The sequence below is a fragment of the uncultured Sphingobacterium sp. genome, from assembly GCF_964277905.1.
Lineage (GTDB): Bacteria > Bacteroidota > Bacteroidia > Sphingobacteriales > Sphingobacteriaceae > Sphingobacterium > Sphingobacterium siyangense.
In genome coordinates this window covers 57,672-104,581 of sequence record NZ_CAXYKD010000023.1, presented here as the reverse complement: position 1 = coordinate 104,581, position 46,910 = coordinate 57,672, and the positions used below count along the sequence as shown (strand labels likewise).

Here is a 46,910-nt window from a genome sequence, read left to right as displayed (position 1 = left end):
TTGTTTGATCAGCATAAATACAGCGCTGATCTTCGATTCGGGGGAATCCCCTATATTTTAACCGGCTTTGGGATTCCCCTAATTTAAGCGTGGACAGGAGATATTCTTCTCCCTACACAAAAGGCCCGATCGTATGATCGGGCCTCTTTTATTTCGTAATTAAAGTAATTTACAATTGATTTGCTCGGGCAGTTATTTCGGCAATGTCCAACACCTCAATCTCTGATTCTTTTTCTTTTATTTTTACGCCATCTTTTAACATCGTCATACAGAAAGGACATGCTGCAGCGACAACTTGAGGCTGTGCATCGATGACTTCTTCGATACGTTCGATGTTAATGTCTTTTGCTCCAGGCTCTGGTTCTTTGAACATTTGTCCGCCCCCAGCACCGCAGCAAAGTCCATTGCTCTTACAACGTTTCAGTTCGATCAACTGGGCATCCAAGCTTTCCAATACTTTTCTCGGTGCCTCATAGACCTCATTTGCACGACCAAGATAACAGGGATCATGATAGGTTATCTTCTTTCCTTTGAATACATTGTTATCCGCTGGTTTTAATTTTCCTTCATCGATCAGGTTTTGGATCAATTGTGTATGATGAATGACCTCATAGTTGCCACCTAGGGATGGATACTCATTTTTCAAGGTATTGAAACAGTGTGGGCAAGCCGTTACTATTTTTTTGATTTCATAGCCATTGAGTACTTCGATGTTCATCATGGCCTGCATTTGAAATAGAAATTCGTTTCCACTTCTTTTGGCAGGATCACCCGTACAACTTTCTTCTGTACCTAAGATGGCATATTTTAAACCAACATGTTGTAATATCCTGCAGATATCGCGCGTAATTTTCTGTGCACGTTCGTCAAAACTACCTGCACAACCTACCCAAAATAGTATATCAGGAGCTTCTCCTTTGGCCCACAGTTCTGCAACTGTGGGAACTTTTAATTCATTTTCCATCATAAAACTATTGTTGTTGAGTCCAATTGGCGCGGTCCAATTGCGCATATTTCCATGGGGCACCATTGTTCTCAATATTTCCAAACATATTGTTAATACTCGCAGGAGCTTGTGATTCTTCCATAACAGCAAAGCGGCGTAGCTCAATAATAATATCCAAAGGATTAATATTGACCGGGCATTGTTCTACACATGCATTACAGCTTGTACAGGCCCATAACTCTTCTCTACTGATGTAAGTGTCAATGAGAGATTTTCCGTCATCCTGAAAGCTTCCATTTGTTTTGATATTCGTACCGACTTCAGTGAGTCGATCCCGTGTATCCATCATGATTTTTCGTGGGGACAGCAGCTTTCCCGTAATATTTGCGGGGCAAGAAGATGTACAACGTCCACATTCAGTACAGGTATATGCATCCAATAAGCTCTTCCAGGTCAAATCCTGGACATCTTTGGCTCCAAAACGTGCATTTGCATCTGCTGGAGGCGGGGTGAAACTCGGATCAAGCATTGCCTTAACCTCATTGGTCACAGCTGGCATATTGGATAGCTTGCCTTTTGCGTTCAGATTAGAAAAATAGGTGTTCGGAAAAGCCAGAATAATATGAAGGTGCTTGGAATAGGGGAGGTAGTTCAAGAAGGCAAGTACACCTAGGATATGAAACCACCAACAAGACCGCTCTATTAAAAATAAGGCCTCCGTCGAAGTAGGAAGATATGGAAGAAGATAGTGGCTTACTGGAAAGGAACCTACCGATTTAAAATGTGCAAAGCCATAGAGTTGCAATTTAAGATCAGAAGCGTTCATCAGCAGGAAAGCCGACATTAAAAGAATCTCTGTGATTAAAATAATATTTGCATCCGTCTTGGGCCAATGTTTCAATTCCGCGCTATTTAAGCGAGCTACTTTAGCGATATTTCTCCGAATTAAAAAGATGACACAGGATACCAGTACACCCAGCGCGAGCCATTCAAATGCCCCAATCAGAAAATTATAAAAACTTCCTAGAAACGAAAAGATACGATGTGTACCAAAAAGCCCGTCTATGACAATCTCCAACATCTCAATATTGATGATGACAAATCCAAGGTATACAAATAAATGTAGGACTGCGGGGAAAATTCGCTTAAACATTTTCTTTTGTCCAAAGGCGACGAGGAGCATCATTTTCCAACGCTCCGCGGATCGGTCCGAACGATCTGCCGGTCTGCCTAGCTTGATATTACGATAAATCTGTTGTGCATTTTTGCTAAAAAGGAACAATGCCACAGCGAAACAAACCGCAAATATTAGTTGACCTATCATATGCTTGTATCTTGGTTATAAACAAATATACTATATTATTTTATTATGCTAACATAGTAAAAATAAATCAAAAATGAGGGCCTAAGACGATAAATTATTGGAAATTTTTAACGGTGAATTTTGGCTGTAAAGAAAAACGTCCAAGAAGAAGAATTTCTTTTTGGACGTTTTCTCTAGTTGTATCTGAGTAGACTACAGCTCAACATCAGAAAATGTCTGTTCTAATATTTTACGCATTGTTTTTTGAATCCGTTCTTTTCCTGCTTCGGTATTTACATCAATACCGCAAAATGTACTACCTGTAGATTTTGCCTGAAGGCTCAAATAATAAATTGAACTGACTAAAATCGCCAATGTCGCTCTAAGGTCGTTTTCGGAGTTTTCGAATTTTGAATCGACATGCTTAAATAGTTCTTCGCCGAGCAGTTCTCTTCTGTCGGCTATATTTTTAAGCGCTTTTGTTTTTTCGCCCAGTCCCCAATGAATAACTTTTTGCTTCGTCTTATCCTTCAAAAAAGTGTTAAATTGAGATTTAAGCAATTCTTCTATCAAGGAGATACTGATGGAGCCCGGGTTTGTGATCATTTGTTCCAATACGCCCTTGTCTCCGATTTGCCAAAAATCTTTTTGTGTCAGGTAAGCTTCCACCAGTTGATCGAGACCGCCAAAATAATTCCATATTAATGCTTTGTTCAGTCCACATTCCAAAGCAATATTAGGCCCATTCAATGCATGGTATCCTTTTTTCTGAATTACCTTTCCGACAGCAGCGATCATTCGCGCCTTGGTGCGTTCCTTGTCGCGAATAGGACCGGAAGTTACCTTTCTTTCTTTTTTAGGATTATCCTCAATTACTTTCTTTTTCATGCGAATAAAATCATTTTAACGACGAAGCTTTCCTGGGTACCTTACATTCGTCAGTTAATGAACAAATTTGGGACCATGAAGTTTTCATTAGGGTAGATATGTTTGTTTTCCGAACCAATATCTACAATTTAGCTGGTAAATGCAAGAAAATCAAGCAGCAGATTTTTATTTACACTATAATTTGACTGATTCGATAAGCTTTTGAGTTTACCTTATTCTTTTGGCTGTAGAACTGGAGCGTATTTGGTACTGTCGGAGCTGTACGCTGATTGCGATTCACTTGCCATTGGGAAAATAGATAGGCAATAAAAAAGGGATTATCGCTATCGATAATCCCTTTTTTATTGCCTTGTATACTGGCTTATTTTCTTGCTGGAGCAGCAGGAGCAGCTGTAGCTGAAATACCTAATTTTGTTTTAACAGCAGCAGTTAAATCCTCTCCGCCTTGGAAATAAGGAATATTTGTGCTTGAAATATCAAATACATAAGCCATGCCTTTTTCTTTAGAAACAGCATTTACAGCTTCACCAACTTTTTTGTGTATAGGTGCGATTAATTCTTCTTCTTTTTTACCTAATTCATCTTGAGCGGTTTGTTGTGCTGTTTGAATACGCGCTTGGATATCTTGTAATTCTTGACCTATTTTGTTGATTTCTGGGTCAACAGTTTCTTTATTTGCTTCACTTCTGTTACGCAATTTATCGTTTGCATCTTTTTGTTTTGTTTGATAGATAGTAACCATATCTTGAATTTCTTTGGTTTTACCATCGCTCAATGTCTTCAACTGCCCTTCAGCTGCTTTAAATTCAGCTGTTGACTGAATAATTTCAGCAAAATTGATATGACCAATCTTTTGTTGCGCATTTGCGAATTGAGTTGAGAAAAATACTGCCACTAAAGCAACCGCACCCTTTAATAAATTTTTCATGCTTTTCATTTTAATCTAATGAGCCATCTTTATGGCAATCTTTTAGTTTTCTAATTAATTACTACTATTATTATTTGTGTCCACAATGATAATAAACTCCCGCTTAGTTTGCAAGACTCGGATTAGGTTTATATCCTAATTTTGTAATGACATCATTACTTTTATTCAATTTTGGATTGGCATAGAGAAAAGTAGACTCATTGCCCTTGTCCATAATAAAATCAATTCCCTGCGCAGAAGCAACATCTTGGATAGCTTTTGCTACACGGTCTTGAATAGGCTTCATCAATTGAGTACGTCTTTTAAAGAGGTCACCTTCAAATCCAAACTTTTGCTTTTGATAGTCTTTTACTTCTTTTTCTCTTGTCACGATTTCATCCTCACGGCGACGACGCATATCTTCATTTAATAAGACCTGGTCCTTTTGATAAGCCTGATATAGTTTTTCGATCTCAGCATATTTCTGATCCACTTCTTCCTGCCATTGCTTAGATAGGTCATCTAACTGTTTCTGTGCAGTCGTATATTCAGGAATATGTTTTAGGATATATTCTGAATCAGCATATGCAAGTTGTTGGGCAAATGTCGCTGTAGCACTCACGACTACAAAAGCTATAACTAACAATATTTTTTTCATATTTCCTGTAAGTTTTTATAGACTATACTTTTTATTATTTAACACTAATTTACCTTATGACTTCGGATAATCCCAAAAGTTTAATTCGAGAAAACCGCTCTACGTAAATTTACGGCTCAAAAATAAGAAAAAAGAAGTAATCTAACAGATATTTCTCGGGTTTAACACTATTTAACTTGTTGAAGAATGCTCCAATGCTAGTTGCCTGAGTGCTGTTTATGGCTTCTTTTTTCGGTGATCATAACCGCACTCAATATAAGAAAATTTATAAGATATATAGGGTGATTTCGCATTTAATCCGATCGGGTGGAAATGAAAGAAAAATGCATGATTTACTGTAAAATAATCTTAAAACAAAAAAGCTATCTACAATTTCTTGCGATAGCTTTTTATTTTATTTCGATAGGATTGGATCAACAAAGATTAGAATCCACCCATATTTTGCATGATACTAAATGTAAAGTTTTGTTTCCATGTACTGCTCGGTAAACCCGGGATCGGGTCGAATGCATGGCCGTAATCTATTCCTAGCATACCGAAGATAGGTAAGAAGATACGGGCACCAACACCTGCAGAACGACGTACTTTAAATGGATTGTATTCGGTGAACTTGTTCCAGGTATTTGCCGCTTCAGCGAAAGCCAATACGTAAACTGTTGCTTGATCATTTAACATCACCGGGTGACGTAATTCCATTTGATATTTCGTATAGATTGGACTACCTGAATTTCGTGCCACATTCACATTTTGTGTTCCTTCAGGAATGATTACACCATTTGCATAACCACGTAATGCAACAATTTCAGATCCTTGTAGGTAATCAAACCCTTGCATACCATCCCCGCCGACTTTGAAACGCTCGAAAGTTGATATCTCAGTTTTGCTAGAGTATTTACCCAAGAAACCAAATTGAGCTTGTGCTTTGAAAACAAGTTTTCCCGCAATTTTTGCATACCATTGCGAGTCAAATTTCCATTTGTGGTACTCTGTCCAACGGTAGCGTTCCTGAGCCGAACCATTTTTATAATCAATGTTGTTAAACAATGAATATGGAGGCGTCAATTGCACCGAGAATTTGATGTTTGAACCCGAAGTAGGATAGATAGGAGCATCGATCGAATTACGGCTAAACTCTTGCGTCAAGTTGATGTTATAGGCTGTACCATTATCAAATAGGAAGTAATTTCCATAATTCTGAAGCTTATAACGTTGGAATGACAAGGAGGTATTTGCCTGGAACCAGTTGTCTGGCCATTGCAAACGTTTACCTAATGTTGCGGTAATACCAGTCATCCAAATACGATTCAACTCGGAATCCTTAACAATTTGCTCGCCAGTATAGTAATTAAATCCACCATATGATGAACTCGAAGTATAGGCGCTCAAACCAAAATAAATTGGTTTTTTACCACCCAACCAAGGCTCTGAGAAAGAGAAACTATACGATTGATAACGTTTACCTGAAGTTTGACCACGGACACTCAACTTCTGTCCATCTCCACGTGGTAGCGGTTTCCAGGAACTTTTATCAAAGAAATTGCTGGTAGAGAAGTTGTTAAATGTTAAACCTAACGTACCGATGATCTGACCGGCACCATAACCACCGGAAAGCTCGACCTGATCCGAAGGTTTTTCAGTAACATTATAAACAATGTCCACTGTACCATCCGCATAATTTAGATTTGTCGGTACCGGGTTTGTTTTTTGCTCATCAAAATTTCCCAACTGCGCAATCTCACGCACACTGCGCATAATTTGTTCCTTTGAGAATTTTTGACCAGGTTTTGTATAAATAGAACGTAATACAACACGGTCGTTGGTTACATCGTTACCTTTAACAATAACGTTATTGATGGTATATTGAGCACCTTCATAAACACGTAAATTCAAATCGATGGTATCGTTGTAAATACGCGTTTGTTCGGGATCTACTGAGAATGTCAGATAACCATCGTTCATATAGATTGAAGAGATGTCATCCGCATTTCGACCACCACCTAACAGTTTGGCATTTAGCTTTTCTTCAGAAAAGACATCACCACGTTTGACACCTAAAATTTTATTCAGCAAGGTGTCAGAATACTTCGCATTACCTGTCCAAACAATATTACCTACATAATATTTAGGACCTTCATAGATGTCAAAGTTAACCAACACATTTTTTTCACCATCGCGAATAACCGTATCTTTCAGGATCGTCGCATCGCGATAGCCTTTGGCTGCCATTTTCTTGATTAGGTTTTCTTTACCTTCTTTGTATTTTTCTTCCTTGAATTTTCCAGGACCGAAAATACGGTACCACATTTTTTGCTTGATTGGCTTGGCCATTTTTCTCAACTCTTGCTGAGAAAAATGTTCATTCCCTGTAAAAGTCATTTTTTTGACTCTTACCTTATGTTTTTTATCCACATCGGCAATAAGTATTTCATTATTAGCCTGTGCCGAGTCTTTCACTGTTTTTAGGGTGATCTCCGGATATAAAAAAGCTTTTTCTTTTAAGAACCGTTGGATTGTAGCACGTGTGGTGTTCATCAAGTTTTCGTTGACAATCTTACCAGTGTTGCTATTTAAACGTTTGCGAACTTCTTCGGTCTGGCTTTTACTTAGACCGTTGATATCAATACGAGTTAAACGAGGACGTTCTACTACACGGATGGTCAAAAATATATTTTCACCTTCAATTTTATCTGCCCATAATTCGACATCATCAAAGAGGCCTTGAGCCATCATATCCTTCACTACTTTTGCAGTCGCCTCACTTGGAACTTCCAAATATTGACCTACTGACAATTTAGAGATCGTAATTAATACATTTTTATCTAAAAATTGTGTTCCAGTTATATCAATAGCACTAATTACATAGTTTTTAGGATTGAGATAGCTGATTTTTTCTGGGTCATTTAAATTGAACGCACCTTTGTCTTGTCCGTAGACAAGCTGCATTGATGAGAGGCCAAAAAATAGTATTACGGGTAGTATACGCTTCATTTATCTATAATTATTGGCGCTAAAGTACACCAATCGTTTGTTAATTTTTGTTAATTAAGAAAATTTAACCAGCTTGCTTTTTTTCAAATCAGTGGTCAAATTTAATAAAATCTTTATAACTGTTCACTTGTTTTTCCAAACCTTCTTTCGCGTTGCTGATAATCGACGATGGATTTAAATAAATCTTCTTTCGTAAACTCGGGCCACATCTTATCTAGGAAGCATAATTCTGAATAGGCAATTTGCCAAAGTAGGAAGTTGCTTATTCTCAATTCTCCGCTGGTACGTATCAGAAGGTCAGGATCGGGTAGGTTTTGTGTATAGAGGTTTGCAGCGAATAATTCATCGTTAATTTCGTCTGCATGGAGTTTTCCGTCTTTTACTTGTTGGGCTAGATTTCGAGCGGCGTCCACAATTTCTTGTCGAGAACTGTAGCTCAAAGCTAATGTCAATGTACAGTGTGTATTTTCTTTCGTTGCTTCAATGGTTTCCTGCAGCTTTCTTTGTGCATTTGAAGGTAACTTGGTGATATCACCAATAACATTCAAGCGGACGCCATTCTCCTGAAAAGTTTTGATTTCTTTTTTAAGGGAAGTAACCAATAGTTCCATCAGCGCCATCACCTCAAGTTTAGGTCGATTCCAGTTTTCTGCAGAAAATGCATAAAGTGTCAGAAATTTAATATTGGCTTTTACACATCCTTCTAATGCTTCTCGTACTGCTTTTACACCATTTTGATGCCCAAATACACGAAGTTTCCCCTTCTGTTTTGCCCAACGGCCATTGCCATCCATGATGATGGCGATATGCTGTGGCAATTTAATAGTATCTATCTGATCTAAAAAACTCATTTTTGCTGTTTTCAATAAAATTAACACCTTAGCCATTAATGCTATTTTGGCGTTTTAAAACCTATTTTTGGTTTCCTGTATTGCTATCAATGATTATTGTTTGTTTAACGTACTTTTCATTGATTAATTATTGCACCTGGATTTCTATTATGGATATTCTTATTTCGTCTTCCTTTATTTCTTCCAAATATCGATTTTTAATTGGAAATTCAGAAGTACAATATGTAGAAAGATTGTTTGAAACATCTTCATTCATCAGATTATCTCTTTTCCTGCATGCAAAGCGAGGCTGTGCGAAGCTATTAATAGCCTAATAGTTTCTGACATCGATACCCCAAAGTAATTTTTCCCGCAGTGTGCTGAAAAAGCTTTCATGGGGGAGCCTAATGAGATTAATAGTAAATGGAGCCTGTTTAATGGTTAATTTTACAGATGTATCAATGGACTCGTTTTTGGAATCACAGCTAAGGATGTATTGATTGCTTCGACTCTCTATTTCCAATTCAAGAGTAAACTGATTGGAGATGACAATGGGTCTCACATTGAGGTTGTGCGGAGAGATGGGGGTAATGACAAAATTGCCACTTTCTGGCATAATAATAGGTCCGCCGCAACTCAATGAATAGGCAGTGGATCCGGTGGGGGTAGCGATAATTAGTCCATCAGCCCAGTATGAATTCAGTAGTTCGCCATTGATGCGTGCATTGACCGTAATCATAGCCGAGCTGTCATAACGAAATACGGTAATATCATTGAGTGCATAGTGATTGCCTTGAAACAAATTAGCTTGTTCAGATTCAACAGAGAGCAACACGCGCTTCTGTATTGTAAAACGTTGGTTCAGTATATCGTCAATGGCATCCTCAAAATCATTTTTGTTGATGGAAGCTAAAAAACCGAGGCGTCCAAAGTTTATCCCTGCAATTGGAATTCCGGAGTCTTTAATCAGGGAAACAGCAGATAACATGGTTCCATCTCCGCCCAGACTCAACATAATGTCAATATCGTCTTTGATTTCTTGATAGGTATTGTATGTAGAGAAATTAAAGGCACATTCAAATTGTGATAGCAGAAACTCATGAAATGGATCATAGACCCAGATCTCAATATTTTTATCGACAAGATATTCAAATAAGTGTTTCACATGTGGTATAACAGAGGGCTGAAACTCTCTTCCATATATTGCGATTCTCATATTGTTTTCAATTTATGGGGCAAAGATGAGAAAAAACTAATCCTAATCAAATGTTAATATAATTCATAAGCTGCTGATAACGGTCGGCAGTGTCGTCAAATGCAGCTATGCTATTATGGGTTTCAAGAACTAAATAGTTGTGTCTTAGGAATGAATTCAGTAATGCATTAATGTTTGACTTGTCGACTTTAAGGGTAACTTCAATATTGTCACTTTCCAAATTTATTTTGGTCGCACAATTGAGTATTCTGCAATTGTCACTTTCAACAAGGTGTGCAATCTGTGAAAGTGAAAAATCATGTAGGCCAATTGCCAACACAATAATAGCCCCAGATTCATTTTGCGATTGAATTGAACTTATTGCTTTTAATATATCTAATTGCGTTGACACACCAATATATTTGTTGTCTTGATCTAAAACAGGGATGATTGTACTATTATATACAGTTATCATCACCAAGGCATCATAGGGGTGTTGATTAAACTTCAGTTGTATGGGGGCTGTATTTATTTTTATGGATGAAAGGGGAGCTTCTTCATCTTCCGCATCCAATAAGATGGTTTCATTAACCAGGCCAATATAGTCGTCACCATTTAAAACGACTAATTCTTTACAAAGCATATCTTGCAGCTTCTCTAGCGCTTGTTGTATTGAATCAGCATTTTGAATACTGAAATCAGCATTTGAAAGAAATTGACTTATTAGCATACTCAAACTTAATAAAAAAAGTAGGTGAAAAGAAATTTTACAGATCAGATTTATGCGTAATTCATTGATTGCTTGTAATGCCTAAAATACGAAGAACAGCGAAAGATTACATAATTGCAAATAAGTGCAATTTTAAAGTTTAAAATTGTACTTTTATTACCATTCTGTTATTATTTTTGTCAACGAATTGGAATAGGCATAAAACGGGGCCTAAATGGAGGAGAAGTATTTTTAATTGGAACAGTAAGATTGATGATCACAAGCGAGAGTAAAAAGTTTATTGATATACGTGAAGTTATTCACAAAAAAAATGCGGGGCTTGCTAAATGGATTCCGTCTTTTTTACTTAATTATTTAAAAAGGACAATTCATGAGGATGAGATAAATGATATTATGACGCGCTTTGCAGATCTTCAAGGCTTGGATTTTGTTGATGCATTGATCAACGATCTGGATGTCAAGGTCAATTTGTATGGAGCAGAAAATATTCCAGTATCGGATCCGGTTATTTTTGCGTCCAATCACCCTTTGGGAGGATTGGATGGTATTGCATTTATGCACGCTATAGGTAAATATAGGCGCGATGTGAAGTTCTTGGTTAATGATATTCTTTTAAATATAGGTAATTTGAGGCCTTTGTTTGTCGGTGTCAATAAGTTAGGGGGGCAAGGGAAACAGGCGATCTCTGCGATTGAGGAGGCCTATGGAGCGGACGATGCGCTACTGGTATTTCCTGCAGGTTTGGTTTCCAGAAAACAAAGCGATGGCCGTATAGAAGACCTAGAATGGAAAAAAAGTTTTATTAGCAAATCAAAAAAATATAAAAAAGATGTCATTCCGGTGTTGATTGACGGTAAAAACTCTAAGTTTTTTTATAATTTTGCAAGGCTTAGACAGAAATTGGGTCTCAAGGTAAACATTGAAATGTTATATTTACCTGATGAAATGTTTGCCCAACGCGGACATACCGTCAATATTATAGTAGGAGAAAGAATCCCTTATACAGCGTTTGATCAATCAAAAAACGAAAAAACTTGGGCTGAGGAAGTGAAAAGAAGGGTTTATGGATTGGCTCAAGAAAAATAGAATTTATGCAAGAAATTATACCTCCAGTTGATAGAGAATTATTGAAGACCGAATTGAATAAAGAAGTCTTCTTACGATATACCAACAATGGAAATAACGAGATATATTTAATCAACTATCATAATTCGCCAAATGTCATGCGTGAAATTGGGCGTTTGCGAGAGTTGACTTTTCGTGGAGCAGGGGGAGGTACAGGACTTTCAATTGATATCGATGAAAATGATACATGCGAAGATTGTTACGATCAGTTGATCGCATGGAATCCCGAAGATGAAGAAGTGGTTGCCGGTTATAGGGTAATCAAATGTGCTGAGGCTGGTGAAGTAAATGGTATACCCAATTTATCAACAGCACATTATTTTCAGTTTTCCGAATTGTTCACGAACGAATATCTACCTTACACCATAGAATTGGGAAGATCGTTTGTACAACCTAAATACCAACCGGCCATCGACAATAGAAAAGGAATTTTTTCCTTGGACAATCTTTGGGACGGTTTAGGGGCTTTGGTGATGCTTAACCCTGAAATTAAATACCTCTTTGGTAAAGTGACCATGTATCCACATTACAATAAAGATGCACGGGATATGTTGCTTTATTTTATGGATTACTATTTTCCTGATCATGATAAATTGGTGCTTCCTCTTCCGGAATTGGAAATCAAAAATGATTACGAACGTTTTGTAGGCGTGTTTGATGGACTGGATTATAAAGAAGGATATAAGGTGTTAAATAGTCATGTGAGAGCGTTGGGTGAGAATATTCCACCGTTGATAAATACGTATATGAACCTATCGCCTACGATGAAATCATTTGGCACTGCACGTAATGACGAGTTTGGTACGGTAGAAGAAAAAGGTATACTGATTGTAATTGATGACGTGTATCCTGTGAAAAAGGAGCGTCACATGAATACGTTTGATCGGGATCGTGAATACGGTCATAGAAAACCCAAGCGTGGATAACAACAAGCGTGGATAACAAAATAAAGGGGGATTCAATTATTGAATCCCCCTTTATTTTGTAGGTACAGCGACCTTGATTAGGCCGGTTTTATACAGGTATAAAGTGCAAAGGCTAAAATAGCGCCCAAGATAGGTCCTAGGATTGGAATCCAGGCATAAGACCAGTCAGAGCTTCCTTTTCCTTTGATTGGCCAAAGGGCATGAAATAAGCGCGGCCCCAAATCCCGGGCAGGATTGATGGCATATCCCGTAGTTCCACCCAGCGAGAGGCCGATGGCCCATACGAGAAATGCAACGGGTATAGCACCAAGAGAGCCCATGCCAATAGGAGCTGTTTTTCCGTCGATGGTCACATCTTGTCCTGTTATGAAGAAAATAACAAAAATCAAAACAAAGGTTCCAATGATTTCACTTGCCAGATTTGTTGACGTATTTCGGATGTTGGGTATCGTAGCGAAAACACCAAGTTTGGTGGTTGGGTCTGCTGTTGCATCGAAATGGTCTTTGTGCATGATGTAGGTTAACATGGCGCCACAGAAACCACCGGCAATTTGCGCGAGAATATAGCCAGGTACTTCCATCCAGGGAAGACCATGATTGAGCGCGACGGCAATGGTTACCGCAGGATTGAGGTGGGCTCCGGTATAGGGGCCAGCAAATACAACACCGACATAGACAGCAAGTGCCCATGCGGTGGTGATTACAATCCATCCTCCATTTTCTCCCTTTGTTCCTTTCAAGATAACGTTGGCTACAACCCCATTACCTAAAAGAAGGAGGAGGGTTGTGCCGATAAATTCTGCTAAATAATGGTTCATGCTTGTTGGTTAGTTTTCGGTCCAGTACTGTAATGCTTTGACACCCTTGGTCCAGAGCTTAATGATCTTTTTTGTTTGCTCTTCTTGCTCTGCTTCAGGTTCAAATATACGATCCTGTGCCCAAAACTTTGATATCTCGTCCTCATTTTTCCAGAATCCCACGGCCAGCCCTGCGAGGTATGCTGCCCCCAAAGCTGTAGTTTCTGTGATTTTAGGCCGTACAACTTTGCTGTTAAGCACATTGGCCTGAATCTGCATGAGTAGGTTATTTGCCGTTGCGCCGCCGTCTACACGTAGCTCTTTGATCGGTATGCCACTATCCGCTTCCATTGCTTGCAGCACATCACGTGTCTGGAGGGAGATTGCCTCTAGTGAGGCGCGTGCTATATGCCCATTGGTGGTTGCACGCGTCAGGCCAAATAGCGTCCCTTGTGCACGAGCATTCCAGTACGGCGCTCCCAGTCCAGCAAAGGTGGGGATGAATGTTACGCCGCCGTTATCCTTCTCTGTAAGTGCTAATTGCTCTACGTCCGCCGATTTGTAGATGATGTTGAGGTTGTCACGTAGCCATTGGACCAGTGCTCCACCGATAAAGATGCTTCCCTCCAGGGCATATTCTGTTTTTCCGTTGATTTTCCAGGCGACAGTAGTTAAAAGGTTGTTCTTTGAACGAATTGGTTTATCACCGATGTTCATTAGCATAAAGCATCCTGTGCCATAGGTGTTTTTGACCATTCCCTTTTCAATACATTGCTGTCCGAAAAGTGCTGCCTGCTGGTCGCCGGCAATTCCTGCAATCTTGACTTTGTGTGCAAAAATGGTTGTCCGGGATTCACCGTATATTTCACTGCTTTCTTTTACTTCGGGCAGCATGGTAGCGGGGATGTCAAATAATTCGAGTAGCTCCTTATCCCATTCCATGTTATGGATGTTAAAGAGTAAGGTGCGGGAAGCGTTCGTTACATCTGTGATGTGCACATCGCCACGCGTGAGGTTCCAGACGAGCCAAGTGTCTATGGTTCCACAGATTAATTCCCCGTTTTGTGCTTTTTTCCGAGCACCCTCCACGTTATCCAGAATCCATTTTATTTTGGTTGCAGAAAAATAGGGGTCTAATATCAGACCTGTTTTCTCCTGGATTAGTTCATGTTTTCCGGAGCTACGTAACTCGTCGCAATAATCTGCGGTGCGTTTATCTTGCCATACAATGGCATTGTAGATGGGTCTTCCTGTTTCTTTTTCCCAAACGACCACAGTTTCGCGTTGATTGGTAATACCAATGGCGGCAATATTTTTGCCGTTTAATCCTGCCTTTGTGGTTGCTTCCGCTGTGACACCTGCCTGCGTTGACCAGATTTCATGTGGATCATGTTCGACCCATCCCGGTTGTGGGAATATTTGTGTAAATTCCTTCTGGGCAATGGAGACTATATTTCTGTCCTTATCAAAAATTATAGCTCTGGAGCTGGTGGTGCCTTGATCCATCGCCAAGATGTATTGTTGTTCCATAATTGAGTAATTGAGTATTGCTGGTTATTTTTTGTATTAATTTAAGATATAATTTTTTGCAACTTTTTGAAAATGCGCTATTTGATCATTTTGCCAATTTTGATCTTTTTCCAGCTCCTGTGCGAGTATTTTTGCGACTTCAGGAGCAGCTTCAATTGCAGCTTTCGCATCAAGAAATAGCATCCGTACACGACGGGATAGTACATCTTCCACAGTTCTCGCAAGTTCATTGCGCGCTGCCCAAACAACTTCAGCCTTTTTGAATTCAAGATGTGCTATTAATTTTTCGTTCCATTCCGGATTTTCCTGCGCCAATGCGTTGATCGCTTCTTGGTCGGCGCCATAAATATACATATGATTGCTTCTGTCTGATGTCGGAATGGCGCTATAAATCTTTTGACTGGCGGACCGGCTTTCTTTTTGTGGCAAACAACCAATTTTTATCGCTTTGTCGATGGTATCTTGGCCCATTCGACGGAATGTTGTCCACTTTCCACCCGTTAAAGTAAGTAATTTGGAGTCGCTGACGATAACCTTGTGGCTTCGTGAGATCTCTTTGGTTTTGTTGGAGTTGCCTGTAGGGGCTGCCAGCGGACGTAGGCCGGCGAATACGGCTAATGCATCGGCTCTTGTTGGTTGTTTTGTCAGGTAGCGTCCCGCAGTTTTCAGAATAAAATCAATCTCCTGCTCCAAAGCTACCGGCTCAAGGCTATGCTCGTCTATAGGGGTGTCCGTTGTTCCCGCAATGACTCGATTGTGCCAGGGTACCAGGAAAAGGACCCGTCCATCATCCGTTTTTGGAATCATAATGGCGTCGTCGCCAGGAAGAAACGATTTATCAAATACCAGGTGAACCCCTTGGCTGGGACGTACCATTTGTTTTGCTTCCGGTCTGTCCATTTTTAGGATGTCATCGACAAATATTCCTGTAGCATTGATAACAGCCTTGCCTTGTAGGGTGAAAACTTCACCTGTTTCGGTGTCATTAGCGATGACACCATTTATTCGCCCATCGCTATCTTTGGTGAGGTTATTGACTCTTACGTAATTCAGCGCGACGCCGCCCATTTGAATACAGGTTTGCGCGACGTTGAGCGCAAGTCTTGAGTCGTCAAATTGTCCGTCTTGATAAACCACGCCGCCATATAGCCCTTTAGGTCTAACGGTGCTTATGCGGTTAAGGGTTTCTTCTTTGTTGATATGAATGGATTTCCCCAAACTTAATTTACCTGCCAGCAGGTCATATATTTTCATTCCTATGGTATAGAATGGGCCATCGAACCAACTGTAATTGGGGATGATAAAGGATTGATTTTTGACAAGATGGGGAGCGTTTTTTTGAAGTAGACCTCTTTCGTGAAGTGCTTCTTTAACCAGGGAGATGTCGCCCTGAGCCAAGTAACGTACACCGCCGTGAACAAGCTTCGTTGCTTTGCTCGAAGTTCCTTTTGCAAAATCAACCTGCTCCAACAAAATTGTTTTGAACCCTCGGCTTAAGGCATCTAATGCAACACCCAATCCGCTGGCGCCGCCACCTATGACGATAACATCCCATGCGCTCGTATCTCTTATTTTTTCTATCAGTTTTGACCTTTTGAATTCTTGGTGTTTCATTTTGTTTCGTTTTGGATTTTTGTAGTGAATCTTCTGTACTTGTTTTACTACTTCCTTTATACTAAGTTATGCTATATTTGTTGAATTTTAAAGGAAATTAAATAATATTTATGTTAAGATAAGGTGTTTGTTTTTGTTTTGTTTTGTTTTTATTTTAGCAAAAAGAAGCCTTCCTAGTTTTTACCAGTGACAGGATATTGCGTATCAACAGGTTGTTTTTTTACTTCTCCACAATGGAGTTGTTTTTAATAATGACTACATTCTGATCGCTTAAGCTGATGTGTGTACGACTTAGTCGCGTTTTTATAAACCCGCTGAAATAAGGTCTGTTGTGATCTTGGGTGTTTTTTTTCATGGTCAATAGCTATATAATGTTTAACCATTATATGCTGCTTATGTTTTGGTTTGGGAAAATGATTTTGTAATTTTAGATCACTATTTAATTTATTTATGATGAGAAATATAAGATTATTACTGTGTGGAGCTATCGTGTTTTTTGGGACGGTACTCGTACAGTCCAAAGCGTTCTCACAGCAGCTTGCTACAGCTCAGGATGTTTCAAAGCCTTACAATCCAGACGCTAATGCACAGCGTGATATTGATCAACTATTGGTTCAGGCAAAGAAAGAAAAGAAAAATATCATCATCCAGGCTGGTGGGAATTGGTGTGTCTGGTGTTTAAGGTTTAATGATTATATCCATAAAACGGCAAGTGTCGACAAGTTGTTAAAGAGTCATTTCCTCTATTATCATCTCAATTATTCAAAAGAGAATAAAAATGAGGCTGTGTTTCAAAAGTATGCTCCTGAAGGGAATAAACTAGGTTATCCATTTTTTATTGTTTTGGATAGAAATGGAAAAACATTGCATGTACAGGAGAGTGGCAGCCTGGAAAAAGGGAAAGGCTATGATGAAGAAAAAGTGCTTAATTTCTTTAAAGCTTGGGTCGCAAAATAAAAATTACCGACTATCATATTGCTATTCTGCACTAAATTAACAATAGTGCGTAAATAAAACGAAAGCCCCTTTTAAGGGGCTTTTGTTTTGATGTAATAAATTGGAAGATCGGATAAGGGTTTACTCCCGTAAAACTTAGCATTTCTTTGTAAAGCAAGTTGGGAAAGATTGGTGATCAGCATACTAAATTATCCGAATTTCCGCTTAAGCTTAATCGGAATTAACAGGTGTTTTATACGCATTCATCCGAATGAGGTCCCTATGAAGTCCCTATTAGGTACGGATAAAGTCCGTGTTATTTTTAAATTTAATTCAAGGCTTACTTTCGTTGTTTCCAGTGGCGGATATCGGGTTGTGTCTATGACTTTGGTTTTCGAATTTGATTTAATCCAGCTAGTCAGTTATAGGATCGGCTGAAAATAAAAAGGTCTCGTTCCTAAGATCGAGACCTTTTTATATGGGCTTGAAACCATTCTTTTTCTACAAGGATATTTTATTCCGCAGTTAAAAAGAGGTTTTGCTCCTGTAGAATATCTTATTGATAGCCTAATAATTTCATGACTTGTTTGGAGTTTTGTTCCTCACCAAACACCTCATAGTTGAATGTTTCATCTCTATTGCGGCGTACAAGCACATGTTTGGGCGAAGGAAGTAAGCAGTGGTGGATTCCACCATATCCGCTTAATACATCTTGATATGCTCCTGTATGAAAGAAGCCCAAGTACTGCACTTTACGGGTCTTCGGCATAAATACCGAGTTCATATGCGCCTCCTGATTGTAGTAATCCTGTCCATCACATGTGATTCCACCTAAATTGACGCGTTCATATTCTGAATCCCAGTTATTGATCGGCAATAGAATATATTTTTGATTCAATGCCCATACATCCGGTAAATTTGTAATGAATGAACCGTCAATCATAAACCAACGTTCGCGATCGTTTTGTTGCTTGCGTCCCAAAACTTTATAGAGAATACCTGATGCTTCAGCAACAGTATATTTGCCAAATTCAGTAATAATATCTGGTTCCATTACCTCATGGTGCGCACAGATTTGTTTGATACGATTGACAATCTCATTGACCATATACTCGTAATCAAAGTCGTGTACCAGTGAGTCCTTAAATGGCATCCCACCACCGATATCTAGGGTATCTAAATCCGGATTTACTTTCTTGAATTTACAATATAAAGTAACGTATTTCTCTAATTCGTTCCAGTAATACGGGGTGTCCGAGATACCTGAATTAATGAAAAAGTGAAGTAACTTTACCTTAAAGTTTGGATTGTCGGCGATCTTGTTGTTGTAGAATTCAACGACGTCTTCTTGGCGAATCCCTAGGCGAGATGTATAGAATTGAGAATCTGGCTGCTCTTCGGAAGCAACGCGGATACCTAAAGCACAAGGCTCATCCAATTCGATTTCATCATCATACAGGTTAAACTCCTCTTTGTTATCCAGTACGGGTATAATGTTTTTATATCCGTCGTGGATCATATCGACAATATATTGTTTGTACTGGTAGGTTTTGAATCCATTACAGATCACTGTAATGTCTTTCGTTACCGTGCCCTGTCTTTCCAATGAATCGATCATCGGCATGTCAAATGCAGATGAAGTTTCCAGGTGGATATCATTTTTCAAAGCTTCCTCTACGATGTGCTTGAAATGGGATGATTTGGTACAATAACAATATTTGTAAGATCCGCGATAGTTGTGTTTCAGAATTGCGGTCTGAAAGAGGATTTTCGCTTGCTGAATTTTTTTGCTGACGATAGGCAAATAGGTAAAACGTAACGGCGTACCGTACGTTTCTATCATTTCCATTAAATTCAAATCGTGGAAATACAATTCGTCGTCGATGATTTCGAATCCGTCTTGCGGAAAACCAACACTTAAGTCAAGAAATTCCTGATAGCTCTGCATTTTTTATTATTTTTGCAAAGATATACTTTAATGGTGAATACCTAAATAAGGAATGTTATTTATTTCCAATTCACTATCAGGAAGTTGTAAAAATTACAAAATCATTAAATGGCAAATTCTATTCAAAAGCGACTTGTTGAAGTCACTGTACAGGCAGTAAAAGAGCTTTACAATGCAGATATTTTAGAAAATCAAATTGCTTTACAAGCTACCCGAAAGGAGTTTGAAGGACAAATTACAATCGTAACTTTTCCCGTAACGCGCTTTTCGAAATCTTCTCCGGAACAAACCGGAAAGGAAATTGGTGCATATTTGCAACAGCATATCGCTGAAATATCGGATTTCAATGTGATAAAAGGCTTTTTGAATATTGTTCTTTCCGATGCTTACTGGATCACGTTGTTGAATCAGACCATAACGGTGAAGGACTTTGGTGTATTTCCTGCGAATGGAAAGAAACTGATGGTTGAATATTCTTCTCCAAATACCAATAAACCGCTGCATTTGGGGCATATCCGTAATAATTTATTAGGATATTCTGTTGCGGAAATCCTAAAAGCTTACGGTTATGATGTGATCAAAGCAAATTTGGTGAACGATCGCGGTATCCATATTTGTAAGTCGATGTTGGCTTGGCAAAAATTTGGTAACGGTGAGACACCCGAGTCTACTGGACTTAAAGGAGACCACCTTGTCGGAAAATATTACGTTGTCTTTGACAAAGCATATAAACAGGAAATCGAAGTATTGAAGGCTGAAGGGCAGACCGAAGATGAGGCAAAGAAAAATGCACCTTTGATGAAGGAAGCACAAGGGATGTTGCAACAATGGGAAGCGGGGAATGAAGAGGTGATCTCACTGTGGAAAACCATGAACAGCTGGGTGTACGCTGGGTTTGAAAAGACCTACAAACAATTAGGCGTCGATTTCGATAAATACTATTATGAATCCAATACATACTTGTTGGGTAAAGATATTATCCAGGAAGGTTTAGATAAAGGGGTTTTCTTTAAAAAAGAGGATAACTCTGTATGGATTGATCTGACTGCAGAAGGACTGGATCAGAAGCTTGTGCTTCGTGGCGACGGTACTTCTGTCTATATTACACAAGATTTGGGGACTGCACAATTGAAATATGATGAATTCAAAATGAATGATTCTATTTATGTTGTCGGTAACGAACAGGATTACCATTTCAAGGTATTGTTCTTAATCTTAAAAAAACTTGGTAAAGCTTGGGCCGACGGATTGTTCCATTTATCGTATGGGATGGTCGATCTTCCTTCAGGTAAAATGAAATCACGGGAGGGAACAGTTGTTGATGCGGATGATTTAATGGCTGAGATGCTTAAAACCGCTCAGGAACGTACTGAGGAGCTTGGCAAGACTGAAGGATTGGACGAGGAATCAAAAGCCGTTCTTTACGATACGATTGGAATGGGCGCACTGAAATATTTTCTATTGAAAGTGGATCCTAAAAAACGCCTCTTGTTTGATCCAAATGAATCTGTCGATTTTCAAGGTCATACAGGACCGTTTATTCAATACACACATGCGCGTATCAAATCTGTTTTAAGTAAGTCTGAATTCGATTTTGATAGTGCTGTGTCTGTACCGGCGACGATTTCCTCTTACGAACGTGATTTAATTCAACAACTGGGTGCATTTCCGGAGATCATTGAAGCTTCTGCGCAAGAGTTCAGTCCTGCACAATTGGCAAATTACATCTATGAGGTCGCTAAGTTTTATAATAAATTCTATCATGAAGAAACCATCTTGAAAGCGGAAGATCATGATGTGAAAAACTTTAGATTGCACCTTTCGGCTTCTGCGGCAAAGGTTATTGCTAAAGGGATGAACTTATTGGGTATTCGTGTACCTGAAAGAATGTAATACTATGAAGAAAATTCGCGTAGGACTTATCGGTTTTGGAATTTCAGGTCAGGTTTTTCACGCTCCCGTGATGCGTTCGATCGCTGAACTGGATCTTGTTAAAGTGACCGCTCGGAAAGCAGATCAGCAAAGTTTGCTAAAGGAACGCTATCCACAGGCAGAAATTGCTTTGTCTGCAGATGATATTTTTAATGATGCAACCATTGATTTAGTCGTGGTTGCAACTTCCAATGAAATGCATTATCCTTTTGCAAAACGTGCTTTGGAATCGGGAAAACACGTTGTTGTAGAAAAACCCTTTACCAATAGCGTCGAGCAGGCCGATGAGCTTATCGCTCTAGCTAAGGAGAAAAATCTGATCTTGGCACCCTACCATAATTTAAGATTCAACTCAGACTATCGGACAGTGGAGAAAGTGGTCAAAAGTGGAAGGTTGGGACGCATTGTAAATTTGGAATCAAGGTTTGATCGTTTTCGTAATTATTTGCGACCTAATGCATGGCGAGAGGAAAATTTACCTGGTTCGGGGATATTTTATGACCTGGGACCACATCTCATCGACCAGGCTTTGCAGTTATTTGGAAAGCCGCAAGCTGTCTTTGCAGATTTGGCTGTCCAACGAGATCATGCCAAAACCATTGACAATTTCGACTGCCTATTGTACTATGATAATTTGAGGGTATCTCTGAAAGGTTCTATGCTTGCAAAAGAACCCACGCCACGTTATCGTGTCTTTGGAATGAACGGAAATTTTGTAAAATATGGTGTCGACCCACAGGAAGCCTTACTGCGTGATGGTAAATTTCCTGATGAGGATCCAACCTGGGGACAAGAAGACCCAAGTCTATACGGCAAGCTCAATATTGTTGAACAGGGGAATGATGTTGAAGAAATGGTTCCTTCTGAAATAGGTTCTTATCCTGATTTTTATCAGAACGTTGCGGATAGTATATTGGGGAAAACTACCTTGATCGCATCAGCAGAGCAGGCACGGGATGTCATTAAAATTATTGAATTGGGATATCAGAGTCAATTGGAACGAAGAGTTGTTTCTGTTGAAAATACATTGATTGCTTATTAGATTGTTGCTGTGAGTATACTATACGATGCTATCATTATTGGGGGCGGAGCCTGTGGTTTGATGTGTGCAGCCCAAGCAGGGCTGATTGGAAAGAAGACCTTGGTCCTTGAACGAAACGATAAGGTCGGCGCGAAGATCTTGATTTCCGGAGGTGGACGCTGTAATTATACAAATATCGGTAATAGTCCCGCTAATTTCATTTCTGAAAATCCAGATTTTTTACATGGTATATTCAAACAATGGACAGTAGACGATACCATTACATTTTTTGAACAGTATGGTATTGTAGGGCAGGAAAAAACACTGGGCCAGTTGTTTCCAGAGACCAATAAAGCAAAAGATATCGTTGCTGTATTTTCAAAAATTTTATACGAGACAGGGCAGGATATTGCATTGAATACCTTGGTGAAATCTGTAGAAAAAAACGATAATGGCTTTGTGGTAACGGTAGAAAATGCAAAAGGTGAGTCCCGATATCATGCACATAAAGTTGTTATTTCTTCCGGCGGGCTTCCGGTCCAAAAACTCGGCGCTTCGGACTTTGGATTACGCTTAGCCAAACAATTTGGTTTGAATGTCGTCGGTACAGCGCCTGCACTAGTCCCTTTGACAATAACTGGAAAAGACGCTGATTGGTATAGTTCTTTGGCTGGAAATTCGGTGTTCTCGAAAGTGTCTGTTGCCGGAATGTCTTTTGAAGAGAATATCCTTTTTACGCACTGGGGGTTAAGCGGACCCGCAATTCTTCAGATATCAAGTTATTGGAGACCGGGACAGGAGATTACGATTGATCTACTGCCTAATTTTAATTTAGATAATCTGATTAAACAGGAGCGGCAATACGGAGGTAAAAGACTTGTTTCACAATTGCTAAACGATTATTTCAGCAGAAAATTGGTCGATGCTCTTGGAAAATTTCTAACATTGGATACCAAAATTGCCTCACTTAGTAAAGCTGATGCGAAATTGATTGTCGATACTATCCATCGCTTCAAGGTAAAACCTGCGGGAGATAAGGGGTATGATAAAGCGGAGGTTATGCGTGGAGGAGTTTCAACGGAAGAGCTACACCCCAAGACCTTAATGTCTAAAAAAGTTGAAGGCCTTTATTTTGGAGGGGAGACCGTTGATATTACGGGATGGCTTGGCGGTTATAATTTCCAATGGGCTTGGGCAAGTGGTTATGCCATCGCCCAAGATATTTAGGTATCTTGGGGAGGTAGTGAGAGGGCTTGAATTTGACGTTTAATCGACAGATTTCTCAGCATAGAGTTGTGTGGCAGCAGCCAAGCGCTGTTGTATTCTCGTTTGCAATTTTTTTGGGGAGAGTACTTTAATGGATTCGCCAAAACCTAAAATTTCTCTTTCCAGTTCAAAGTTAAGTACAACATCGATACGAATTAAGATTGAGCCATCCTCCTTTTTGTCTAAAATCTGCTGTGACGCATGTAAGGGTTTTGTTGCTACATAAGGTGCATTTTTTGCATTGACCTGCAATATCACCCGGTGCCCGCGGTCCTTTTGTGTCTTCGTTACGCCTATAGCATCCGAAAAGTAACGTTCGAAATCGACCCCTGTATATTCCCTGTATGAATTTTTGCCCATTTCCTCGATAGCATTGATCCGATCGAGCGCTAGTGTCATCAATCCTTCACTCTTTTTATGCTGACCAATTAGAAACCATCGATTACGATATTCTTTTAGGAGATAGGGCGAGAAAACAAGATCCTGTTGTTGTATTGCTTTGAACGATTGGTAGCTGATCAGGAGTGGCGTTTTTTCGCGAATGGCTTGATGCAGTGGGCTGATAAAAGAAAGGCCTTTTAGCAGATTGTTGCTTTCCATTTGTATAATAGAAGGTGAATTGTCCTTTTTTGTATGGATGCTATCTTCAAGTCGCGCGACAATATCGCTCATTTCATCAAAACTGGAGAAACCGCTCACATGCTTAAGTACCTCTACAGCCTCCTTCATTTTTTGCATGTCACCGACGGAAATCGGTGAATTGCTAATGCTATAGTTGGGATCTTCATAGGTGTAGAATTTGCGGTGCAAGACGACAATAGGCGCATTGTAGCCGAGCTTATTGCTACGCATGAGTTGAATATCACCTTGTATGGTGCGTTTACTTATCCCATTTTTGATTCCTTCAAATTCATACAGTGCATCGGAAACCTTTTCCATAAGATCTTCCAAGGTCCATTTCCGATGTCGTAAGCGAAGACAATGGTCAATCGTTTTATAACGTATAAGAGCTAGTTTATTGAGTGCCATGTTTTTTTTGATAGATTGAAAATACAAAAACTTTCTTTATCTGCGCAAGCTAATTGCGTAGATTTTTATGTCTTTGATGCAAAATGAATGGTCTTTTCGAAATTGAAAAGAAATTCGGGTTTATCCGAGTAAAATAGCTACTTTTGCGCAGAAGCAAACTGGTTCTATCGCTGCTCTTTTTTGGGAGGAGAGGAAAGTCCGGGCAACATAGAGCAACACGCTTCCTAACGGGAAGGCTGTTATGAAAATAGCAGACAGAAAGTGCCACAGAAAATATACCGCTTTTCGGAGTAAGGGTGAAAACGTAAGGTAAGAGCTTACGGTCTTGTATGGTGACATATATTACGGTAAACCTCGTGTGTTGAAAGACCAAATAGGTTGCGAAATTCGAAGGCTGCTCGTCTTCTTTCAATTTATTGGAATTCGTAATGGGTAGGTTGATTGAGTTTGTCAGCGATGGCAAATCTAGATAAATGATAGAAATTCCACTTCGGTGGTCTACAGAACCCGGCTTACAAGGTTTGCTTCTTTTTCGCTAATTGCCAAAAAAACCTTATATTGATTCCCGTAATTGAAAAAATAGCATAACTCTCGATTTATGAGTACAATTTTAATCATTGATGATGAGCGCGCCATCAGAAGTTCGTTGCGTGATATCTTGGAATATGAAGATTATACGATTTTAGATGTCGACAATGGCCGGGATGGATTAGATATTTTAAAAAAGGAAAAAATAGATCTTGTTCTTTGTGATATCAAGATGAATACGATGGATGGGATGGAAGTTTTGGCGGAAGCACACCAAAGCAGCCCGGATATCCCTTTTATTATGATCTCTGGACATGGTACGATTGAAACAGCTGTTGAAGCGGCGAAAAAAGGAGCATTTGACTTTTTAGAAAAACCGCTGGACCTGAATAGATTATTGATCACGGTTCGTAATGCACTGGATAAAAGTTCCCTAGTCACAGAAACCAAGGTCCTGAAACGAAAAGTTAGCAGCTCGAAAACAAAAGATATACTGGGTGAATCGGGGGCCATCAAACGTATTAAAGAAACAATTGACCGAGTTGCACCAACAGAAGCCCGTGTATTGATTACTGGGGCGAATGGCTCGGGAAAGGAATTGGTTGCACGCTGGTTACATGAAAAGTCAAATCGTGGACAAGGCCCATTGATCGAAGTGAACTGTGCCGCAATACCTTCTGAATTAATCGAATCAGAATTATTCGGGCATGAAAAAGGATCCTTCACGTCGGCTATTAAACAACGTATCGGGAAGTTTGAACAAGCTAGCGGTGGAACATTGTTCTTGGATGAGATCGGAGATATGAGCCTTTCAGCGCAAGCTAAAGTGCTAAGGGCATTACAGGAACATAAAATCACGCGAGTGGGGGGCGACAAAGAAATTGACGTCAATGTCAGAGTAGTAGCTGCGACCAATAAGGATTTATTGAAAGAGATAGAGGATGGTAATTTCAGAATGGACTTGTATCACCGTTTATCTGTCATATTGATCCATGTCCCAGCGTTAACTGATCGTGTCGATGACATTCCTTTATTGTCCACAAACTTCTGTGAAGAGATCTGTATGGAATACGGGATACCTGTAAAGGAAATTACTACTGCTGCAATGAAAGAGTTGAGTCATCTTCCTTGGACAGGTAATATTCGGGAATTGCGCAATATGATTGAACGTTTAATTATTTTGAGCGACAGGTCGATTACCGATAAAGATGTTGTTGCCTTTGCTAACCCGTCCCGCGAACCTGTGAATGGTATAGCTCATGAAAAAAGTGCAACGAATTACGGATTAGATATGGACTCCTTTGATTCGTTTCAAGATTATAAAGATCATGCGGAGAAAGAATTTATAAAATATAAATTGGAAAAAAATAATTGGAACGTCTCCAAAACGGCCGATGATCTTGATATTCAACGTAGTCACCTGTATAGTAAAATAGAGAAGTTCGGTCTAAAGAGAGATTAACCGTTTAGAGAAATTTTAGTCTAGCAGCTGTGAACGAAAATTGCAGTTCGCTCGGACAAAGCGATAAAAAAAGAGATTCCTTAAGGAATCTCTTTTTTTATCGTCGTCAATCCCTCAACCGGGTTATACTTCTTGTGTTTTTAAAATGGCCTTTATATTGGCAACTGATATTTCTGTATAATTATTTATATAATCATTACTTGCAGGTAATTCTTCTTTTTTATGGGTTGAAAGTACGGCGACAACTTTCATTTCAGCATTTTTCGCCGCGGTAATACCCGAAAAAGAATCTTCAAAAACAATACAGCGGTCAACAGGAACTTGCAGATTTTCTGCAGATTTTAGGTAAACCTCAGGATGTGGCTTATGGAGTTTTACATCTTCGCTGCTTAGCGTGGAAGAGAATAAATGACGTATGTTCAATTCATCCAAAATTAAGTCCATATTCTCTCGGGGAGCAGATGTCGCCACAGCAAGCTTAAAACCGTTATTTTTTAATTCCGTTAGAAACTCAATTAAGCCCTTAATAGGGGCAACGTGTTCTTTATAGATAACTCTAAAAAGCTGCTCTTTTTCAAATTCAAGCGTTCGCAGTTCCTCAGGGGATATCGGACGCTGAAAGAAATGCTGCATAATGTAACTATTATGCTTACCATACATATGCTGCTCAAATTCCTCTTCTGTAGCTTGTTGTACATTGTGGTTTTTAAAAAAAGCTCTAAAAGCTTCCGCATGGAAAGGGTTGGTGTGGCTTATGACACCGTCCATGTCAAATATCGCTGCGTATTCTGTCATTGAGCTAATATACAATAATTGCCTTATTTGATCGATTTTACTCATTCATATTCTGGTAAATATTTTTTTTCGACTAGAGAAAGCTGAGATTAAAGCGTCCCTTGTCGCAGCTGCTTACCTCATTATGAAATTGGAAAAAGTCTTCATAAGTATTGGCAGGATAGCTGCCTTCAAAAAGTTCCAGTTTTCTGTAGGTGAATAGTTTATTGTCTTTTATTTCTGACCTAAATTCATACTTTCCAAATGGTTTCTCAATAATTTTCTTTTCAGGAGTTATGTTTTTGAGCATATTTTCCGGGAGGGCAATGCTAATGCTATCGATATCAGCGTAACCTCTTTCAATGAAAATATCTTCCGTTCTATTTCTACTTTCTGCAATATTGGAATGTGTGTTGAATAAATTAGGTTGGATCAAAAGTTTATTACCATTTTTCACAGCGTAGTTTTTGATAAAAATATTCAGGTTCTCCTCAATAAATGGATTTTCCTCCTTATGTTCAATATAGTTTACCTGATTGAAATTGATATTGTCTATATTATAGTATTCCGTGAGAAGCTTATTCTTATCATTATTGCTGGCTAAAAGCACGTCCATATGGTTCTCATATTGGGCTCCGTAGAACTTGGTATTTAAGGTGCCCTGAATGCTTCCGTCTTCCGACAGTTTTAGGTCGGCATAGCGCAGTTGAAGATTGGTTGAGTTAATATATTTCGGCGTATGCATGATAACTCCGCCATTTTCGGTACAAGCAACGACATCTCTATCGTCGGTAAAGTCGCTAAGAAAACCAAATGGAAGGTTTTGGCTTGTACATTCCAGCCAGGTCGTATCATTTTTGAATGGAATACATAAAATGACGTGATTTCCGTCCTGGGCATTTGCAAAGGTTTTGTGAAAACTTTCTTTGCGTCTACCTGCTTCGACAATACAGTAATAGGATGGGATATTGACGGCCGACAACATGCTTCGCATGTAATTCGCCAGTGCTTTACAATCACCGTAGCCCAAGCGGTCAACCTCAGAAGCCGGAAATGGTTCTAAGCCTCCAATGCCTATTTGAATACTGATGTAACGTGTGTTTTTTTGTAAATAATTGTATAGAATCTTTGCTTTGTCTTTATCTGAGCTGGCGTCTTTTGTTAATGCTATAAATTTTTGTTTAGATGCTTCCGTCAAATCTTCTTTTTTGTTCAATAGGCTATTGGATACCCATTGGCCAAATTCTTTCCAATCCCCGAAATTTCCAGTCTTACCATAATAAATAAAATTTTTGGGAACGATGAGTACATTTATTCTTTTCAGGTTAGGATTGGGGCTATAAGATTCCTCCTTTTTTGCAGCGATCTGTTCAGTATTCCATGTCTTACTTTCAGTCTTGTCATTTTTCTCTTCTTTGATACTTCCTTTATAGTTCGTTGTTTCAATTCGGCATTCTGTGCCAATTGGTGCAATAAATTGAAAGCTGCTTTTCTCTACGGATACATTACTTGAGACCTCAGGAGTCCAAGATGGAATGATCAAGTTTTGTTTACTTCTAACTTCGTATTGGTATTCGACTGTATAGGGATAGCTGTGATAGTCAGGTACATATAATTTTACCCGAGAATCGGCAAACATCGTACTGTTGTCCACAGCGCTAATATCTTTGAAATCTTTCGTTGCAATTTTCTTTTGCAATATCCCCATTTCGTTATAGATGGCGCCCTTAAGGCTCTTAATTTCGCTAGATTTATTATAATAGACCGGAAGTGAAGCATAGCGGTCCCCATTTTTATTGTAAACTGTGATAGCACACGTTATGGTTGTGATGACTTGTTCGGGCGATTTCATTTCTACCACAGTTTTGTCATTGCGTACAGTTGCTACTGCTCTGCTTTTTAATGCACTTGGAATATTGGCGACGTCGTAGTTATCTTGTCCAATTGCGAGGATCGGAAGCAGGAAGTATAGTAAGTTGATGAATACGATTTTCATTTTTTACCGATTAATTTTATGTCTAGCTTTTGTTGTTGAATAATACGTGAATACAATTCTTTGAGCGAAAAATATTCATCGACGGAAAAGATGGGTTTGTTGAACGCGAGGCTCTGTAGTATTTCAAGTTGGTTGCCATTGACCTGCGTTACATATCTATATTTTGCAGTTGACTCCGGGAGTGCTAATGATGCATTCTGAGGCTTCTCAGCAATTTCATAATGATCGGGAATGGTCAATTTAACGGAGTACAATGTTTTGGATTTAAAACCCATATCAATCGGATAAGTTCTTTCCTGTGCTTTAAATGGATTGTAGGAAATCCTGTCAATAATATTGGGGGCCAATAATAATACGTCTTGTCCCATCTGTTTGGAGACATCTACGATGACATCAAATTCCTCTATTAATAGCTGATCAATTTCTTCTAGGTTTTGGATACTTGATTTTGTTAAAGTTACATTGGGCATTTCTTCGTCCAGTTTTTCCCAGTATTCCTCCAAAGAATTGAATTTGGCAATATGTTGGCGTTTTAAAAAGGCTTTGTTACCCCTGCTACTTATGGTCAGTTTTCCCTTAATTTTAGATTGTTCATCTAAAGCTCCCTCCAATACGTAGCTTACATCGGAAGATTCTTCTACCGTAAGTGGAAACCAGTCTGAGCTCTTCTTGGAGTAGATAATTCTTCCTCGTTCATTTAGACATTGTAAGGGCAGCTCTCCAAAAGGTAAGTATGGATTGGAGGCATCTAGTTTATATTTTACGCCATCTACATCTACGCAAGCGATGACATAGTCGAAGTCAGATAATACGGGAAATAAGGCATTGGGCGTTCCGTTTCGTCGCGTTGAAAGAATAATAGGGTAGGCCTCCAGATCTGCCGCTAATAGCGCGGTTACTAGCGCTAAATTGATGTCGCCAATATTGCCAGTTCGTTTTTCCAATGCCTTTTCAATGCCAGATTCTGCATATTTGCCTAAATAATTATTCCATTTTATTTGTTTGTTGATATAGTTATAGATCTTCTTTGCTTTTTCTAATTTGCTGTCAGTAGGAGACACAATTGTTGCTAAATTGGCTTTGAATAAGTCTGTTTTTTTTAATTGACCTCCAAAAGCCTTTTCATTCATGAGGTCCGTATCTACGTCTTTCCAGGTTTTGCTAAATGTCTTCTTACTACCAGTACTCGGATAAAAGATTGATTCAAGCTCATAATAGATCGCAGATTTGAAATTGGTTGGCGAAGTCATGTAGTCCTCTTCAACAAATGCCGGAATGTTCTTCATTGTATAGGTCAATTTTGAACAATCCATTCGCAGTCCATCCAGGAAAAGATATTCTTTCAATGCTTCGGCTTTTTGATCAGTAAGTTTGTAAGGACCACGTAAAACTACATTGTAAGCGAAAGAAGCAGGAATAATAGCGATATATTGGCTTTGTATTTTGGGAATGTCATCTTGAAATTCCCATGTCTTGAAATTAAATAAATCCTGCTCTAGTGTCCGATAGGACACTTCAATAATAGAGCCTTCTTTAATATTTGGAAGGGTAAATTTATTAAGGTCCAGATAAGCCGAGTAATTTTCCCTGAAAACTTTCTTATTTTCAAGCTCCGTTTTCTCGATCCTGCCATTTTCTAAGTTATATGTAACAGCCTTGAGTTCGTCAAAATAGTCACGTATATAACTTCCGCGTTTATACGAGGGGATTTCAAAATTAGCTTTTTTAAACCCTTCTTTGTTATTGATGCGGATAATTACATGGTATTCATGCTGAAGTTTTATACGATTATCATAATCATCAACAAAAACAGAACTCCGTCCAAACTCATTCAGCACGATAGCGTTGGCGTTACTATCTAGGTCTGTTCGTGAGAAATCCGAAATAGAAACTTTACCAAAGTCAAAAGTTTGGGCTATACTATTTGTATAAATAGAAAATATTAAAAATAGCGTTAAAAACTGGCGCATAACTATAGGTGTAATAATTCACGAATATAAGTTTTTAGCCAAAATTAAACGATACTTCAGAATAATTATTTGTCTAGTTGCAAAAGATTATTAATAATTTCGGTGATGGTATCGATATCTTCACCATCTTCCAGCATAGAGAATGCAAGATAGGTGGCGTAGATTTCCGGACTGAATTTTACGTGCTTATCAGCGATAAACCGGTCGATCTGCTCTTCATTGCATTCAAAATGAATACTTTGTAGTTCGTTGAAAAGATTGGTTGAAATGGTCTGATGGTTCTCACCACAGGCAAATCCTGCAATAATATGGAATAGAAACTTATCGGTTATTTCGTCATCTTCCTTTTTGAACATCGCACGAATATGCTTATAATCGAATTTAGTTTTTGCGCTATTCACAATAGTGTCCCAAATCTGATACTCTGCTTTAGTCTCCATAGCTCGCTTTAAATTTATATTGGTATAAGCAATATAGCAAAAATAATTTGATTTTTGGCAAGGATAATGAAACTTATTGGCCTACCCAAAAGAGCTCCGAAAGCGGATTATCTGTAGCTATAAAATTCACCAGATCGTCAGGTAAAGGACGGGATGTCAATCATGATGAATAACTTAGGCTTGTAATAAGGTGAAAACAATCTCTCCTAAGAAGCAGCCTAATATAACGCCAAATAGAATCGACAAAATCACTTTTAACCAGACTGGGCTTGTTGCTAAAATCAGTTTCATGCCGCAAAATTGCTTTAAAAATATGCTGGAATGAAGACTTTTCTCTTATTTAAAGCTAGCTGTGGCGATACAATGACATGAATTTTTGGCTTTGTGGTATGATAATTGAAAATTAATAGTTGAATTCGATTTTTTTAGTAATTTAAGTCGGAAAATGAAATTGTTGAAATAGCCTGATTTATAATTATGATAACACGAATAGTATTGACAATTGCTCTATTTACTTTAACAAAAGTTGGGCTTGGCCAACAGGTGAATATTGATAAAATTCGAAAAGAATATGCGGAGGCCGTGAAGGATGAGGATCTGTGTGAACATAATTTAGAGGTGCTGACGGAAGGTGCCAAATCACCGACCGAGAAAGTATACCTGGCCGCTTATCAAATACTTTTAGCGAAACATATAGGCAATCCATTTAAGAAAGTTGGGCAGTTCAAAGAGGGCAAAAAGCATTTGGAAGAAGTGATTAAGGAGAATCCAAATCATATTGAAGCACGGTTTATACGTTGGAGCGTACAGGTGCATGCGCCTTCTTTTTTGGGATATAACAATAATATCCTTGAGGATAAAAATTTCCTTGTTAAAAATCTTTATAAATTACCCAATGAAGAGGCTAAATCAATTATTTATAATTATCTCAAAGGCGCAAATCCCTATCTTAAAGGTGGGCAAGTATTTAGCGCTACAGAGCTGAAGGAGCTAGCCCAATAGGACGTTAAAGGTTGTTAATTTGACAAGACTGTGGGGTATTTTGGCTAGAATATTGCGTATCTTGCTATATGAATTAATTCAACATCTACAAAAAGAGTATATCATGAAGAATTTAGTTTTTCCAATGACTGTATTAACGGCCAGTTTGTTTGTTATCGGATGTGGTGTCAGTAAAAAGCAATATGCTGGTTTACAGTCCGACTATAGTAAATTACAAACGGAGCACAGTCAATTGACCAAACAATATCAGGATGGACAGCTTCAATTGGCTGAAGGTCGGACACGGATCAAGAGTTTAGAAGATCAGTTGGCCTCTGAACGACAAAATAATGCGGATCTCCGATCGGCTTATGCTGCTTTGCAGAAATCGCTCGATAACAGTATTAATCAGAATTCACAGGGAAATATTAATATTTCCAAGTTGGTTGATGAAATTAACGCTTCAAATAAATATATTAAGCATCTCGTTGAGACGAAAAACAAATCCGATTCCTTGAATCTGGTATTGACCAATAATTTGACAAGATCGCTTAGCCGTGAGGAATTGCAGGAAGTTGATGTACAGGTGTTAAAAGGGGTAGTTTATATCTCACTTGCTGATAATATGCTTTACAAATCCGGTAGCTATGAAATTAATGATAGAGCCGATCAGACATTAAGTAAAATTGCGAAAATTATCCAGGATTACAGAGATTATGAAGTATTGATTGAAGGTAATACCGATACCGATCCAATTTCTAAACCTAATATTCGGAATAACTGGGATTTAAGTACCTTACGGGCTTCTTCTGTGGTGCAGGCTTTACAAAATAAATATGGTGTGGATCCTAAACGCTTAACTGCAGGCGGTAGGGGCGAATATAATCCAATTGCAGATAATACAACGGCACTAGGTAAGCAACGGAATAGAAGAACGCAGATTATTATCACCCCTAAATTGGATCAATTTATGGAGTTGATTGATAAGGCTCCGGAGACTACCGAGGTACCATCGGCACAATAGATTTTAATGAGGTAAATAAAAAAATCCTTTCCGTTTTCGGAAAGGATTTTTTTATTATCCAAAGAATTTAGTCGGGTCAAAACCGTGCTCTTTCAACACATCATCTGGTACACCATTCCAGACTCCAGGTTTATTTCCGGCATAGCCGATATCTTTCACACCCATTTCACTCGTGTAAAACCCTGAGGAAGTCAGGTTGCGCATCAATGAAAAGAAGGCGGCACCTTGTTTCATTTCCGGTTTTGCCAAATCAGGGTAGGCAATATCATCCACTAATGCAAGTTGATCTTTTGCGCCGCATTTGATAAATACTGTTCCGTAACGCTTTTTGGATTGGAGGTCGAGCCAACGAAGTCCGCCACGCATAGGGATTTTATTATCAGGCAAATCTTTTACGATAAATTCGATGAAATCGGGCACTCCCGCTTCCGAAGCACTTCCTGAAATGTTATCCTTAGGAATAATAATATCTGCCAAAACAGTGATTGTAGCCATTTCATGTTCGTCAAAAAACTTTTCGGCATATAATTGTTCCGTGCGTTCGTATTCAAAATCCTGGACTCCAGGTAGTTTTTTGCTATTGTCTGCTACTGCATTTTTAGCATCTTTTGAATTGCAAGCTGCGGTTAAAAGACCAGATCCAGCTGCAATTAATCCTAATGCTCTTAAAGATTCTCTTCTATTCATGCTTTTAACCGTTTAATTTTTTCTTTTCTTGAAGTATATATTCTGCTGTCCGCATTGATAAGGCGAGTATTGTCCAGGTCAGATTTTTGTCACCTTGTTGTACAAATGGTCCCGCATCGACGACGTAGAGATTTTTACAATCGTGCGCTTGACCCCATTTGTTCAAAACGGAGGTTTTAGGGTCATTTCCCATTCTTGTGGTACCGCCTTCATGAATAATTTTTCCGGGAGCTTCCAGGCCATACAATGTATCTGCTCCTGGTATTTTAGAAGTAATTACTGCACCCATTTCGTGCATAATAGACTGAAATGTCTCTTGCATATGTTTGGCTTGTGCTATTTCTTCATTCGCCCATTTGTAGTTGAAACGTAGCACAGGGATTCCGAATTTGTCGACTTTATCGGGGTCAATTTCACAGTAATTGTCTTTTCTTGCCAATGCCGTTCCCCGGCCTGCCATACCTACATTTGCACCATAATAGCTACGGAAATCTTCTTTTAATGCAGTACCATAACCGCCTTTGGCTTTTGACTTCCCATCCGAATTTTTCGCAAGGTCATTTACTTTCGGTACCCAATTCAAAAATCCATATGAGGGCATATGTAAACCGCCACCATATTCGATGTGGTAACCTCTTGGGAAATTCAACTTGGCATTATCTTCCCACCATGGTGAATAAATATGGACACTTCCAACGCCATCCTCATTATAACGCTTCCGGTCAAGTAGTTGTGGTAAAAAGCCCGATAAACTGGCCCCTGTAGAATCGTGGAGATATTTTCCGACTAAACCGCTGCTATTACCAACACCCCCAGGATGCGATTTTGATTTGGAATTTAACATGATCCGCGCGCTTTCACAGGCACTAGCACCCAAAATAACGGTTTTCCCTTTAACGGTATATTCCTGCAGATCCTTGGTGTTTACATAAGAAACACCAACTGCAATTCCTTCATCATTTGTAATGACTTCCCTTACCATTGCATTGTCTATCACTTTTAGGTTACCTGTTTTCATCGCTGGAATAACCAGACAAGATGATGAAGAAAAGTCCCCATAAACTTTACATGCACGGCCACATTGGCCACAGTAGAAACAGGTGCCTCGATCTTTAATATCTTTTGATACTTCGGTTAGCACGGCTCCTCTTCCGGGAATTACTGGAACTCCAGCTTTTTTTGCACCTTTTGCAATATATAATTCGTTTAAGCGTGGTTTAGGTGGTTTCATAAAAATACCATCGGGTTCGTTATGAATACCTTCTGCCGTGCCATATATTCCGATCATTCGATCTACACGGTCATAAAATGGCTTAACTTCTTCATAAGTGATAGGCCATTCGTCTGTTACACCATCCTTTGGTTTGAAATCGTCAGGTCCCATACGCAATGAAATTCGACCCCAGTGGTTGGTTCTGCCGCCCAGCATACGTGCTCTGAACCATTCAAATTCAGTTCCCGCTACCTTGCTGTAGGGTTCACCTTCGATTTGCCAGCCACCGAAGGCCGCGTCAAAATCCCCGAATGGTCTTGTGGTACCGGCACCTCTTCTTGGAGATTCCCAAGGCCAGCGTAGTTGTAACGAATCTTTTGCTGGGTCATAAAAAGGACCTGCTTCCAGCATCAATACTTTAAGCCCCGCATGTGCAAGTATATAACCTGCCATACCACCACCTGCGCCGGAACCAACTACGATGGCGTCAAATAATTCGGGATTTTCTTTAATTTGATAATCTGACATAATTAAATGAAGTAATTAATTGAGAGGCCTATGCGATACATTTGCCCTAAGGCTGCTATGTAAATGAGAAGGTTCAATTAATTTAATGGTTATTGTTTCATGTTTAAAATCATCGTGAATATATCGATAAAAATTTGTTTTTTTTAATTTAATTTATCGATTTAGCAGATTTTAAATAAAGAATATGGGATTGTTACAAAAAATACCGTGTTTTATTAAAATTTTATGGAGACCTGTAAATGACAACTGCGTTTATTCCGTTGCAACGAAATAAACGCAGTTGTCATTTACAGGTCTTTTAGTTTGATGATCTTGTTGATATGGATTTCCTGTAAAAAGACCGCATCATGTGAAATGACGAGTAGTGTACCTTTATAAAGCTGAATCGCTCGGGTTAGAATTCGGATATTTTGAAGATCTAAATTGTTTGTTGGTTCATCAAGAATAATTAAATCTGGAGACTGTTGCTGAATGGTGAGGCAACATAATATCAGACGCATTTTTTCACCACCGCTCAATAGTTGGCAGGGCTTGTCCCAATCGTCTTTTCCAAATAAGAATCGATTGAGCCTAATTTTGATCTCATGTTCAGGTAGTGCGTCGCTATTGAATTGCTGGGCCTGCTCGTAAATACTTAGATGCGAAGACAAAATGGAGTATGTTTGATCTAAATAGATCGAACGAAATGATTGACGTTCAATTTTTCCTTGTACAGGTGTCAATTGGCCGAGTAGAAGTCTGACCAATGTCGTTTTACCAGATCCATTCTGTCCTTGTAGTGCGATACGATCTCCACTGAATAATTGAAAGTTGATATTAGCTGGCCAGAGTCCTTGCGAGTCATACTTGAAATTGACATTTTCGACTTTGACCATACTCTTTCCGGTTGGAAAGGCACTGTTTCCTAAATCTATTTTAATCTCATCCAGTGCAGATTGTGAACCTCGGAGTTCCTGTAGATCGGATTTGATATCTCCAATTTTGTCCTGATGCACACTTTTTATTTTGGCGGTACTTTTTTCAGCATTGTTGCGCAGTGTATTCATCATGATGCGCGCTACACCTGCCTTTTCCTGTTTTTTTTGACCGCGGTTGTTTAATCTATTTTGGCGTTCGATTGTTTCTCTTTCTTTCTCCTTTGCAATTTTGATCGCCCTTTCCTTGTGGTGAATATCTTGTTGTAACGCATGGCGCTCGGTCTCTTTTTGAGTTTCGTAAAAGGCATAATTCCCCCCATACCGCTTGATACCTTTTGGGGTCATTTCGGCCATGTCATCCAATAAATTAAGCAGGGTTCTATCGTGGCTAACAATAATCACTGTGTTTTTGCTTGATTGAATCCAATCGTATAGTAGCGTTTTGCTATCCATATCCAAATGGTTGCTGGGTTCATCAAGAAGAATAAGTTCGGATCGGTGAATGTGGATTCCGGCCAATAAGACTTTTGTTTTTTGTCCACCACTAAGGGACGACATCTTCTGTGTCAATTGGATATCGGGCAGATCCCATTGCTCGAAAGCTTCTTGGCATCGTTCCTCCAAGGTCCAATCATCTTGAAGTCTATTGAAATTTTCTTCAGACGCATCGCCAGCTAATATGGCGTGGAGTGCATCTAATTTTTTGGCAATGCCAAGTGCTTCGGCGACTGTGTTATCCTCAAATTGTCCCACAACTTGAGGGACATAATAGGTGCTGGTGCTGACTTGTACGCTGCCACTGGATGGAGATAGCTCTTTGGCAATCAGTCGCAATAAAGTTGATTTACCGACACCATTGTGGCCGATGAGCGCTATTTTCTCTTGCGCATTGACGTGTAGATTTATGTTCCCAAACAATAAATCTTTATTCGGATGTATATAAGAAAGTTGTTGTAATGAAAGCATGTTGAAATTCTTTAAATGTTAGAAAAGACCATTTGGACAGGTATTGTCAATGGATGGTATTTATTTCGTTCTAAAGAATTTTAATCTTACATGCAGTTTTAAGGATGTTGAGAGAAGCAAATATAGTGTTTTTATTTTGATGAAGGGAAAGTTTTTGAGGAATAGTCAAATTGTTTATTTTTCTACTATTTGCTTCGGACAAATTGTACTTTTGAAAAAACGAATATTGTGAATAGAGTTCTCCTTATAGATGACGAAGAGAAACTTCGGAAATTGATGGCCAAAATTATTAGCCTGGAAGGTTTTGATGTGATTGAAGCTGCAGATATTAAATCGGGGTTGAAAAAGCTTGAAGTCAGTGATGTGGACGTTGTACTTTGTGACGTCAAGCTGCCTGACGGTAATGGGGTGGAAACGGCCAAATTAATTAAAGAACGGTATCCGATTGTAGAGATTATCCTATTGACAGCATACGGGAATATCCCGGACGGTGTTCGGGCGATAAAAAATGGTGCTTTTGAATATATTACCAAAGGAGATGACAATAATCGCATTATACCCCTGCTTTATAAAGCCTGTGAAAAGGTTGCATTGGCAAGAAGGGTACAGCAGTTAGAAAAGCGATTAGGAGATAAACTTTCTTTCGATAAGATTATTGGAAAATCTAGTGCAATAAAGGCTGCCATCGGCATGGCACAAAAAGTTGCCGTTACAAATACAACGGTCTTGCTCACAGGCGAGACGGGTACCGGTAAGGAGGTTTTTGCACAGGCAATCCATCAGGCGAGCTCCAGGAGAGCGCGTAGTTTTGTGGCCATTAACTGTGCCGCATTTACAAAAGATCTGCTGGAAAATGAGCTGTTTGGTCATAAATCCGGTGCCTTTACCGGTGCTACTAAAGATCAGCGGGGTTTGTTTGAAGAAGCACATTTGGGGACTATTTTTCTGGATGAAGTCGGGGAGATGGCCTTGGAACTTCAGGCCAAAATTCTTCGCGTTTTGGAAACGGGCGAGTTTTTAAAAGTTGGGGACTCCAAACCAACGAAAGTGGACGTACGTATCATAGCCGCGACCAACAGAAATCTCGAAACCGAAATTGCATCTGACCATTTCAGGAGTGATCTATATTATAGGTTGTCTGTTTTCACGATTGAATTGCCGCCACTGCGTGAGCGTATTGAAGATATAGCGACTTTGGCACAATACTATGCTGATATCTTTGCTTTAAAATCTAACTTGAAACCTTTGCGGATGACCCCTGAGTTTGTGCAGGCATTGGAAACTAACCTATGGCGTGGAAATATCCGTGAACTGAAAAATGTGATTGAACGCAGTGTGATTTTGAGTGAGGGGGGCATATTAGGTGTTGAGGGTCTTCCTTTCGGTGAACGTGAGTATAGAGAAGGGGCAAGCGTCTTATCAAACTTTTCAATGTCCAATATGGAGAGGCAACATATACAACGTGTATTGAAACATACGAATGGAAATAAAGCTGAAGCTGCTCGATTGTTAGAAATCGGCATAGCTACCTTGTATCGAAAAATTGAAGAATATAAAATCCAATGAAACTTAAAGCAAAGCTGACATTTGGGGTAGGATTTTTATTTTTTATGATCTTACTGCTTGCGATAGTGAGTGGGTATTATGTTTATCGATTAAAAAAAGATACCAATAATATTTTAGTCGACAATTATAATACGCTGCATTATTCCAGAAATATGCTGTTGGCCTTGGAAGATCTTCATACGAATGAGAAGAGCATTACGCTATTTGAACATAATTTAAGCCTCCAAAAGCGCAATGTAACTGAGCCTGGAGAACGAGCGGTGACCGAACGTATAGATCATCACTTTTTGAGTTTAGCGAAACAGCTGAAAGATTCTACAATTGCTGCTGACTTACACAAAGATATATTTCAGCTAATGTATCTTAATATGCAGGCAATTGAAAACAAAAATAATATCGCCAATGCAACAGCTGAAAAAGCTATTTTGGCGATCTCCATTGTAGGTGCGATCTGTTTTATGATTGCGTTTGTATTACTTGTCAATCTCCCCCTAGCCATTGCTGGTCCAATTGTACAATTAACCGATAGTATTAAACAGATTGCTGCTGGGAACTATAAAAGGAGACTTCATTTTAAGCGAAAGGATGAATTTGGAGAAGTGGCGCAATCGTTCAATACAATGGCTCAAAAACTCGAGGAATATACGGAAAGTAAATTGGGTAAGATCTTGCAGCATAAAAAGAGAATTGAAGCGCTTATTGATAATATGCATGATGCCGTTATAGGGATAGATGAGGAAAAAAGAGTGCTTTTTGCAAATGAACCCGCTTGTTTGCTCTCGGGGTTAAAACACGCAGAATTTGAAGGGCAAAAATTAGTGGAAATAGCTTCTTCCAATGATTTGATTCGTAAGCTTCTCGATAGGATCAACGCTTTAAACCAGCAATCCGAACATCTGGGATTGGTTCAGATCTTTGCCTATGGAAAAGATAACTACTTTGAACTGGAGGTTATCGACATTAATGTTGTACCAACGGGAGAGGAGAGTTCGCAGTTTATTGGACAATTTATTTTGTTGAGGAATGTGACAAGTTTTAAGGAACGTGATGTCGCAAAAACAAATTTTATTGGAACGGTATCTCATGAACTGAAGACTCCAATCGCATCAATACGCATGGGGATCCAATTGCTCGAGAATAAGCGGATTGGAGAGTTGAATGAAGAACAAAAAGACTTACTTGAAGGAATTGCTGATGATACAGAGCGGCTCCTGAAAATTACGGGAGAACTTTTGGATATTGCACAAGTGGAGAGCGGTACCATTCAGATGAAGCTGAATCCGGCGACAATCGGACCGATTATAGATTATGCCCTGTTAGCCAATCGTTCAATGCTTGACCAAAAGAAAATCCAACTACAGGTTGAACTGGAAGAGGAACTGCCGATGGTTTTTATTGATAACGAGAAGACCGCATGGGTATTGACGAATCTACTGTCCAATGCAATTCGTTATTCCGATGAAGGGGGGGCGATTTGTCTTGCTGTCAAAAGAATGGGCGCCAGGGTGCTTTTGCGTGTTGAAGATCAGGGACAAGGAATCCCGGTACAATATTTAGCGAAGATTTTTGATCGGTATTTCCGTGTTCCAGGGGGTACAAAGGAAGGAACAGGCTTGGGGTTAAGCATAAGCAAGGAATTTATCGAAAGCATGGGGGGAGAGATTGATGTGCAAAGTGTTTTTGGAACTGGAAGTGCATTTTTCGTTTATCTTCCTATTGCACCGCTTAAACAATCTACTTAAAAAAAGGAAGAGCTCAATGAAAAGCTCTTCCTTTTTTGCTTTACGAGAGATTGAAAGATCCTGCAGCTTGCTACGCAGAGGCTGCAGGATCGGCACCCGCTAAAGTTTTATTTCATTGTCATCGATAAGTTTTGCATCACGTGTATTTTTTTGTACTGCGATAGCTGAAAAAATACTCAATGAGAAGGACATTGCATAGAATCCTTTTTCACTTAACAACAGATCCGCATTCCATAGGCCTACTGTTAATAGCACGACGGCAGCAATTGTTGCAAACCAGCTTAAGCCATAGTACAATTCGGTAATAGCTAGTCCTTCTGCTTTATCTCTTACACTTTTTTGAACGGAGATAACCGCAAATAGCGCAAATAGTAAAATTGTAAAATAATACCCTTTTTCATTTAAAGCCATTGTTGCATTCCATAAGCCTACACAATAGCCAACGGTACCAACCAATAATGCAGTCCATGAGGCTCCAATAAATGCTCCTGTTGGTTTAAATGGGTTTCTTTTGTCTAAATTTCTTTCAGCCTTTTTTTCTTCAATCATGTTTTTTAGCGGTTCCATAATTTTCTTGTTTTAGTTTTAATTTGTTGTTGTTTTATGATTCAAATATCGATAGGAACTAATTATTTTAAAACTTGAATTTATAAGAATACTGACGATATAATTTTGTTTAATATATTTGTTTAATTCTAAATTTAAGCTATGGCGGACGCGATATCGGATCTACTATTATTATTGAATAAAGATGATATTAGGGGTTTTAAAACCTTTTTGAAACAAAAGAATAAGCGAAATGATGTGAAAAATATCAAGTTACTTGAGATTATAGAAACTGATGATATAAATAAGCTAAAAAAGTTATATGATCCCATTAAAAACCGGGATGCTTATCACGCATTGAGGAAAAGGCTTCATGATAGTCTTTTGTTTTTTCTTTCAAATAAGGTTTTTGAACGAGACAACAGTGAAGCCCACGAAGCGTTGAGATTATTTGTTGTGGGTCGTTTTCTATTGGAAAGTCAGTTCATTAAGATTGGATTCAAATGCCTTCAACGGGCTGAGGACAAGGCTCTTGTTCTGGAGCAGTTTAGTTTGCTGAACGAAATCTTGCAAATCAGACTACAATATGCACATTTAGATTTGAATGTCAATTTGGAATTGCTTATCGATCGTTTTACCGAAAATCAGCAAAAATTGCAGCAAGAAGCAAAATTTCAGATTGCTTATGCGCTATTGCGTTCAGCATTGCAGGATATTCATTTGAAAGCAAAAATAATTGATATCAATAAGTTGATTTTGAGTGTACTGAGTAAATACAGTATTTCTTTGGATGATCTCTTATCATTTAAATCACTCTATCAACTTCTGTATATTGCAAATGAGTATGCCGCAATACATCAAAACTATACACTGGTTCGTTCTTTTTTAAAAACAGCAGATAATTTTTTGATGAAGTACGATGAACAATCGGCGCATCAGCTATTTTACTATCTTCATATTTTGTATTATCTGGCCAATTTTAAGTTGAGGAACGGATTCTTTAACGAGAGCATCGGGTATTTAGAACGCTTGAATGAAGTTTTATCTCAAGGAAATACGAATTTTCGAGTCCAGTTTCAGCTGCGGTGCCATTTGTTGATGGCATTGAATTTCCATTACCTTGGCGATGGAGTAAAGGGTCTTTCCGTGTTAAGGGCGGGGATTAAACAAGCCTCACCAAAATCAAGTGAGGTTGATCTTGCGGATCTACAGTTGTGTTTGGTGATGTTTTTAACGCAATTTGAAGATAAAACAGCATTGATAGAGCTTCGACAGTTGATTCGAACAGATGCTTGGTACGAGAAGAAAATGGGCATGTTGTGGACGATTCGGAAGAGTCTGCTTGAAATTCTGATCCATATTCAATTCGATCACATCGATTTGGCAACCTTGAAATTAAAAAGCTTTGTCGGTAGGTATAAAAAATACTTGCTGAATGTCAAGGAAAACAGAGTGATTGATTTTGCCAAATTGGTAGAGAAATATCTTTTAAATCCAGCAGTTATTCAAGGGAAATCCTTTCGGGCGGCTGTTCAAACTATGGCGGAGGACAAAGAAAATAAAGATTTATTTATTATGGGATTTATTGCTTGGTTGAAAGCTCTTAGTGTATCTCAAAGTCCGTATCAGGTTTTATTGAATTTGATCAAAGAGGATAGCCGGTGATCAATAATAAAGGTGATCAATAATAAATATGTAAGACGATTTGTTTCTTCGAGGATTCAATCAGGTTCTGTAGTCTTTTGTAGAATTCGACGTTTACCATAGGACAGCCTTCACTGAGACATATTGGATCTACTTGTTCATCGTAAGGCATGCGGTCATATTTGTGTAGAACGATGTTTCTAGCATATGCATTGCTATTGGAGCTATCTAAGCCATATAATTTATATGCTTTTCCAAATTTACCGTTATACGAGCTGCCAATAGCGTAACTACCTAGCGATGTCGCATGGGAGTTATCTGTATTGCTAAATTGCAAAAGATTCTTTTTTCCGGTTTCGGAGCCGGATCCATGCGCCACTAGCCCTTGATCTAGAATCCGATCTGTTTTTAGATCTACGACAAAAAAACGATTTCTTCCCGAGGGTCTTTTCATATCCAAAAGAAAGGATATGTCACTATTATACTTTTTGTTGTTTATGATGCGTTTTTTTTACGTTCTTTATTGCCTTCGTATAGCGAAAGGCGTCTGAAGGAGTATTTTCTTCCTTATCAACAACGGCTAAAAGCGTGTTTTTTTGAATGGTTTTGTATGTGATAAGGCCAATTCCGAGGATAATAACCACGAGAATGATTTTATTCATGTAAATAAAGTATATTTCATAAAGTACTTTTATTGAAACTTATGTCTGCTGTTCGAGAGACCTATTCTATTTGTTTATAAAATCGTTCGAAGGTTTTCCAGTATTTATCTTTGTAGATGCTATAATCAATTTGGAGGTTGTCCTTGTATTCTTCGATTAATCGATCAATCGTTCGTGAGGCTTTTCGGAATTCTGTACAAGCCAAGTAAATTTCCCTGAGGTTATCGGCAGTTTCTCTTCCGATATTAAGAAATCCAATATCATTTGGAAGACTGTCCATTAATTCTTCTTCAAATTTATCCATTAAATCGTAAGTCTCCTGATCGGGCATACCATTGGTTGCTGTTCCGTCATAATTAATCTTTAATGTAACTATCCAAGGGTGAGAAGCTTTTCCATCCCAGTCTAATAACGTCGTATTGATGATGGCAAAGATAGGTAGGTCGTTCTCCAGGATACCCTCAAAAGCAGTGTATGTGTCATCTGCGGCCCGGTGTCTAACGTCGGTATATTTTTCCACAAATTCCTTTTCCCGCCAGATCAAATAGTCTTTTAATTTAAGTAGAGGAATCAGCTCTTCTGTTGCAAGCTCTTTTGAGGTGACATTCAAGTTGTCTATGGCTATGATCGAGTTCAATTCACCAATGTAATTGTCGAGAAATATTTCTATCCCATGGGAAATATTGGCTTTGTTCTCTTCCGTAAAATCGGGGTGAACAATAACAATATCGACTTCATCCGGATGGTATTTATGTTGAATGGGGTAAAAAAACATATCCTTGATGTCAAAAGTGAATCCATACATCGTGATTTTGAATTTTTCCATATCCGCAATAGCGGGTTTTAATGCAGTAAATTTCCAATGTGCTAATGCTGGAGCAGAAGCAATCAGATGTTCCACGAACGCAACGTTTTTGATGACACCATCTGGGGTAACTACAAGTTCTGCAGTATCATCATCGTACATTCCCGTTAAGAAATACAGTTCCTTACGAAGAGCATCGATCTTCGGCGAAAGTTTGCTGAAAAAATTCTGATCAATTTGTTCTCCAGTCTTGACGATTTGAAAAAATGCCTGTTCGTTTTTTGTAAACCAATCCCAAAAATCCCCTATATTGTCCTTTTTATTTTCTTTTTTACCAAAAATATTGTTCAAAAATCCCATAATTAATAGCTGTTTGATTGAATCATCAAAGTGCGTATCTGTTACTTAAAACGTTTTTATAACCACAAAGGATTAAATGATCCGAATGAAGCAATCATGAATACCTCTGTTCCTAAATTTAATTATATAATTATAATCCGGCAAGGGAATTTAAGTTTAAAAATAATTGGACAAACAATTGCGTATGGAGTTTGTTAGGATTATTGTTGAATTATAAATTAAAATTGGTCTTATGAAATTTAGCAAATTAACATTTTGTCTATTGGCAACTACAGTTGTGCTTTCCTTTACGGCTTGCAAATCAGGTTTATCTGATGAGAAGTTGGAAGAAAAGATCGAAAATGCACTTACCGGTCGTAAAACCGTGGACGTCGACGTTAAAAAAGGGGAAGTTATCTTAAGTGGCACGGTTGCTTCCGAAGAAGAAAAGCAACAAGTGGAGTCTATTGCTAAAACAGCAGGCGATAAGGACATCAAGTCTATTCAAAACAATATTATCGTTAGCGCCCCAGTATCGTCGACTCCAGCTCCTATTGAGGTATCCAATAATGATGCGGTGCTTGGAGCAGCAGTGAATACGTTTATGAAGGATTTTCCTACGGTACAGGCAAGTGTAAAGGACGGTGTGATCGCTGTTACAGGTACTTTGGAGCAGCCTAAGATAATCACCTTAAAACAAGGTTTGGATAACTTAAATCCAAAAAAAGTGGATCTAAGCGGTATTGCTGTCAAAAAATAAAATAGTGAAATTATGTCATTGCAGGAAAAATATAAGGTTCTTTTAGATACGGCACAATCTTCAGGTGTAAATGACCTGAACTACGCCGAAATGGATGGAGTATTGCAAATTCGTGGTACAGCACCAACAGCAGATGTGAAAAATAAGCTCTGGGAAATCTACGGTAATATAGATCCTAATTTCCAAACCGGAGATGTGGTCTTAAATGTAGATGTGGCAACGGAAGTGCCCGGAAGCCAGGTGAAAGTTATAACAGAAAATAGCAATTTGAACATTCGAAAAGGCCCTGGTACAGACCAGCCTATCGTGGGAAAAGCTGCTAAAGGAGAAATCATCACATTGATTAGTAAGGCTAATGATCAATGGTGGTTAGTCAGAACCAAAGATAATGAAGAAGGGTATTGTTATGCACAATATTTAGAGTCTGTTTAGTTCTCGAATGTTATTCGCATGATGGGTACCGGTACCAATTGGCTTTGAAAAAAGGGGAGTTATGGATAAATAACTCCCCTTTTTTCATTTCACGATTAAGCTTGTCTGTTCTGCAATATGAAGGTACTACAGCATTTATTGTATTGGGGAATTGTTTGGAAAATCAACTGTACTTTAATTTTTGGTGTAATAATTGTATTACTATGATTGCAACAATTTTATTACATTATGTCGAAATCACGTTTTATCCTATTATTATGCTTGTGTTTAGCTGTTCAGTTGGGAGTTGCGCAAGAGTATGTTCGCTTGGACAAAGATCGTTATCAATTGCATTTGTCGGAATATCCAAAGGATACAAT

At 38.8% G+C, this 46,910-nt stretch carries 40 protein-coding genes and 1 other RNA gene (1 of these 41 only partly in view); 16 read left to right on the top strand and 25 right to left on the bottom strand.

What is annotated here, in order from left to right; all coding sequences use genetic code 11:
* Positions 1-169: 169 nt before the first annotated feature.
* The 9 genes from ACHWSC_RS10045 to ACHWSC_RS10005 form a co-directional block, all read right to left on the bottom strand.
* On the bottom strand, positions 170-964 hold the full coding sequence (locus tag ACHWSC_RS10045) for a (Fe-S)-binding protein (RefSeq protein ID WP_394676642.1): 795 nt from the start codon (positions 962-964) through the stop codon (positions 170-172).
* A 7-nt stretch (positions 965-971) separates the two neighbouring features.
* Positions 972-2,270 carry a 4Fe-4S dicluster domain-containing protein gene (locus ACHWSC_RS10040; protein ID WP_120334894.1) on the bottom strand — a complete coding sequence of 433 codons (1,299 nt, stop codon included), beginning with the start codon at positions 2,268-2,270 and terminating at the stop codon, positions 972-974.
* Between the two features lie 192 nt (positions 2,271-2,462).
* Positions 2,463-3,137: a TetR/AcrR family transcriptional regulator gene (locus ACHWSC_RS10035; RefSeq protein WP_070569195.1), complete on the bottom strand. Its 675-nt coding sequence runs from the start codon at positions 3,135-3,137 to the stop codon at positions 2,463-2,465.
* 361 nt (positions 3,138-3,498) lie between these two features.
* The gene (locus tag ACHWSC_RS10030) at positions 3,499-4,065 is read right to left on the bottom strand and encodes an OmpH family outer membrane protein (RefSeq protein WP_394676641.1); all 567 of its coding nucleotides are present in this window, start codon (positions 4,063-4,065) and stop codon (positions 3,499-3,501) included.
* A gap of 103 nt (positions 4,066-4,168) precedes the next feature.
* Positions 4,169-4,702, bottom strand: coding sequence for an OmpH family outer membrane protein (locus tag ACHWSC_RS10025; RefSeq protein WP_046671928.1), 534 nt, complete (start codon positions 4,700-4,702; stop codon positions 4,169-4,171).
* Between the two features lie 423 nt (positions 4,703-5,125).
* Entirely contained in the window at positions 5,126-7,690 is a 2,565-nt protein-coding gene (gene bamA / locus ACHWSC_RS10020; RefSeq protein WP_070569198.1) for an outer membrane protein assembly factor BamA, read from the bottom strand.
* Between the two features lie 113 nt (positions 7,691-7,803).
* Positions 7,804-8,541: an isoprenyl transferase gene (locus ACHWSC_RS10015; RefSeq protein WP_088163492.1), complete on the bottom strand. Its 738-nt coding sequence runs from the start codon at positions 8,539-8,541 to the stop codon at positions 7,804-7,806.
* Positions 8,542-8,851: 310 nt separating this feature from the next.
* Positions 8,852-9,736 carry an NAD kinase gene (locus ACHWSC_RS10010; RefSeq protein ID WP_394676640.1) on the bottom strand — a complete coding sequence of 295 codons (885 nt, stop codon included), beginning with the start codon at positions 9,734-9,736 and terminating at the stop codon, positions 8,852-8,854.
* A 46-nt stretch (positions 9,737-9,782) separates the two neighbouring features.
* Positions 9,783-10,445 carry a CBS domain-containing protein gene (locus ACHWSC_RS10005; RefSeq protein WP_394676639.1) on the bottom strand — a complete coding sequence of 221 codons (663 nt, stop codon included), beginning with the start codon at positions 10,443-10,445 and terminating at the stop codon, positions 9,783-9,785.
* A gap of 252 nt (positions 10,446-10,697) precedes the next feature.
* On the opposite strand from ACHWSC_RS10005, the gene ACHWSC_RS10000 reads away from it, so the two are divergent.
* Both ACHWSC_RS10000 and ACHWSC_RS09995 read left to right on the top strand, forming a co-directional pair.
* The gene (locus ACHWSC_RS10000) at positions 10,698-11,531 is read left to right on the top strand and encodes a 1-acyl-sn-glycerol-3-phosphate acyltransferase (RefSeq protein ID WP_120334888.1); all 834 of its coding nucleotides are present in this window, start codon (positions 10,698-10,700) and stop codon (positions 11,529-11,531) included.
* A 5-nt stretch (positions 11,532-11,536) separates the two neighbouring features.
* The gene (locus tag ACHWSC_RS09995; RefSeq protein WP_120334887.1) at positions 11,537-12,496 is read left to right on the top strand and encodes a GNAT family N-acetyltransferase; all 960 of its coding nucleotides are present in this window, start codon (positions 11,537-11,539) and stop codon (positions 12,494-12,496) included.
* Between the two features lie 77 nt (positions 12,497-12,573).
* On the opposite strand, the gene ACHWSC_RS09990 is transcribed toward ACHWSC_RS09995, so the two are convergent.
* From ACHWSC_RS09990 to ACHWSC_RS09980, 3 genes are read right to left on the bottom strand one after another with little or no spacing between them, the layout of a single operon-like run.
* Positions 12,574-13,314: an MIP/aquaporin family protein gene (locus ACHWSC_RS09990; protein ID WP_088160858.1), complete on the bottom strand. Its 741-nt coding sequence runs from the start codon at positions 13,312-13,314 to the stop codon at positions 12,574-12,576.
* Between the two features lie 9 nt (positions 13,315-13,323).
* Positions 13,324-14,823 (bottom strand): glycerol kinase GlpK, encoded by a 1,500-nt coding sequence (gene glpK, locus ACHWSC_RS09985; protein WP_394676638.1) that lies wholly within the window; start codon positions 14,821-14,823, stop codon positions 13,324-13,326.
* Between the two features lie 36 nt (positions 14,824-14,859).
* A complete protein-coding gene (locus tag ACHWSC_RS09980; protein ID WP_394676637.1) occupies positions 14,860-16,437 on the bottom strand; it encodes an FAD-dependent oxidoreductase in 1,578 nt (525 codons plus the stop codon).
* A 450-nt stretch (positions 16,438-16,887) separates the two neighbouring features.
* On the opposite strand from ACHWSC_RS09980, the gene ACHWSC_RS09975 reads away from it, so the two are divergent.
* Positions 16,888-17,394 carry a thioredoxin family protein gene (locus ACHWSC_RS09975; RefSeq protein WP_394676636.1) on the top strand — a complete coding sequence of 169 codons (507 nt, stop codon included), beginning with the start codon at positions 16,888-16,890 and terminating at the stop codon, positions 17,392-17,394.
* 535 nt (positions 17,395-17,929) lie between these two features.
* On the opposite strand, the gene ACHWSC_RS09970 is transcribed toward ACHWSC_RS09975, so the two are convergent.
* Positions 17,930-19,321 (bottom strand): arginine decarboxylase, encoded by a 1,392-nt coding sequence (locus ACHWSC_RS09970; protein ID WP_046675638.1) that lies wholly within the window; start codon positions 19,319-19,321, stop codon positions 17,930-17,932.
* A 108-nt stretch (positions 19,322-19,429) separates the two neighbouring features.
* Between ACHWSC_RS09970 and argS the strand changes: the two genes are divergently transcribed.
* Genes argS through ACHWSC_RS09955 form a run of 3 tightly spaced genes read left to right on the top strand, consistent with a single transcriptional unit; the run spans position 19,430 to position 23,501 of the window.
* Positions 19,430-21,214 (top strand): arginine--tRNA ligase, encoded by a 1,785-nt coding sequence (gene argS, locus ACHWSC_RS09965; protein ID WP_394676635.1) that lies wholly within the window; start codon positions 19,430-19,432, stop codon positions 21,212-21,214.
* Between the two features lie 4 nt (positions 21,215-21,218).
* Positions 21,219-22,295 carry an oxidoreductase gene (locus tag ACHWSC_RS09960; protein ID WP_394676634.1) on the top strand — a complete coding sequence of 359 codons (1,077 nt, stop codon included), beginning with the start codon at positions 21,219-21,221 and terminating at the stop codon, positions 22,293-22,295.
* A 15-nt stretch (positions 22,296-22,310) separates the two neighbouring features.
* Entirely contained in the window at positions 22,311-23,501 is a 1,191-nt protein-coding gene (locus ACHWSC_RS09955; RefSeq protein WP_120334961.1) for an aminoacetone oxidase family FAD-binding enzyme, read from the top strand.
* Positions 23,502-23,540: 39 nt separating this feature from the next.
* Here the strand turns inward: ACHWSC_RS09955 and ACHWSC_RS09950 are convergent, their stop codons facing one another.
* A complete protein-coding gene (locus ACHWSC_RS09950; RefSeq protein ID WP_394676633.1) occupies positions 23,541-24,569 on the bottom strand; it encodes a helix-turn-helix transcriptional regulator in 1,029 nt (342 codons plus the stop codon).
* Between the two features lie 151 nt (positions 24,570-24,720).
* Between ACHWSC_RS09950 and rnpB the strand changes: the two genes are divergently transcribed.
* Together rnpB and ACHWSC_RS09940 are read left to right on the top strand one after the other, a co-directional pair.
* An RNA gene (rnpB, locus tag ACHWSC_RS09945) (RNase P RNA component class A) lies at positions 24,721-25,100 on the top strand.
* A 67-nt stretch (positions 25,101-25,167) separates the two neighbouring features.
* Positions 25,168-26,559, top strand: coding sequence for a sigma-54 dependent transcriptional regulator (locus ACHWSC_RS09940; protein WP_088160865.1), 1,392 nt, complete (start codon positions 25,168-25,170; stop codon positions 26,557-26,559).
* 123 nt (positions 26,560-26,682) lie between these two features.
* Here ACHWSC_RS09940 and ACHWSC_RS09935 read toward each other — a convergent pair whose 3' ends face one another.
* The 4 genes from ACHWSC_RS09935 to ACHWSC_RS09920 all read right to left on the bottom strand — a co-directional run bounded on the left by ACHWSC_RS09935 (position 26,683) and on the right by ACHWSC_RS09920 (position 31,739).
* Positions 26,683-27,399, bottom strand: coding sequence for an HAD family hydrolase (locus tag ACHWSC_RS09935; RefSeq protein WP_394676632.1), 717 nt, complete (start codon positions 27,397-27,399; stop codon positions 26,683-26,685).
* A 28-nt stretch (positions 27,400-27,427) separates the two neighbouring features.
* Positions 27,428-29,329 carry a DUF3857 domain-containing protein gene (locus tag ACHWSC_RS09930; RefSeq protein WP_394676631.1) on the bottom strand — a complete coding sequence of 634 codons (1,902 nt, stop codon included), beginning with the start codon at positions 29,327-29,329 and terminating at the stop codon, positions 27,428-27,430.
* On the bottom strand, positions 29,326-31,299 hold the full coding sequence (locus ACHWSC_RS09925) for a transglutaminase domain-containing protein (protein ID WP_394676630.1): 1,974 nt from the start codon (positions 31,297-31,299) through the stop codon (positions 29,326-29,328). The genes ACHWSC_RS09930 and ACHWSC_RS09925 overlap by 4 nt, the downstream gene beginning before the upstream one ends.
* A gap of 65 nt (positions 31,300-31,364) precedes the next feature.
* Complete coding sequence (locus ACHWSC_RS09920) at positions 31,365-31,739, bottom strand: hypothetical protein (protein WP_205398818.1); 375 nt, start codon at positions 31,737-31,739, stop codon at positions 31,365-31,367.
* A gap of 477 nt (positions 31,740-32,216) precedes the next feature.
* Here ACHWSC_RS09920 and ACHWSC_RS09915 point away from each other — a divergent pair, with 477 nt between their 5' ends.
* Positions 32,217-32,741 carry a hypothetical protein gene (locus tag ACHWSC_RS09915; RefSeq protein ID WP_120334876.1) on the top strand — a complete coding sequence of 175 codons (525 nt, stop codon included), beginning with the start codon at positions 32,217-32,219 and terminating at the stop codon, positions 32,739-32,741.
* 103 nt (positions 32,742-32,844) lie between these two features.
* The gene (locus ACHWSC_RS09910) at positions 32,845-33,744 is read left to right on the top strand and encodes an OmpA family protein (protein WP_394676629.1); all 900 of its coding nucleotides are present in this window, start codon (positions 32,845-32,847) and stop codon (positions 33,742-33,744) included.
* A 54-nt stretch (positions 33,745-33,798) separates the two neighbouring features.
* Here ACHWSC_RS09910 and ACHWSC_RS09905 read toward each other — a convergent pair whose 3' ends face one another.
* The 3 genes from ACHWSC_RS09905 to ACHWSC_RS09895 all read right to left on the bottom strand — a co-directional run bounded on the left by ACHWSC_RS09905 (position 33,799) and on the right by ACHWSC_RS09895 (position 38,055).
* Positions 33,799-34,431, bottom strand: coding sequence for a gluconate 2-dehydrogenase subunit 3 family protein (locus ACHWSC_RS09905; protein ID WP_088160870.1), 633 nt, complete (start codon positions 34,429-34,431; stop codon positions 33,799-33,801).
* A 4-nt stretch (positions 34,432-34,435) separates the two neighbouring features.
* A complete protein-coding gene (locus ACHWSC_RS09900; protein ID WP_120334875.1) occupies positions 34,436-36,172 on the bottom strand; it encodes a GMC family oxidoreductase in 1,737 nt (578 codons plus the stop codon).
* Between the two features lie 287 nt (positions 36,173-36,459).
* Positions 36,460-38,055 (bottom strand): ABC-F family ATP-binding cassette domain-containing protein, encoded by a 1,596-nt coding sequence (locus ACHWSC_RS09895; RefSeq protein WP_394676628.1) that lies wholly within the window; start codon positions 38,053-38,055, stop codon positions 36,460-36,462.
* Between the two features lie 228 nt (positions 38,056-38,283).
* Here ACHWSC_RS09895 and ACHWSC_RS09890 point away from each other — a divergent pair, with 228 nt between their 5' ends.
* Positions 38,284-39,621 carry a sigma-54-dependent transcriptional regulator gene (locus ACHWSC_RS09890; RefSeq protein ID WP_394676627.1) on the top strand — a complete coding sequence of 446 codons (1,338 nt, stop codon included), beginning with the start codon at positions 38,284-38,286 and terminating at the stop codon, positions 39,619-39,621.
* Positions 39,618-41,363 carry an ATP-binding protein gene (locus ACHWSC_RS09885; RefSeq protein WP_394676626.1) on the top strand — a complete coding sequence of 582 codons (1,746 nt, stop codon included), beginning with the start codon at positions 39,618-39,620 and terminating at the stop codon, positions 41,361-41,363. The genes ACHWSC_RS09890 and ACHWSC_RS09885 overlap by 4 nt, the downstream gene beginning before the upstream one ends.
* A 99-nt stretch (positions 41,364-41,462) precedes the next feature.
* On the opposite strand, the gene yiaA is transcribed toward ACHWSC_RS09885, so the two are convergent.
* The gene (gene yiaA, locus ACHWSC_RS09880) at positions 41,463-41,930 is read right to left on the bottom strand and encodes an inner membrane protein YiaA (protein ID WP_394676625.1); all 468 of its coding nucleotides are present in this window, start codon (positions 41,928-41,930) and stop codon (positions 41,463-41,465) included.
* Positions 41,931-42,071: 141 nt separating this feature from the next.
* On the opposite strand from yiaA, the gene ACHWSC_RS09875 reads away from it, so the two are divergent.
* Positions 42,072-43,574, top strand: a complete 1,503-nt coding sequence (locus ACHWSC_RS09875; protein ID WP_394676624.1) for a hypothetical protein — start codon at positions 42,072-42,074, stop codon at positions 43,572-43,574.
* A gap of 16 nt (positions 43,575-43,590) precedes the next feature.
* On the opposite strand, the gene ACHWSC_RS09870 is transcribed toward ACHWSC_RS09875, so the two are convergent.
* From ACHWSC_RS09870 to ACHWSC_RS09860, 3 genes are all read right to left on the bottom strand, one after another.
* On the bottom strand, positions 43,591-44,007 hold the full coding sequence (locus tag ACHWSC_RS09870; protein ID WP_394676623.1) for a murein L,D-transpeptidase catalytic domain-containing protein: 417 nt from the start codon (positions 44,005-44,007) through the stop codon (positions 43,591-43,593).
* 25 nt (positions 44,008-44,032) lie between these two features.
* Positions 44,033-44,215 (bottom strand): hypothetical protein, encoded by a 183-nt coding sequence (locus ACHWSC_RS09865; RefSeq protein WP_394676622.1) that lies wholly within the window; start codon positions 44,213-44,215, stop codon positions 44,033-44,035.
* Between the two features lie 61 nt (positions 44,216-44,276).
* On the bottom strand, positions 44,277-45,380 hold the full coding sequence (locus ACHWSC_RS09860) for a DUF695 domain-containing protein (RefSeq protein WP_394676621.1): 1,104 nt from the start codon (positions 45,378-45,380) through the stop codon (positions 44,277-44,279).
* Positions 45,381-45,612: 232 nt separating this feature from the next.
* On the opposite strand from ACHWSC_RS09860, the gene ACHWSC_RS09855 reads away from it, so the two are divergent.
* The 3 genes from ACHWSC_RS09855 to ACHWSC_RS09845 all read left to right on the top strand — a co-directional run.
* Positions 45,613-46,119, top strand: a complete 507-nt coding sequence (locus tag ACHWSC_RS09855; protein ID WP_394676620.1) for a BON domain-containing protein — start codon at positions 45,613-45,615, stop codon at positions 46,117-46,119.
* Positions 46,120-46,131: 12 nt separating this feature from the next.
* Complete coding sequence (locus tag ACHWSC_RS09850) at positions 46,132-46,551, top strand: SH3 domain-containing protein (RefSeq protein WP_046675658.1); 420 nt, start codon at positions 46,132-46,134, stop codon at positions 46,549-46,551.
* Positions 46,552-46,779: 228 nt separating this feature from the next.
* Positions 46,780-46,910: the start of a hypothetical protein gene (locus tag ACHWSC_RS09845; RefSeq protein ID WP_317667650.1), read on the top strand. 709 nt of this gene lie beyond the right edge of the window; the window shows 131 of its 840 coding nt (coding positions 1-131); the start codon lies at positions 46,780-46,782; the stop codon falls past the right edge of the window.

Coding starts and splice junctions, on each gene's coding strand:
- ACHWSC_RS09915 (WP_120334876.1), top strand. CDS start 32,217: ATGATAACACGAATAGTATTGACAATTGCTCTATTTACTTTAACAAAA.
- ACHWSC_RS09970 (WP_046675638.1), bottom strand. CDS start 19,321: ATGCAGAGCTATCAGGAATTTCTTGACTTAAGTGTTGGTTTTCCGCAA.
- ACHWSC_RS09995 (WP_120334887.1), top strand. CDS start 11,537: ATGCAAGAAATTATACCTCCAGTTGATAGAGAATTATTGAAGACCGAA.
- ACHWSC_RS09980 (WP_394676637.1), bottom strand. CDS start 16,437: ATGAAACACCAAGAATTCAAAAGGTCAAAACTGATAGAAAAAATAAGA.
- ACHWSC_RS09860 (WP_394676621.1), bottom strand. CDS start 45,380: ATGGGATTTTTGAACAATATTTTTGGTAAAAAAGAAAATAAAAAGGAC.
- ACHWSC_RS09885 (WP_394676626.1), top strand. CDS start 39,618: ATGAAACTTAAAGCAAAGCTGACATTTGGGGTAGGATTTTTATTTTTT.
- ACHWSC_RS09895 (WP_394676628.1), bottom strand. CDS start 38,055: ATGCTTTCATTACAACAACTTTCTTATATACATCCGAATAAAGATTTA.
- glpK (WP_394676638.1), bottom strand. CDS start 14,823: ATGGAACAACAATACATCTTGGCGATGGATCAAGGCACCACCAGCTCC.
- yiaA (WP_394676625.1), bottom strand. CDS start 41,930: ATGGAACCGCTAAAAAACATGATTGAAGAAAAAAAGGCTGAAAGAAAT.
- ACHWSC_RS09950 (WP_394676633.1), bottom strand. CDS start 24,569: ATGGCACTCAATAAACTAGCTCTTATACGTTATAAAACGATTGACCAT.
- ACHWSC_RS09920 (WP_205398818.1), bottom strand. CDS start 31,739: ATGGAGACTAAAGCAGAGTATCAGATTTGGGACACTATTGTGAATAGC.
- ACHWSC_RS10045 (WP_394676642.1), bottom strand. CDS start 964: ATGGAAAATGAATTAAAAGTTCCCACAGTTGCAGAACTGTGGGCCAAA.
- ACHWSC_RS10040 (WP_120334894.1), bottom strand. CDS start 2,270: ATGATAGGTCAACTAATATTTGCGGTTTGTTTCGCTGTGGCATTGTTC.
- ACHWSC_RS09900 (WP_120334875.1), bottom strand. CDS start 36,172: ATGTCAGATTATCAAATTAAAGAAAATCCCGAATTATTTGACGCCATC.
- ACHWSC_RS10010 (WP_394676640.1), bottom strand. CDS start 9,736: ATGAGAATCGCAATATATGGAAGAGAGTTTCAGCCCTCTGTTATACCA.
- ACHWSC_RS09925 (WP_394676630.1), bottom strand. CDS start 31,299: ATGCGCCAGTTTTTAACGCTATTTTTAATATTTTCTATTTATACAAAT.
- ACHWSC_RS09850 (WP_046675658.1), top strand. CDS start 46,132: ATGTCATTGCAGGAAAAATATAAGGTTCTTTTAGATACGGCACAATCT.
- ACHWSC_RS10015 (WP_088163492.1), bottom strand. CDS start 8,541: ATGAGTTTTTTAGATCAGATAGATACTATTAAATTGCCACAGCATATC.
- argS (WP_394676635.1), top strand. CDS start 19,430: ATGGCAAATTCTATTCAAAAGCGACTTGTTGAAGTCACTGTACAGGCA.
- ACHWSC_RS09875 (WP_394676624.1), top strand. CDS start 42,072: ATGGCGGACGCGATATCGGATCTACTATTATTATTGAATAAAGATGAT.
- ACHWSC_RS09870 (WP_394676623.1), bottom strand. CDS start 44,007: ATGAAAAGACCCTCGGGAAGAAATCGTTTTTTTGTCGTAGATCTAAAA.
- ACHWSC_RS09990 (WP_088160858.1), bottom strand. CDS start 13,314: ATGAACCATTATTTAGCAGAATTTATCGGCACAACCCTCCTCCTTCTT.
- ACHWSC_RS09855 (WP_394676620.1), top strand. CDS start 45,613: ATGAAATTTAGCAAATTAACATTTTGTCTATTGGCAACTACAGTTGTG.
- ACHWSC_RS09940 (WP_088160865.1), top strand. CDS start 25,168: ATGAGTACAATTTTAATCATTGATGATGAGCGCGCCATCAGAAGTTCG.
- ACHWSC_RS10035 (WP_070569195.1), bottom strand. CDS start 3,137: ATGAAAAAGAAAGTAATTGAGGATAATCCTAAAAAAGAAAGAAAGGTA.
- ACHWSC_RS09910 (WP_394676629.1), top strand. CDS start 32,845: ATGAAGAATTTAGTTTTTCCAATGACTGTATTAACGGCCAGTTTGTTT.
- ACHWSC_RS09930 (WP_394676631.1), bottom strand. CDS start 29,329: ATGAAAATCGTATTCATCAACTTACTATACTTCCTGCTTCCGATCCTC.
- ACHWSC_RS09935 (WP_394676632.1), bottom strand. CDS start 27,399: ATGAGTAAAATCGATCAAATAAGGCAATTATTGTATATTAGCTCAATG.
- ACHWSC_RS09975 (WP_394676636.1), top strand. CDS start 16,888: ATGATGAGAAATATAAGATTATTACTGTGTGGAGCTATCGTGTTTTTT.
- ACHWSC_RS10000 (WP_120334888.1), top strand. CDS start 10,698: ATGATCACAAGCGAGAGTAAAAAGTTTATTGATATACGTGAAGTTATT.
- ACHWSC_RS10025 (WP_046671928.1), bottom strand. CDS start 4,702: ATGAAAAAAATATTGTTAGTTATAGCTTTTGTAGTCGTGAGTGCTACA.
- ACHWSC_RS09905 (WP_088160870.1), bottom strand. CDS start 34,431: ATGAATAGAAGAGAATCTTTAAGAGCATTAGGATTAATTGCAGCTGGA.
- ACHWSC_RS09865 (WP_394676622.1), bottom strand. CDS start 44,215: ATGAATAAAATCATTCTCGTGGTTATTATCCTCGGAATTGGCCTTATC.
- bamA (WP_070569198.1), bottom strand. CDS start 7,690: ATGAAGCGTATACTACCCGTAATACTATTTTTTGGCCTCTCATCAATG.
- ACHWSC_RS10030 (WP_394676641.1), bottom strand. CDS start 4,065: ATGAAAAATTTATTAAAGGGTGCGGTTGCTTTAGTGGCAGTATTTTTC.
- ACHWSC_RS09960 (WP_394676634.1), top strand. CDS start 21,219: ATGAAGAAAATTCGCGTAGGACTTATCGGTTTTGGAATTTCAGGTCAG.
- ACHWSC_RS10005 (WP_394676639.1), bottom strand. CDS start 10,445: ATGCTAATAAGTCAATTTCTTTCAAATGCTGATTTCAGTATTCAAAAT.